Consider the following 46,145-nt stretch of genomic DNA (forward strand, 5'->3'; position numbering starts at 1 on the left):
GCCACTGCTGCGATCGAACAGGCTGACGCCCAGGTCTTCCTCCAGCAGCGCGATCGAACTGCTGACCGCCGACTGCGCCTTGCGCTGGTTCCGTGCCACGGCGGAAAACGAACGTTGCTCCGCCACGCTGACGAACAAGCGCAGCTGCTCCAGGTTCCATTGCATACTCATGCCCAAACCCATCTCGATAACAGATAGGTAATGACTTTACCGCATCTGATGAATCTCTAGAATGCCACCTCAGAAAGCAACACTTCATACGAGGATTGACCCATGACCGCTTACTACTACCTGGCCATTGCCATCTGCGCCGAAGTGATTGCCACTGTTTCGATGAAAGCGGTCAAAGGCTTCAGCACCCCACTGCCACTGGTGCTGGTGATCGTCGGTTACGGGATTGCCTTCTGGATGCTGACGCTGGTGGTGCGCAGCGTGCCGGTGGGCGTGGCTTACGCGGTCTGGGCCGGCATGGGGATCGTGATGGTCAGCGTGGCAGCGTTGTTTATCTACGGGCAGAAGCTGGATGTGCCGGCGATGCTGGGGATGGCGTTGATCGTGTTGGGCGTTGTGGTGATTCAGTTGTTCTCGAAAACTGCCGGGCATTAACTGCCGCCATAAGCTTCAAGTTATAAGCAACAAGAGGTCTTGCTTGCAGCTTATAGCTTGAAGCTTGAAACTTGCCGCTTCACTCAAACACTGAGGTCGCTGCATGCCATCCGTTATTTCCACCGACGTTCTGATTGTCGGCGCTGGTGTCGCCGGCCTCTGGCTGAATGCGCGCCTGCGCCGCCAGGGGTTTTCGACCGTGCTGGTGGAAAGCGCCAGTCTCGGTGGCGGGCAAAGCCTGAAGTCCCAGGGCATCATCCACGGCGGCGCCAAATACGCATTGCATGGCGCCCTGACCGGTGCTTCGGAGGCCATCGCCGACATGCCGCGCCGCTGGCGTGAGGCCCTGGCCGGCGACGGTGAGCTGGACCTGTCCGGCGTGCGCCTGCTGTCCGAAGCGCACTACCTGTGGTCCCCCGGCACCATCGCCGGCAACCTCACCAGTTTTTTCGCCAGCAAAGCCGTGCGCGGTCGTGTCGATCAGGTCAAGGGCGATCAACTGCCGCCCGCCCTTCAGGACAAACGTTTCAAGGGCAAAGTCTATCGCCTGGCGGAATTGGTGATCGATGTGCCGAGCCTGATCCAGCGCCTGGCCGATCTGGCAGGTGACGGCCTACTCGCCGGCCAAAAGATCGAGCCACTGCTTGAAGGTGGCGTGCTGGTCGGCCTAAAGGTGGACGAGCGCGAGATCCGCGCCCAACGCATCGTCTTGAGCGCCGGCGGCGGAACGGCTGCGCTGCTCGAAGCGCTGGGCCTGAGCCAGCCGGCCATGCAGCGGCGGCCGTTGCACATGATCATCGCCAAGGGCCCGAGCCTCAAACCGCTGTATGCCCACTGCCTGGGCGGCGGCACCAAACCGCGCCTTACCGTCACCACGCACCCGGCCGCCGATGGCCAGTGGGTCTGGTATCTGGGCGGCGATATCGCCGAAACCGAAGGCGTCAACCGTGAGCCTGCGGAGCAAATCGCCACTGCGCAGAAAGAACTCGCCCAGTTGCTGCCATGGATCGACCTGAGCACCGCGCAATGGGCCACCTTGCGTGTGGATCGCGCCGAACCGCTGCAATCGGGCCTGACCCGCCCTGATAACGCGTTTCTCGCCGAGGAGGGCCGGCTGCTGGTGGGCTGGCCTACCAAACTGGCGTTGGCGCCGGACTTCGCCGACCGGGTGATTGCGAGCCTTGCCCGCGATGGCATTCAACCGGGCCCGGTGGCGCCACTCCCCGAATTGCCAAAGCCGCCGATGGGCGTCCCGGCGTGGGAACAACTGCTGCCATGAGCCAACCCACCCTGCATGACTTGCATCGCCCCCTGGGCAGCACCGGCCTGCTGGTGTCGCCGCTGGGCCTGGGTACGGTGAAACTCGGCCGCGATCAAGGGGTGAAATACCCCAATGGCTTTCAGATCCCTGACGACGACGAAGCACGCATGCTGCTCAAGCTGACCCGCGACCTGGGCATCAACCTGATCGACACCGCTCCGGCCTACGGTCGCAGCGAGGAGCGCCTCGGCCCGTTACTGCGCGGTCAGCGTCAGGATTGGGTGATTGTCAGCAAGGTTGGTGAAGAATTCGCCGACGGCCTGTCGCGGCATGACTTTAGCGCCGCGCACACCCGATTCTCGGTCGAACGCAGCCTGCAGCGTCTGGAAACGGATTTTATCGACCTGGTGCTGGTGCATTCCGATGGCAATGACCTGGCGATCCTCAACGACTGCGAAGTCTATGCGACCCTCGCCGAACTCAAGGCCGAGGGCAAGATTCGCGGGTTCGGCTTTTCCGGCAAAACCGTCGACGGCGGCTTGAAGGCCCTGGAGCAAGGTGATTGCGCGATGGTCACCTACAATCTGAACGAGCAAACCGAAAAGGCTGTCATTGACTATGCTGCTGCTCACGGCAAAGCCATTCTGGTCAAAAAAGCCCTCGCCAGCGGTCACGCATGCCTGAGCCCGGGCGTGGACCCGGTGCGCGCCAGTTTCGAATTGTTGTTTGAACATCCGGGTGTTGCCAGTGCTATTGTCGGGACCATCAATCCGCTGCACCTCGCCCACAACGTCGCGACCGTTGCCCAGGTCCTACGTAGCAACTGACGCCGCCCACGCGGCCTTAAGCAGGAGCCGACATGCCGCGTACGCTCATAAGAAAGAACCCGAGCAACTTCAAGACCCTGCCGTTATACGTCGAAGCGACTCCCGAAGGCCTGAGCTATCAGAGTGTCGGGAGGCCGCTGAATTTCTCCCAGATCCTGCAGCGTCGCCGTCCGGTGACGGTCGCCGACACGGAGCGCTTTTCACTTGAATTGGCCAATCTCGGCGTTTCGGTGCGCCTGACGCTGCATTGGCAGAATCGCGATTACTGGGTGCTGGTGCGTCAACGTCGCCAGGACCGTGGCGACGTGGTGCTCAAGCTGATCTCCGGTTATGTCCCGGCCCACGAGCTGAACCTGCCGTTGCACACCGCCATCCAGGAGATAGCCGAGGAATGCCTGCTGGAAACGCCGGAAGGCTGGCTCGGCGGACGCTTCAACGACACCTGGCTGCCGGCGCCCTACTCGTCGGCCCTGCACTACCGCGAGGCCTTGCCGTTTCGCCTGACGCCGCTGTCCGGCTCGGCTCGGCCGGTGCGTTGCGCCAACCTGCAGTTGATCGAACGACCGCGCGCCTACGTGCATCTGCCGACGGCGTCGCTGCAACTGATCTACGACTTGCGCCTGGACGTGCCCAAGGAAGCCAAATCCTTGAGTTTGTTTCATGTTGATGAACGCCTGGAAGGCGATCAACTGGTCGCCCGACTCGATCGCAAGCGTCCCGATTTGTACCTGATGCCCTTGCAGGACGGCCGCCCCATGGCTGAGCTCTATACCCTGAAAAAGGATCAGTTGCACCCGGCCAGCACGCGCGGACTGTACCTGGCTGAAAGCTTTGCCCGACAGGAAGGCTGGCTGGTGAGGGATGAGCGGATCCGCTGGAAGGATTGGGTGAGCCAGCAAGGCTTGACGCCACCGGGAAAGGATTCCGGACTGGCCCGCTTGCGGGGGAAGGCAAAGCTGCTGCTGAAGAAGATCGTGCCGCGTACCTTATAGGAGCGAGCCTGCTCGCGATGGAGGCCAACGATGACGCGAAAAACCTGGAGCCCCGCGGTGCTCTCGGGTTTTCGCGAGCAAGCTCGCTCCTACAAAAGCTGCGTTACTCGGACTTGCGAATCTTCTCGACAATCGCGGTAGTGGAGCTGTTTTCCACCAGCCCCAGCACTTTCACGGTGCCGCCGTAAGCCGCCACGATGTCCGCGCCGACCACTTGGTCAATCCCGTAGTCCCCACCCTTGACCAGCACATCAGGTTTGACTTCGCGCAGCAGGTTTTCCGGCGTGCCTTCCGGGAAACTGATCACCCAGTCAACAGCCCCCAGCCCCGCCAGTACCGCCATGCGTCGGTCAACACTGTTGATCGGACGACCCGGTCCCTTCAGGCGACTCACCGATGCGTCGTCGTTGACCGCGACGATCAGGCGATCACCCTGGGCCCGCGCCTGTTCCAGATACGTCACATGACCGGCATGCAGGATGTCGAAGCAGCCGTTGGTGAACACGATTTTCTCGTTGTGCGCACGGGCGTCGTCAACGGCGAGCAACAACTGCTCGAGACCAAGCACACCACGCTCGGAACCTTCCTCACGCTGAATGGCGCGGCGCAGTTCCGGTGCGCTAATGGCCGCCGTACCCAGCTTGCCGACCACGATGCCCGCGGCCAGGTTGGCCAGGGCTACCGCATGGGGTAACTCCTCACCGGCAGCAATGGCCGCCGCCAGGGTGGAAATCACTGTGTCGCCAGCACCGGTCACGTCAAACACTTCACGGGCACGGGCCGGCAGGTGCAGCGCCGGATGATCCGGACGCAGCAGGGTCATGCCATGCTCGCCACGGGTCACCAGCAAGGCGCCGAGCTCGAGATCGTGCATCAGCTTCGCGCCCTTGCTCACCAGCTCGTGCTCATCGGCGCAGCCACCGACGATGGTTTCGAACTCGCTGAGGTTCGGCGTGATCAGGCTCGCACCCCGGTAAATCGAGAAATCCTTGCCCTTGGGATCAGCCAGCACCGGAATGCCACGGGCACGGGCCGCCTGGATCAGAACCTGATGATTCTTCAGCGCGCCTTTGCCGTAGTCGGACAGCACCAGCACCTTGATGCCTTCGAGCAATTCGTCGACTTGCACCGCCAGCGCCATGGCGTCGGTGGCGAACGGCTCTTCGAAATCGATACGCAGCAATTGCTGGTGACGACTCATGACCCGCAGTTTGACGATGGTCGGCTGGTGCGCGATACGCTGGAACAGCGCCCGCACACCTGCGCCCTTGAGGCTATTGACCAGGCTGTCGGCGGCTTCATCGTCGCCTGTCACGCCAACCAGCGAGGCCGGCGCACCGAGCGCGGCAATGTTCAACGCAACGTTGGCGGCACCGCCCGGGCGGTCCTCAATGTTCTCGACCTTGACGACCGGTACGGGTGCCTCAGGGGAAATCCGTGAGGTACCACCATGCCAGTAACGGTCGAGCATGACATCGCCGACCACCAAGACAGGGGCTTGATCGAATCGCGGCATGGACAACTTCATGGAGCAACCCACATACAAAATGAACAGGGGCGCGATATTAACACAGGGTGGGCATGGGCTTGTGCGGCGGCTGCAACCGGATCATTCAGCAGGTTTTTTTGCTCATTTTTTGAGCAGGACATCGGGCAAGCGCCTGCAGGCGTCCGTTTCCAGCGGCTCGCTCACAAACACCCCGATAACGTCCCACGCGGCAAATCGCCAACGCGCAGATTGCTGCCAATGCCACCGGGCGCATTGCACGCCCGGTGTGTACAAGGGTGAACCATGCTCACTCTGCTATCGGTCTCAAGCGATGTCTTGCGTCGGGGCATCCAGGCCCATGGCATTCAGACGCGAGTAGTAGCCATTTTGCGCCAGCAGTTGAGCGTGGGTGCCACGTTCGACGATTTTCCCCTGATCCATGACCAGGATCAGGTCAGCCTTCTCGATGGTCGACAGCCGGTGAGCAATCACCAGAGTGGTGCGGCCTTTCATGACCTGATCCAGCGCAGCCTGAATGTGGCGTTCGGATTCGGTATCAAGTGCCGACGTGGCCTCGTCGAGAATCAGCAAGGGTGCATTCTTCAACAGCGCCCGCGCAATCGCCAGGCGCTGCCGCTGGCCACCGGACAGCAATACGCCGTTTTCGCCAACCTGGGTATCAAGCCCCTCAGGCAACTGCTTGATGAAATCCATCGCGTAGGCGTCTCTCGCGGCTTTCTCGATATCTTCACGAGGCGCGCCGGCCAGATCGCCATAGGCAATGTTGTTGGCCACGGTGTCGCTGAACAGCGTTACATGCTGGGTCACCTGGGCGATGTGCTTGCGCAGGTTCAGCAGTTTGTATTCTTCCACCTCAACGCCATCGATGAGGATTTGGCCCTTGTCGTGGTGATAGAAGCGCGGGATCAGGTTGGCCAGCGTCGACTTGCCACTGCCGGAACGTCCCACCAGCGCGACCATTTGCCCTGGCTCTACCGAGAAGCTGATGTCGTCGAGCACCTGACGCTCGGTGTCGGGATAAGTAAAGCTGAGGTTACGCACCTCCAGACGACCGCTGACAACATCACGCTCGATGGTGCCGGTATCGACTTCAGGCTCGACATCCAATTGCTCGAAGATGCTCTCGGCACCTGCTACCCCCTTCTGGATGGTCGAGCTGACCTCGGACAATTGACGGATGGGCTTGGGCAAAAGGCCGGCCAGCGTGATATAGGCAACCATGTCACCAGCGGACGCGTCACCACGCAGGTACAGCACCAGGAACATCAGCGCCGCCATGGCGGTATAGATCACCAGTTGCAGTAATGGCGTGTAGATGGCACCGGTGCGGGTCATGCGCAACTGCTTGTCGGTGTTGCCCTGACTGGCTTCGAAGAAACGCTTTTCTTCGTAAACCTCGCCACCGAAACTGCGAACCACGCGATAGCCCTGGATGGTTTCCGAGGCCACATGCGTCACATCGCCCATCGCCAACTGGATCTTCTTGCTCTGTTTGCGAAATTTCTTGCTCGCCGTACGCACCATCACGGCGATGAGCGGCAGGATGGCGACCATCACCAGCGTCAGGCGCCAGTTCATGAACAGCAGCGAGGCAAACAGGAAGATCACCGTCATGCCTTCACGAATTACGACCTTGATCGCATCTGTCGCCGCCCCCGTGACCATGGTCACGTTGAAGGTGATACGTGAAATCAGATGACCCGAGTTATGCTTGTCGAAGTATCGGTTCGGCAGCACCAACAGGTTGTTGAACAACTGGACTCGCAGGTCATGGACCAGCCCAAGGGAGACCTTGGCCAGGAAGTAGTTGCCCAGATAGGACCCCAGCCCCTGCCACGCTGCGATCAGAATGATCAGCAAGGGCACTGCCTGCAGCAGCTGCAAGTCGCGCAGGTACGGCACGGTCGGGAACAGCACTGCTTGCGGATTGGACAGGCCATCGACGAAGTACTTCAGGATGTAGCCCAGCATTGGCTGCGTCGAAGCGAAAATCAGGAATCCGACAATGCTGATCAGGAACATACTGATGTACGGCCGGACATAGCCGAGCAGGCGGAAGTAGATTTTCAAGCTCGATGGGCTTGCGGAGAGACTGGAGTCGGTCATATCACGCGAATGTCGATAAAAAGGACGCAGACTTTAGCACAGCTTCTTCAGGGTTCTGGCAATCGCGTAAAGACTGGTATTGTGACGCCCCCCAATCCATATCCAGCCCGCCCAGCCTTAACATGGTCGTTCAACTCAGGAATGAATCACTCAGCATGCAATTAAACGGCCTGAACAATACTTCCAATCGTGTCTTCGATTTCATTTGCCTGTGGATTTTGCCGCTCGGTTACTTGTTGCTGCTTTGCGCGCTGTTTTTCCTTCCAGGGCGCAGTCTGCTCCACAAACTTTTTTATGGCCTGTTCAGCATTCCAGCGCTGCTAGCGCTGTGCTTGCGCCCGCGGGTGGGCAAAGAACTGCTCAACGAGCCAATCTTCGTCGCAGTACTGCTGTTCGTGGCTTGGGCGCTGCTCAGCCTGCTCTGGGGTCCAAGCGAGCAAAATATCGGTGGTGAGTTCAAACCACCCTTGCACACATTGCTGCTGTTCGCCGGGTGCTACCTGCTGGTGCGTTTTCGCAGCGAAATTATCCAGCCGTTGCTGTTTTGCGCAGCAACGGTGGCGTTGATCGCATCGATCTACAACCTGTACATGTTTGCCCGCGTCTACGAACCGGGCATGCGCCTGATTGGTGTTGGCGCCTTCGACAATCCGTTGCTCAGCTCCCATTTATTCGGTTTTTTCTGCACCTACTGGCTGAGTTTGAGCATGACTTGCAAGCGTCACCAGATACTCTGGCTGAGCATTCCCGCAATGGCGGTCATGTTCGCCGCAGTGATGGCTACCGGCTCAAGGACACCACTGGTCGCACTGACACTGGCCGCGCTCTGGCTAAGCTTCATTTGCTGGAATCGGCGATCCGTTGCCTTGCTTGGCGCACTCTTCTTCACGGGTGCCACCGTTGCCGTGATGTTTTCGCGAATGATCAATGAACGGGGTGACTCCTACCGTTTCGAGATATGGCAGATGGCTCTGCAAAAAATTGCCAATCACCCGTGGATCGGACATGGCTTCAACGCCGACCTGACCCTCGACCCCGGCATCGGATTCAACCTGATGGAACCCCATAGTTTTGCACTTGGCGTGCTCTATTACGTCGGTATTATCGGCTTGTTACCCTGGCTGTACTTCCAGGCTCAAGGCCTTCTGTGTAGCTGGCGCTACCGCCTGCAACCGCTGTTTATCATCGCTTCAGCCTGGCTGGTATTTGGCATCGGAGCAGGCCTGACTGAAGGCGGAGGGATTATTTCCCGGCCAAAAGAGCACTGGTTCCTGTTGTGGATTCCCCTGGCACTGATTGCCGCATTGAGCATCAACCTGCGGGCCAGACGTTTACTGGCCATGCCGATCAAAACAGTGACCGCGAGCGCCCTGCAACAGCTCACTGCCAACGCGCAAATCGTCGAAGAAGATGGTTTGGGGCCGAAGGTCCTGCGCCTGATCGACGGCAGTTTCCTCAAGCTGTTTCGACGCCGCCGGTGGTATACATCGGGCAGTTTCAACCCGTATTCCCAACGTTTTGCCATCAACAGTGTGCAACTGCGCACGATGGGTATTCCGACCCCCCCCATCCTTGACCTGTACCGGCTCGAAGACGGCAGTACCGCCGTGCACTACTCGCCCTTGCCAGGGCACACTTTGCGCCAAGTCCTGCAAGGCATTACCGCCCCCTCTGTACGTCAGACGCTAGTGGAGCGTTTCGGCAAATTCATGGCGCAACTGCATGAGCAAGGTGTTTACTTCCGTTCTCTCCACTTGGGGAACGTGCTGGTACTGGAAGATGGTGAGTTCGGCCTGATCGATCTGGCGGATATGCGCATCTACCCTTCATCATTGAGTCCGTCCCTGCGTCAGCGTAATTTGCGTCATATGCAGCGTTATACCGTCGATAAGCGCTGGCTGTTCGAGGATCATTTCGAAGCGCTGCTCAACGGATACGCTGCGATGGCATCGAAAGCCAACGTGGATAACCTGCACAAACAAGTGCTGACCGGAAACTCCCCGGTCCGGGCTCACCCATGAATGAAATCAATCCGATTTACGCGATAGCGGCCTACCTGCTCGCCATCGTGACCGCTGCACTTGTGCTACGCGCCGTACCGAAAATCTCCGATCATCTGGAACATGCGGGTAACAGTCGCTTTGCCAGCATTGATGGACTGCGCGGGTATCTCGCATTCGGCGTGTTTATCCACCATTCAATCATTACCTGGATATTCCTGAGCACGGGCAAGATCGATTTACCGCCGAGCAATTTCTACTCGCAACTTGGCCAGGGCAGCGTTGCGCTGTTTTTCATGATCACCGGATTTCTGTTCTGGGACCGGTTGCTCACCCAAGGGCGGCAACATGACTGGCTGGCCTTTGCGGTATCGAGACTCTTTCGCCTCTACCCGCTTTACCTGCCACTGATGGCGTTGGTCTTTGTGACGGTGTTCTATCTGCAGAACTGGGAACTCAAGGACTCTGGCACCCAGTTCATTGGACAAATCCTGTCCTGGTTGACCTTCGACCGACCGGACGTCAATCAATACCACCAAACCGGGATGCTGATCTCCAATGTCACCTGGACCCTGGCTTACGAAGTGTTCTTCTACATGGCCCTGCCACTGGCTGGACTGATCTTTATCTATCGTGGCGGTTGGCTACAGACAGTGCTGTGCCTGATCGGCATTTATGCCCTGTATCAACTGGTTGGCTGGGAGCACTCACTGAAGAAACATTTCCTGGCCGGCTTTCTCGGTGGCATTGCAGCGGCGTACTGGATTCGCCGCCCGCATTTGCTGGCCTGGGGCAAGACCCCTCTGGCCGGTGCAATTGCCTTGCTGGCGCTAGCCATTGCATTTACGGCATTCGACCGCGCCTTCAGTCTGGAATCGTTGTTGCTGATTTCGTTGTTTTTCGTGATCGTAGCTTCTGGAAACCCTCTGTTTGGAGCCCTTAGACCACGCAGCATCCGCTGGCTCGGAGAGATCAGCTATAGCACTTACTTGCTGCATGGCTTCTTGATCTGGGTGCTGATGCAGCGACTGCCGCTGATGTTGCACCTGGACGCCCGCGAAATCCGGGTTTTCCTGCCACTGCTCGCCCTGGGTAGCTGCTTGCTGATTTTGATCAGCAGCATGACCTACCTGTATATCGAGAAACCAGGCATCAACGCGGGCAAGAAAACCCTGCACTGGCTACGTCAAAACAGGAAAACTCAAAAAAGACTTTCGGAAACATCCGCTCCACTTGGTTGAACGACCGCACGGGCTGGCGGGCGCAAGCAAGGAAACCTTCGGCACCATCACTGCAGAGCGGTTGAAACCAATCCTGGCTTAATCTTTTTCCAGCGGTGAGAAGAACAGGCGGCCCAGGCCACGCCAGGTCTTCTTGTTCCAGGCCTTGAACGGGATCTGTGCCAGCAGCTCGCGGGCCAGCTTGCGATCCCGGTTGGCGGTTTTCAGGAACATGGAGCTCAGGAACTTGTAGCGCACCTCGTCGTACAACGGATGGTCGCTAAAGAGCGCGTAGGATCGAAGAATGTTGTCGATCATGAAGCGATGATTTTTGTAGGAATTGGTGGCGTGCTTGCGATAGCGCGCCATCACCACGTTCAAACCATCGATGAAGTAACCGGCGCGGGTCACCTTCAGCTCGATCAGCAAATCCTCCAGGCGAATGTTCGGGTCAAACCCGCCCACTTTGTCCAGCGCTTCGCGGCGGATCATCAGGGTCGGTGCCGGAGGATAGGGTTTGCGCTCCAGGAACATGTCGTCGAAGTCCAGGCGACGGAACGGCACATCGCGACGCTGACGCTTCTCCGGGTACAGGTTGCCATCAGCGTCGATCAGCTCGATGTTGCCGGCGCAAATCCCGACTTCAGGCTTGCCATCCATGTACTCGACCTGGATGGCGATGCGGTCCGGCAGCATGATGTCATCGGAACCGAACGGCACGATCAGGCTGCCGCTGGAACGGGCAATCGCGCCGTTCAGGGTGTTGGTCAGCCCCTGATTCTTCTGAACCCGGAAATCGAACCCGTGTTGGGCCTGCAAGGCGTTGATTCGTTCGACACTGTCATCGCTGGAACCATCATCGACCACCAGCAGTTCGATATTCTGATAGGTCTGATTGAGGACACTGAGAATGCTTTGCTCGATATAACGACCATGGTTATACGAGGCGATGATGACCGTTACGAGAGGTTGAGCGTTGCTCATGGTTGTTCCTTGCGGGCCTGGCTCAAACCAGAGTCGATCAGGTTCAGGTATTCCTGGCGGAACACCTCGATGTCATGTTGTTCCTGAAGATAACGATAAGCTTGCTCGCCCTTGGCCTTGAGCTCTTCGTCCGACAGACCCAGGTAATTGTCCAGGGCCGCGACCAGGCTCGGCACATCGGCAGGCGTGATGGGCAGACCACCTGCACCCTGGATCAATGGCAGCATGGCTGGCACGTTCGAAGCAATCACCGGCAGATGGCCGCTCATGCCTTCGAGCAGCGCCAGACCCAGGCCTTCGGCCAGGGATGGCATGGTCCAGATGTCAAACGCGCGAACGTATTGCAAGGCGTTCTCCCTGAAACCGAGCAAATGCGCACGACCGCTCAACCCCAGGCGCTCGATCTCGGCAGCCAAGCGCGACTCTTCCCGTCCGGCGCCGATAATCGCCAATTGAGTGGCTGGATACTTGTCCTTGATAGCAGCGAACGCCTGCAACAGATACGTGTGCCCCTTGACCGGCACCAAGCGCCCCAGCGCTCCGATCAACCGCACCGACGGATCGATGCCCAACAACTCACGGGCACGCTCACGGCTGTGCTGCAAGCCTTCGGCCTGTTCGATGTCGATGGCATTGGTGATGGCATAGGTATTCTGATCAGTGAAGCCGCAGTCACAATCCAGCAGGTATTGCTTGACCGCTGGCGACACGCCGACAAAACGCCAGTGCCGATCGATCAGGCGCTGAGTCTGGCGGCGCCGATAAAACCGGTCGTACTCGCCGAACCCATGGGAAATACCAATACACAGTGGCACTTTCAACCAACGATTGAGTGTCAGCATCATGTTCACTGGCTTGAAACGGTTGCAAATCACCACATCGAATTTCTCTTTGCGGCAGAACTGATACAGACGCCACATGGCACGCAGGCGCATGCCCTTGAGTGCCTTGTCGGAAAACTCGAAATACACTGAACGGTCGGCACGGCTCACCGCCTCGCCAGGTCCAGGCTTGCCTCGCAAAAACGCTGCGGTGACTTCATAGCGATCGCTGGGCAGGGCCTTGACGATCTGCTCCGCGAGATCAGCAAAATCATGGGCCTTGACGTTGTAGTCAGGCTGCAACTGCAGAACCTTTGACCGTTGACTCATAACTCTCCCCGATGAAAACCAGTCGCGTCGATAACCCAGGCGGGTTCAGCAGCGAGGCGCTTGACCTCGGCCGGTTCAGGTTCTGGCAACCGTGGCCACTCGTTGCGCTTCCAGCAGACAAAGTGGAAATACGGAAACCGGCGATCGCCATCGCGATCATTACTCACACTGCCATCGCGCCAATACCATTTGTGCGGAAAATTCTCCGTGCCGTCGTGCCACTTTATGCAACCACCCGGGGTGCTGAATGCCTCGGTGAATTCGCTGGTGCGACGCCACGGGTTGAACTTGCCCACCAGCTTGAACAAAGGCTCGGGAAAGTTCTTGCGCCATAGAAAGATTCGGCTGAATGCACCCTCATCCAGTGCGTGATGCTTCTGGTCGGTGAAGCGCGTTTTCCAGTCCTTGATCTGGCGGAACAACTCGCGCTTGCGGGTGGTATTCCTGATCAGGCAAAGGTGCCCCGCGACTCGTCGCTCGTGGGTGGAAAACAGATCATAAGAAGCGAGGCGATCCGCAGTGAAGTAACTGCGCAGGTCACCATACACCAGGTCAATATCGCCGAAGCCCCAGAAATCGTAGCCTTGCAGGCGGTCGGCGTGAATAAGCCCGAACGCCGGCCGAATGTCGCACAACTTGTAAGCTTCCTTCGGCGCAAAGTCGATGTCCAGCCGCTCCGACACCATCCCGCAGTAGTCGCTGAACGTCATGCTCTCGACAGTGACGTTAGGCGGCAAATTCTCGGGAACCCCGCAGTCACTGAAAAACAACCAGTCGATGTCGGGATTGCGGCGGCAGCTCTCCAGAAAAAACGGCATCCAGAACGGCCAACGACCGAAATAAGGCATCAGAAACAAAATTCGCGGGGATGGATTGATCACAAAAAATTCACCTGTAAATGCTCAAAACGCCGCCATACTAGGCGGCGAGGTGCCTCAGTTCTGCTTCACAGATGTTTCAAAACGCTTCAGAAGCCAGAACAACTCCTGACGCCTGACTGCCTTGCGAAAGAAATCATTTTCTCCATAGAGGGGGGGCACTCTACTGGCCAGCAACGACTGTATCAATCGCCGCACCCGTCGCTTGAACGGCATCGGCGGCTGCAAGTCGTGCATCATGCCCAGTGCCATGGCCTTGTCGCGTTGCAACGCTAAAGAAACAGGCAGGCAATAAGGGTGCATCAGCATCGACGGATCGAAGGCTGGCGGCAACGCGATACCTTGGCCGGTATCACCCATTGGCCAACGATCATTGTCATGCAGGTGGTTGGCGTAACCGAGCACGGTGGTCGGCTGCCACGTCAGCCCTCGCAGCGCCTCAAGGACCGCTTCCTGAGCACAGATGTGATCCGGGTGTGGATCGAGGGTCGGGTGTGGCAATACGAGGACTTCGGGGCGGGCTCGCAACAACAGTTCGCGCAGGTCCGCCAACAGATTGTTCCAGGTCGGCGAACCGTCTACGTCCCCCGGCAGAGCAAAGGGATTGAGGTGGCGGAACACTCGCGTGTCATTTAGATCCGCCTCCCGCGAACCCACTGGCTGGGCAGGCGAGGCTTGCATGGCTGCCAATTGCAGACAGAAGTAGCCCAGTTGCACGCAATGGGCTTCGGGAACCCCGGCCCAGCGCGGTACGGCAATACTGTCCCAGGCTCGCAAACGCCCTTTCAAACGCGCAGCCTCGACCTTGTTCAGACCGACCTGCTGAAAGTGTTCGGCTTCTATTTCACCGGCGGTGAGCGTGACGATCCAGGCCTCGTCGGCTTGACTGTACAAGCCATAGGCCGCCAGCTCGGCATCATCGGCATGGGGCGCAATCACCATCACCCGCTGACGGCGAAAATCCGGATGCTCGAAAGCCCAAAGCACAGGCTCACCGAGCAGCCGGCAGAAACGCCCGCGCAAACGCAACTCTCCGCGCGACAGCACCTGCGCCTGACCACTCAAGTTGAGATAGCGCAGACCATTGACCCCACGTTCGAACGTTTGCCGGTCAGGGTTATCGCCACCCGACAACTCGACCACCGGATCGATAAAGCGCCCCAGCCAGGTACTTTCAACCCGCAGCGCCAGCACCAGTGTCGCGTCGTCGACCAACATGACACCGTCATCGAGCCGTAAATGCTCACCGTTCAAATGAACCTTGGGTTGTGGCGTGTACGGCGGGAAGCTGTACTGGTAATCGTCTTTGGGCGAATAGAAAAGATGGTCGGCAAACCAGGCCTCATGGGCAATCCAGCCCAGAACAGCGAGCACCAGTGGCAACCACCAGGCCACCACGACGCCACTGGCGATCAACAACACCAGCGCAATGAGCAGGCTGATACGCTTGTTGCGTCGATGGCGCTTGAGCAGTTGCTGTTTGCGGCTCACGGGCTGACTCATACGGTGAAGACCGGCACGGGGTTGCACCAGCGATCCTTGTATTCCCGGTCGGCGCGACCGAAGGAAAAGCGCAAGGGTTTATCCAGCGCCCGGGCATGCTCCCAGGCACTTTGGGTATTGAGAAAACTCAGCACGCTGCCGGGGCTGAATTCACGGGTTTCGGGGTCGACGCCACCATTGATGTACTCGACGCTGATCCACTGCGGCGTCTCGACGCGGTAAACCAGCTGTATCGCAATCGGCGCATCGTTGAGGAAAATCACCGAGCCGATCAACAGCTCACGCAACAACTCGATGACCTCGGCCATGCGTTCCGCGCCCGTCGCCGGAAAGCCCCAGCGGCGCTGAAACAGGTCACAGTAGATCGCCGCCAGCTCAACACTGGAAAACTCGGAAACCGCTCGCACCACCCCGCCCGCTTCTTCCAGCAACCTGAGTTCACGGCGCTGGTTGTAGCGAAACTTCTTCGACAGCTCTTCGGGGGTACGGGCCATGGCCAACTGTTCGGCCTGCAGCCTGATACCGGTGAAACGGTTTTCGTTCAGGGCCGACAAATAACGAGCGCGATGACGCAGGGGCACCTGGGCATCTTCAGCGGCCGGAAGAATGATCTCGGCATTGCCGAGATCGAACAGGCCCTTTTTACCCTTGCGCTTGAGCACGTCCTTGGACAGGGCGAGGTCACGGCCCCAGGTCGGAATCGCCGCCTTGACTTCGCCACTTTGTTCCCAGGCCAGGTAACGAACCGGAATGTCGGCCAACTGAGCCAGCCGTTCGACCACCAATGGATGAGTGGCGACACTGCCGCCATAACGCTGCCAGGCCTGGGCATAGGTCGAAGCATCCGCCACCGACCAGCCACGTTCGCGCCAGCCTTGAAATCGGTTGAGCATCAGCCCCTCGGCGCCATTTCGATAACGTGAGGCAAATGCCAGAAAGCATCGCCTACCGCGCGGTCGGAGAAGCGCTCATTCAGGCGATCAAGCATCAGCTCGGCACACCGGTGACGTTGCTGTTCGTTCATTGCCGCCAGATGTTGCAGCCCTTGGGCCAAGTGTTCAGCATCGCCCAGCGGGAACAGAATGCCCACACCCTCGACCACTTCCTTCGCCCCGCCACACGCCGTGGCGAGCAACGGCACGCCAGCAGCCATGGCTTCGAGCAGCACCATGCCGAACGGTTCGTGATCGGAACTCAGGGCAAATACATCGAAGGCGCGGAAATAACGCCGAGCCTCGGGTACCTGGCCGAGAAACAGGACACGGTCGCCAACTCCAAGCTCGCGGGCCTGGGCCTTGAGGTCTTCCTCGAGACGACCTTTGCCGAGGATCACCAGTTGACTGTTGGCCGGCAAACCCGGCAACGCCGTGGCAAAACCTTCCAGCAATGTGGCCTGATCCTTGTCCGGGTGCAGCCGCCCGACGTTGCCGACAATCCAGGCATCCGGCGACAGGCCCAGGATTTCCCGCGCTTCACCGGCCGACACCTGGCTGGCCTGCAAGGCCGGCACATCAATGCGGTTGTAGAGCGTCTGAATCCGCGCCGCCGGCCACGTGGGCAAGCATTCACGCATGTCATCGCGAACCGCATCGGACACCCCGAGCAGGCTCAGACGCTTGCGAAAAATGTGCGCGAAGAGTTTACGGCTGCGGCGCTTGTAATCACCAAACGCGTGATGCACGCCAATCACGGGCAGCGAAGTGCCAAGCAAGGCGATATAGATTGGTTTGAAACGATGGGCAATGCAGAAACTGAAATTACGCGAAGCGGCGATCTTGCGCAGATCGCCGATGGCACCCAGCTTCAGGCCACGAATGGCCCTGGAGCTATATTCCATGAACAACACTTCATCGCAGGCACAAGCCGCGGCGACTTCGGCGTCGGCAACCCCGGTCAGAAACACCGTGGTCACACGATAACCGGTCCCCGCGAACAGGCTGGCGTACTGCCGGGCGCAGTCCAGAAACGGGCCGTCATAGCCGTGACAGAACTGCAGCACATGGCGTTCAGCCGAGCGTGTCATAAGCGTTGGCGCCCTCTTTGACCACCAGAATGTCTTCCATGATCAGGTACTGTAGATCGGAACCGAAGAACATGTTCAAGGCATCCGTCGGCGAGCAGATCATCGGTTCGCCGCGACGGTTGAGCGAGGTGTTCAGCGACACGCCGTTACCGGTCAACACTTCCAGCGCCTTCATCATGTCGTAATAGCGCGGGTTGTATTCGCGCTTGAGCACCTGGGCACGGGAAGTGCCGTCTTCATGGACGACTTCCGGCACGCGGGTTTTCCACTCTTCAGCCACTTCGAAAGTGAAGGTCATGAACGGTGCAGGGTGATCGATCTTGATCATTTGCGGCGCCACGGTGTCGAGCATCGACGGGCAGAAAGGCCTCCAGCGCTCGCGGAACTTGATCTGGTGGTTGATGCGATCCGCCACACCAGGCACGCTCGGGCAACCGATGATCGAACGACCGCCCAACGCACGCGGACCGAACTCCATGCGCCCCTGGAACCACGCCACCGGGTTGCCATCGACCATGATTTTGGCGATCTGCTCCGGCATGTTGTCGAGCTTGCGCCATTTCGGCTTGTTCTCGTGACGGGCGCACGCGGCGATCACATCTTCGTTGCTGTACGACGGGCCGAGGTAGACGTGCTCCATCTTCTCGACCGGCACGCCACGGGCGTGGGACACATAGGCTGCGGCGCCGACCGCGGTGCCGGCGTCGCCGGACGCAGGCTGCACGAACAGCTCCTTGATATCGTCGCGAGCGATGATTTTCTGGTTCAGCTTGACGTTCAGCGCGCAGCCGCCAGCGAAGGCCAGCTTGCCGGTCTGCTTGAGCACGTCACCCAGGTAGTAGTCGATCATCTGCAGCGAGATTTTTTCGAACAGCGCTTGCATGCTCGCGGCGTAGTGGATGTAAGGCTCGTCGGCGATATCGCCTTCGCGCTTCGGACCCAGCCACTCGATCAGCTTCGGCGAGAAGTAGAAACCCTTGCCCTTCTCTTTATAGCGGCGCAGGCCGATGACGTTGGCGTAGTCGGTGTTGATCACCAGTTCGCCGTTTTCGAACGAGGCCAGGCGCGAGAAATCATACTTGCTGGCATCGCCATACGGCGCCATGCCCATGACCTTGAACTCACCGTCCAGCATCTCGAAACCGAGGAACTCGGTGATCGCGCCGTACAGGCCGCCGAGGGAGTCAGGATCGAAGAATTCCTTGATCTTGTGGATCTTGCCGTTTTCACCGTAACCGAAGAAGGTCGTGGCGTATTCGCCCTTGCCATCGATCCCCAGAATCGCGGTTTTCTCTTTGAAGCCAGAGCAATGGTAAGCGCTGGAGGCGTGGGCCAAGTGGTGCTCGACCGGCTCGATCTTGATTTTCTTCGGATCGAAGCCCAGTTGCTCAAGGCACCAGACGATCTTGTTGCGATAGCGCTTGTAGCGACGGTTGCCCATCAGGATCGCGTCGAGGGCGCGGTCCGGGGCGTACCAGTAACGCTTGGCGTAATGCCAGCGCGCCTTGCCGAACAGGCTGATGGGCGCGAACGGAATCGCCACCACGTCAACGTCGGAAGGCTTGATGCCGGCTTGTTCCAGGCAGAACTTCGCCGATTCGTAAGGCATGCGGTTCTTTGCATGTTTATCGCGCACAAAGCGCTCTTCTTCGGCAGCCGCGACTAGCTTGCCGTCGATATACAGGGCTGCGGAAGGATCATGGCTAAGGGCGCCGGACAGGCCAAGAATCGTCAATGCCACAGGGGTCTAGCCTCTTAAGTCTGCATGCAGGCGCAACGCGCCTCAAAAAATAATGCGCCCTCGCAAGCGGCGAGAGACAGCTAAAGGGCGGGATTATAGCTTAAAAGCAGCGGCAAGCACTCACAGCGGTGACCGCATCACCGATTATCCGCGTGCAGGCCGCCAGTAAATGCGGACATTGCCCTCCATGCCCTGCTGGTAAATCGTGTACGGCAACACAACGGTGTCCAGTACTCCCGACAGGGCAAGGTCCAGCAGAACGAATGGGACGAGGATACCCGTCGGATCGGGCGGCGCATTCAATACACAAAAATCGTAGGCCAACCCGCTGTAGACCCGAGGAATGGACTGGCAATAGGTTTTTTGCCTTCGAAGCCCCCGAGCCGCGTCTGCATCCTCCTGCAGCACCGTTGTGACGGTTCCGCAACCCACCAGCGTCAGTGCGATGGCACCCAATGCAACCGCCATTTTCATTGTCAAAGTCTGCCCTCCGAGAACGTCAGGCAAACTAGCACCGTGGTCATTCAGGCCACAGTTCATGGCTTCTCAAGATCGCGTAGGACAATTCCCTGGGACTTGTCCCGATTTATTGCTGGCTGTTCGGGCCTCCTCGACTGGCTTACGAAGGCGATTCAGTCAGCACTGACGATGTCTTTGGGCAAACGCTCATCGATGACTCGATAGAGGGCGCTGCTTTGCGGCCAGTTACGCATGAACCTCGCCCGATCCCGCGCATACGCCGGCGCGAAGCTGCCGAGCGAGCCGTGCTGACACATCGAATCCAGGTCGATCAGCGCCCAGCGATCCTGTTGCCAGAACAGGTTGTGCCCCTTGAAATCGCCATGACTGATGCGCGCTCGAATCAATTCGGCGAACAGGTGATCCAGCGCCAACAGCTCGGCCTCTGGAGCGTCGCCATTTTCAACGTAAGGCGCAAAACGCTCGATGATATCCGGCCCCGGCAGATACTCGGTGACCAGATAGGCACGGCTGCGCAGCCAGAAAAAACGCTTCTCCAGCAACGCCAGGGGTTTGGGCGTAGCGATGCCAAGGAACGCCAGGCGATTGCCTTCGCGCCAGGAATGCCAGGCACGACTCGGGCGCCAGAAGCGTTTGAGCCAATGGGCGAAACCCTTGATGTTATAGCGCTTGATGACCAGTGTACGACCGCCCGCCTCGACCTTGCCGACACTCGCCGCGCCGCCGGTCTTGTAGAGATGGCCCTGATCGAGCAAGGCATCGGCCTGCGCCAGAACCGGCAGCATCGCCGCCTCTTCTTCGCGACGAATGGCCTGCAAACCGAATGCGCCCCGCCGGACACTGAACAGCGTGCAATCGCGACCGACCTTGATCAGGAAATCTTTGAGGCGCCAGCTGCGGACCTTGTCGATCTGTTTCTGCAAGGCCTCCATGGGCAAGGCATGCTCGCCGTTGCTCAACAGGTAATAGACCAGCAACTCCTCGATGTACGGCTCCATCGACTTGGGCAACTGGGCAAAAAACACCCCGAGGTTTTCCAGGACTTTCTGGCGCGACAATGGCTGGCCAGGCGTTTCGCTGCGAATCCCGGCGCCATCGATCAAATAGAGGCGATTGCCCTGGCGCAAGAGGTTGTCCAGGTGCAAGTCTTCCTGCCAAAGGCCCTTGCGGTGCATTTGTCCGATCGCGCCCAGGGCTTCTGCGAGGACGGCTGATTGCTCATCGGCCAGCATTGGCAGGTGTTCAACCCGTTTCCAGGCATCATCGAGGCTTTCGGCGCCCTCCAGAAAATCGAACAGCAGCCAACCGCCCTCGCCATCCTTGAGGCCATCGGCCAACAACAGTGGCGTGGTCAGTCCTTGTTCGGCGAGTAGACGAACGCCAGCCAGCTCTCGCTGAAAATGCCGCGCTGCCTTGCTGCCCACCAACAGCTTGGCCAATACCGGGCGTCCGCGCCAGATACCGGCGCCCACATAACGCTGCCCCGGTAAAACCCGTAACAGGCTCAGCAACTGCAAATCGGCCGGCCCGGCGGCATCGGCCAACGAGAGGCTAAGCGGCAGGCTCGGGCTGCGGCCAGCGTTTTTCAGCTCGGACAAACGCATCAGCGTTGCTCCTTGTGGTCGCGGCGCGCGGTCAGTCGCGCTGCCCAGCTATCGACCAGCGAACTGTCCTGCGCTTGATCCAGGTACGCGGCCAACAGCTCGCGTACCTGCGCTGCACTCCACACAGACGCCCGACGCAGCAACGGCTCCAGATCCTTGACCCGGTCACGCTGACCAAACAGCAACGGCCGGGTCTTTTCCAGGTCGATCAACTGGGCTTGATAGCCGTCACCGGTGGCCCGCAGAAATATGTGCTTGGGATAAAAACAGCCGTGCACCTGGCGCCGGCTGTGCACAAGCCGCGCCAATTGCCCGCAGGCCCGCAAGATGGCCGAGTGCTGCGCCTCGCTCAGGTCCGACCAGCGCTGCAACAGCGAATCCAGGTCATCCCAGCCATCCAGGGCACGTGTCAGCAGAATGGCCCGGACTTCGCCATTGGCTCTGCGCTGACCGAAGAACGCCGCTTCCAACGCTGGAATACCGAGCTTTTCGTAGCGGCTGATGTTGCGGAATTCGCGGGCGAAACTGGGCTCGCCAAAAGGCGCATGCAAAGTGCGCATCAGGTAGTTGCTCTGGCGCTTGAGGTAAAAACCATGACCTTCCAGGTTCAGTCGAAACACGCTGCTCCAGCCGCCAGGAACAGAGTTGGGCTCGTCCACGGCATCCAGCTGCCGTGTCCAGAGGGCGTCGAAAGTGCCGAGACCGTGGCGCTCAAGCAGCTCACGGTCTTCAGCCGCCAGGAAATCAGTCATTCACGCCCCTCGAAAAATCTCACCACGTGCCGGATCCGTTTTTTGTCGGCCGCATTGAGCCGGGTCCGTTGGCGGTATTGCAAGTAAAAGCGCAGGCGCTGGGTAGCCGACAAGTGATACTTGGCGACCTTGTCGAGACACGCCAGATCCTTGGTAATGCGGTACTTGAGCCAGAAACCGCGCCAAAAATCACCGTTGGGGCAATCAATCAGGAACAGCCTGGCCTGATCGTCGATCAGCAGGTTGCGCCATTTCAAATCGTTATGGGTAAAGCGGTGATCGTGCATGGTCCGGGTGTAGCCGGCCAATTGGCGGCTGACCGTATCGACCCACGCACGGTCGGCCAGTTTCAGGTCGTGCCGATGGGCCAGCGCCGACAAGTCTTCGGTATGCGGCAGCTCGCGGGTGATCATCGCTCCTCGATCGTAAGCCGCGCCGCGCCGCTCCAGGCCCCACGCTACGACCTCGGCGGTGGGAATGCCCCATTTGGCGAAGCGCTTGAGGTTCTGCCATTCCATTTTCACCCTCGGCTTGCCGAGGTAGCGGCGCAGGCCTTTGCCTGCCCCGACATAGCGCTTGACGTAATAGTTGACGCCATTGCGCTGTACGCGGATGACCTCGGACAGCGGATCACGTGTCAGGCGTTCACCCTCAAGCGCAAACACTGCCTCCAGACTGCCGAAGTCGTCTGCCAGATCGCTGTATGCCGGTTCCAGTGTCCAGCCCGACATCAGAGCGCATCCCCGTAGCGCTGTTTGCGGTCGTAGAGTTTGTTGGCCTTGCCTTCGAGCCAGGCCAGCAGCGACGCTTCTTCGGCGAGGATCTGGCGCAGTGGCTGCTGGAAGTAACCCTTGAGGAAACGCAACTTGTCGCGCCGGGTCAATCCGATATCCAGCGCCGAAAAGTACAGCGCCGCCAGATCCTTGTTGCGCCAGCGCCGGGTGATCGCCGGGCGGGTCTGGGCGCGGTGCAGGTCGATCACCGAGAGCTTGAAGTTGTCTGCGGTGACCGGTTTGTCGGTGTGCAGCAGGAAGTGACAGATGTAGCAGTCGCGATGGTTGACCCCGGCGCGGTGCATCATGCCGGTCATGCGCGCCACTTCGGCGATCAGCGCACGCTTGAGTTTTGGCTCCGGCGGTTGTCTGACCCAATCGATGCTGAAATCTTCGAGGCTGACGGTCGGTGCCAGCTCTTCGGTGACGATGAACGAGTGCTGATCCGCCGGGTTGCTGCCCTTTTCGCCGTAAGCCACGGCGGTCATGGTCGGCACGCCGACTTCCTGCAGGCGCTGGATGGCTTTCCACTCCTGGCCCGCGCCGAGTACCGGTAACTTGGCGGTGAGCAGGTTCTTGAAGATCTCACCCCAGCCGATGCCACGATGAATCTTCACGAAAAACCCGTTACCGTCCACTTCAGTGCGCAGGGTGCGGCGAGCTTCGAGCTCGCGGTACACCTCGCCCTGAAGCCCCTCGACTTCCGCGAACGGGTCGCGTCCAGCCCAAAGGCTCTTGAACGGTTCAGCCAGCATCAACTTCATTCAGCGTGCTCCGCCAGAATCACATCGGCCGCGTGCTGCGGCATGCTATAGAGGTCGGCCGTCTCGGCGAAGGCCACACCGTTGCGGCTCCAGGCCGCCCGTGCTTGAGCGTCGTTCAACATGCCCGTCAGATACTGCGTCAATTGCGCCTGCTCGAACGGTTCGTCCAGCACCAGGCCGGCATCGGCCTCGGCAATGTAATGGGCGTAACCACACACCGCACTCACCAGCACCGGCAGCCCGGCCACCAGCGCTTCAAGCAGCACAGTGCCGGTGTTTTCGTTGTAGGCCGGGTGAATCAACACATCGGCCCCCAGCAGGAAACGCGGAATATCGCTGCGACCCTTGAGGAACGTCACGTTATCGCCGAGCCCCAACGTCGCGCTCTGCATCTGGAATAACTTGGGGTCGTCCTGGCCAATTACAAACAGCCGGGTACGTTTCTTCAGATCGGCAGGCAATGCGGCCAGGGCCTTGAGGCTGCGATCCACGCCTTTGGTCTTGAATCCGGAGCCGATCTGGACCAACAGCAGCTCATCATCCTTCAAGCTGAATTCGGCGCGGAAGCCGGCACGGATTTCGTCCGCATTCGCCGGGCGGCGACGGTCCTGGGCGATGCCGGGAGGCAGCAGATGGAAGCGTTTGAGCGGCGTGTCGTAATGTTTGATGAACAACGGCTGCTGCACTTCGGAAATCATCAGCACTTCGGTCTTGGCATCCTTGGCGAACACCGCGCGCTCGTACTCGGCGAAGTGGCGATAGCGACCCCAGCGACGGTACAGCGCGTTGCGCAGATTTTGCGCTTTGTCTTCGAAGCAACCGTCGGCGGCGTAATAGACGTCCAGGCCCGGCATTTTGTTGAAGCCGATCAAGCGGTCGACCGGACGCTTGGCCAGGTCCGCCTCCATCCACTCGCTGAGTTTTTCGTTGCGCCGGTGGTTGAAGAACGCCTTGACCGGCGCGACCAGCACTTCAAAGCCCGGCGGCACTTCCCCCTCCCAGATCAACGTGTAGACGCGAATCTGGTGACCGCGCTTTTGGCACTCCAGGGCAATGCGCATGAAGTCACGCTGCAAGCCGCCAAAGGGGAAATATTTGTACAGGACAAATGCCAATTGCATCAGCGCAGCTCCTCAGCCAGTAACAACGTGCTCAGTCGGCTCGCGACACGCTCAGGATTCAGACGCGTGAAGCACAGCGGCCACTCGCGTTTCAGGTCGAACCGACGGGCATCTTCGGCCGTCGGTTGATAGGTGCATTTCTTTTGCAGGCACGGCGCACAAGGGAAGTCGCTGGCCAGGTGAATCTGCGACTTGCCATAGGCCCCGGTCAGGCCCGGATTGGTCGGGCCGAACAGCGACAGCGTCGGCACATCCAGTGCAGCGGCCAGATGACCCAGGCCGGTGTCCACTGCCACGCAGCCTTGCGCGCCGGCCAATACTTTGCCAACACCGGCCAGATTCAGCCTGGGCAGCACTTCGACGTGCTTCATGTCTTTGGCGATGCGCTCGGCGCGGGCCTTCTCGACGGCATTGCCCCAAGGCAACTTCACCCCGACGCCCAGATACCCGACACGCTCGGCCAGCTCGCGCCAGTAGGCTTCGGGCCAGTGTTTGGTGTCCCAGGTGGTGCCGTGCAGAAACAGCACGTAAGGATTCTTGCGTGGCAATTCCACCAGGCGCTCGACGCTCAGCCCGTAGTCGCCCAAGCCCTTGGGCAGGTCATAGCCGAGGGCGATGGCGAATAACTGACGGACCCGCTCCACCGCGTGCTGACCACGGGCAACCGCCAGGCGCCGATCATAGAAACGCGCAGCGATCGGCTCGCGTGCCGAGCTTTTATCGAGGCCGGCCACCGGCGCCTTGACGTAACGGGTCAGCCAGGCGCTTTTTAGCAGGCCCTGGGCATCGATGACCAGATCGTATTTAGTCGCACGAACGCTTTGCTTGAAGCGCTTCCACTCCCCGCTCTTGATGGTCTGCCAGATGTTCTTGCGCCAGCGACGGATCGCCACCGGGATCACCTTGCCCACCGCCGGGTGCCAGGTGGGGATCTCGGCAAAACCCTCTTCCACCACCCAGTCGAACTTGATGCCGGGAATTGCCCGCGCAGCATCGGTCAATGCCGGTAACGCATGAATCACGTCGCCCAGCGATGAAGTCTTGATCAGCAGTACCCGCAAGCTATTGGACCTCGACCACAGTGCCCTGCAAACGCTGCAAGGCTTCGTTCACCGCTTGCGGCATGAGCTGGCGCAGGCAGTTGTAATGACCGAAGCGGCAGGTGCGGTCGAAGCAGGGACTGCATTCGATGCCCAGGCGCACGATCTCGACATGTTCGGCCAGCGGCGGCGTGAAACCCGGCGACGTCGAACCGTAGACCGCCACCAGGGGACGATTCAGCGCGGCGGCGACGTGCATCAGGCCGGAGTCGTTGGATACGACCGAATCGGCGCAGGACAGCAGATCGATGGCCTCGGCCAGCGAAGTGCCACCACTGAGGTTCACCGATTCTTCGCGCAAACCGGGAATCAGGCGCGAACGAATGTCCTCGCCCACGGCGTGATCGTTTTTCGAACCGAACAGCCAGACTTGCCAGCCTTCGCGGATCTTCGCTTCGGCGACCTTGGCGTAGTGCTCGGACGGCCAGCGCTTGGACTCGCCGAACTCGGCGCCCGGGCACAGCGCCAGCACCGGACGATCGAGGGCCAGACCGAACTTGGCCAGTGCCGCTTCGCGGGTCACCGGGTCGATCCGCAGGCTCGGCCGTGGGTAAGGCTTGGGCAATTCAACACCCGGCTCGTACGCCAGGGCCATGAAGCGCTCGATCATCAGCGGGTAACGTTCCTTGTCCAGCGTGCGCACGTCATTGAGCAGGCCGTAACGGAACTCACCGCGCCAACCGGTGCGCTTGGGAATGCCGGCAAAGAACGGCACCAGTGCCGACTTCAGGGAATTGGGCAACAGGATCGCCTGGTCGTACTGGTCGGCCAGGGATTTTCCGATACGCCGACGCGTCGCCAGCTCCAGCGCGCCGTGACCGAGCGGAAAGCTCAAGGCCTGGCGGACTTCGGGCATGCGCTCAAGAATCGGCCGGCTCCACTCGGGGGCCAGCACGTCGATTTCGCATTGCGGGTGGCGTTGTTTGAGACACTGAAACAGTGTCTGCGCCATCACCATGTCACCGACCCAACTGGGCCCAACGATCAGAATTTTCATGTGGTTTCCAAAAACGATCCGGGGAGGCTTATGCCTCCCCGCCTCGAAAATTCTACAGAACAACGCAAATCTACTGTAGGAGCGAGCCTGCTCGCGATGATCGTTAACGATAACGCGGCACGTCTGGCACCCCGCGGCGCTCTCAAGTTCATCGCGAGCAGGCTCGCTCCTACAGGGGAGATTGGCGTATCAAATCCCGCCTCAGCTTAGCCCCAGTTCTCGCCAGATCCGCATGACCTGTCGCCGTTCGTCCGCGAACTGGTCGCCGGGAATTACCCCCGGGTCCTTCTGCAAGGCCTGCCGGTGGGCGGCGGAGCGGTAAGCTTTATAGGCTTCACGCAACAGGCTGGCATCTTCGGCGGGCATCAGGCCTTCGTGCTCCAGCTCTTCCAGAATGCGGATATTGTCCGTCCAGCGCAGCAATGGCGGATGTGTTTCGGACCACGCCAGGGCCGCGTATTGCACCATAAATTCAATATCGACGATACCTCCGGCGTCCTGCTTGAGATCGAACGGCGCCGTGGCCTCGAAGGCATTTGCCCCGGTGCCGGCAGCAGTGCTCTTGCTGCCGAGGTTGTCGCGCATCTTGGCGCGCATCTCACTGACCTCCTGGCGCAAGGTCGGCAAATCACGCGCCTTGCCCAGGATCGACGCGCGAACCTGTTCAAACGCCCGACCAACATCCTCACTGCCCACGAGCACCCGAGCCCGAACCAATGCTTGATGCTCCCAGGTCCAGGCTTCATTTTCCTGATAGCGGGCAAAGGCCCCCAGCGAACTCACCAGCAACCCTGCCGCACCGGACGGTCGCAGGCGCATATCCACTTCATAGAGCTGGCCGGAGTTGGTCTGGGCCGTCAGCAAGTGAATGATCCGCTGCCCCAGGCGGGTAAAGAATTGTGCACCGTCGATAGGCTTCGGCCCGTCGGTTTCCGCTTGCGGATCGCCATCATGGATGAACACCAGATCCAGGTCCGAACCATGCCCCAACTCCAGGCCGCCGACCTTTCCATAACCGACAATGATGAAGCCAGGATCGCACAGGGTACCGTCTGTGCGCAGCGGCGTACCGTACTTGGCCACGGTTTGACGCCAGGCCAGGGCGAGCACTTGCTCCAGAATCGCTTCGGCGAGCCAGGTCAGGTAATCACTGACTTTCATCAGCGGCAGGCTGCCGGCGATTTCCGACGCGGCCACCCGCAAGCGGTGCGCCAGTTTGAAATGGCGCAAGGCTTCCATTTGCTGTTCGAGGTCGTCTTCGGGAATCCGCGTCAGGCGCTCGCGCAATTCGGCGGCCAGTTCCGGCGCCAGGGGTGGCTTGAACAGCCGGCCTTCGTTGAGCAGTTCGTCGAGCAGCAACGGGAAGCGGGTGATCTGTTCGGCGATCCACGGGCTCGCCGCGCACAGGGTCAGCAGGCGTCGCAAGGCGCCGGGGTTTTCGGTCAGCAGCACCAGATACGCCGAACGGCGAGCCACGGCTTCGACCAGTGGCAGCACCCGCTCCAGCACCAGGTCCGGGTTGGCGTGTTCCACGGCCTGAGCCAGCAAACGCGGGATAAACGCATCGAGGCGCTCACGTCCCAGACGCTGCATGGCGCGTAATTGCGGACTGCCGCGCAGGCTGGCCAGGGCCTTGAGCGCCTTGGGAGCGTCAGTGAAACCGCCCTCCTGCAACTGGCGACAGGCCGCCTCTTCATCCTGAGCTTCTTCCCAAAGCGGCAGCCACTCACCACCGACCACCACTTCACTTTCAGCATCGTCTTCGTCGGGATCGGCGATCACCTGGGCGAAGTGCCAGGCAATGCGGCCGCGCCAATACATCAGTTGCTCATGAAAAGCCGCCCAATCGGCGAAGCCCAACATAAAGGCAATGCGCGCCTGATCCTGTTCGCCGTCGGGCAGCATCTGCGTCTGGCGGTCGGCAATCGTCTGGATCGCATGTTCGGTGTATCGCAGGAATTCGTAGCCTTCGCGCAGCTCGCTGATCACCGCCGGCGGCAGATAACCCTGACCTTCCAGCGTGCTCAGCACCTTTAATAGTGGACGTTGTTGCAGGCTCAAGTCGCGGCCGCCATGGATCAACTGGAAAGCCTGGGCGATGAACTCGACTTCCCGGATGCCACCGGAGCCCAGCTTGATGTTGTCGGCCATGCCCTTGCGCCGCACTTCCTGCTGGATCAGCTGCTTCATGGTGCGCAGCGCTTCGATGGCCGAAAAGTCCAGATAACGCCGGTAAACGAAGGGGCGCAGCATCTCTTGCAGTTGCGCGCCGGCCACTTGATCGCCAGCCACCACCCGCGACTTGATCATCGCGTAGCGTTCCCAGTCGCGGCCCTGGTCCTGGTAGTACTGCTCCAACGCGTTGAAGCTCAGGACCAGGGCACCCGCCGAACCGTAAGGCCGCAGGCGCATGTCGACGCGGAACACAAAGCCGTCGACGGTCATCGGGTCCAGCGCCTTGATCAGGCGCTGGCCAAGACGGATGAAAAATTCCTGGTTATCCAGCGGACGTTTCACGCCAACGGTTTCGCCGCCCTCGGGGTAAGCGAAAATCAGGTCGATGTCCGACGACAGATTGAGTTCCACCGCACCGAGCTTGCCCATGCCCAGGACAACCATTTGCTGCGGCTGGCCACTGCGTCGACCGGTCGGCACGCCGAACTGCTGGCAATGGCGCGAGTACAGCCACTGATAGGCCTGGTCGATGCTGGCATCGGCCATGTCGGAAAGGTCGCGGCAGGTCTGCACCAGATCGGCCTGGCGGGTCAGGTCACGCCAGATAATCCGTACCTGATGACGCGCACGTTGACGGCGCAACGCGCGGCCGAGCTGATCATCGGTCTCGGCGGCGCTCACCGCCGCGGCAATCTGCGCGCACAACTCGCCGGGAGCGAAGCTGCGGTCGAGTTCGCCGGACCGCACCAGGTCCAGCAACATCAAAGGGTCACGAACACTCTGTTCAATCACGAAATCGCTGGCGGCGGTCACACGGGCAAATTGCGCCCAGCGTTCAGGCGTCCAGGCGGACAGGCCATGGTCATCGTCCAAAGCACTGACGGCGGTACGAAACGACTGCTCTGCACGGGTGACAAACGGCAGCAGAATGGCGGGCAGTTCGGCGAGCGAAGGGAGGCTCATGGTCTATCCTTGATCGGCGTGTATTGGGCTGCATGTAGTGAATCTGGCAAACACACTACCTGGAGGACTGTCGAACAAAAGTTAGAAATAGCTGAAAATTCTTTTTTTTTGGCAGCCAGCATCAAGCTTTCACCTTTTTCGGTTGGCAAAAGACCAACCTTAACGATTATTCTCACAACGCAGCCGGGGGCCACAAGCCGCTTATCTGTAGTTTTACTACTCGTATATACATTAACAAGGCTGAAATGCCGGATGATTTGTAGTAAAACTACACGCCGCCGGAACAACCTATCGGCAATCCAAGAATTCATAACGTCTGCCCACAAGGCCAGTCGCTAACTCAGGCAACCGATTCTGGTAGCCTTTCCGCCCTGGAGCAAGCCATGCAAGACCTCGATCCCGTCGAAACCCAGGAATGGCTGGACGCCCTGGAATCGGTTCTCGACAAAGAAGGCGAAGACCGTGCTCACTATCTGATGACCCGTATGGGTGAACTCGCGACCCGCAGCGGTTCGCAGTTGCCTTACGCCATCACCACGCCTTACCGCAACACGATCCCCGTTACCCACGAAGCACGCATGCCTGGCGACCTGTTCATGGAACGCCGCATTCGCTCGCTGGTACGCTGGAACGCGATGGCCATGGTAATGCGTACGAACCTGAAAGACTCTGACCTCGGCGGTCACATCTCCAGCTTCGCTTCCAGCGCGACCCTGTATGACATCGGCTTCAACTACTTCTTCCAGGCCCCGACCGACGAGCACGGCGGCGACCTGATCTACTTCCAGGGTCACACTTCTCCAGGTGTTTACGCCCGTGCGTTCATGGAAGGCCGCATCACCGAAGACCAGATGAACAACTTCCGCCAGGAAGTCGACGGTCAGGGCCTGTCGTCCTACCCGCACCCGTGGCTGATGCCTGACTTCTGGCAGTTCCCGACCGTGTCCATGGGTCTGGGCCCGATCCAGGCGATCTACCAGGCACGTTTCATGAAGTACCTGGAAGCCCGTGGCTTCATTCCTGCCGGCAAGCAAAAAATCTGGTGCTTCCTGGGCGACGGCGAGTGCGACGAGCCGGAATCCCTGGGCGCGATCTCGCTGGCTGGCCGCGAGAAGCTCGACAACCTGATCTTCGTCATCAACTGCAACCTGCAGCGCCTCGACGGCCCGGTTCGCGGCAACGGCAAGATCATCCAGGAACTCGAAGGCGTGTTCCGCGGTGCTCAGTGGAACGTGACCAAAGTCATCTGGGGCCGTTTCTGGGACCCACTGCTGGCCAAGGACGTCGACGGCATCCTGCAACGTCGCATGGACGAAGTCATCGACGGCGAGTACCAGAACTACAAAGCCAAAGACGGCGCGTTCGTGCGTGAACACTTCTTCAACTCGCCAGAACTCAAGGCGATGGTTGCAGACCTGTCCGACGACGAGATCTGGAAGCTCAACCGTGGCGGCCACGACCCGTACAAGGTCTATGCGGCATACCACGAAGCGGTCAACCACAAAGAACAACCGACCGTCATCCTGGCCAAGACCATCAAGGGTTATGGCACCGGTGCCGGCGAAGCGAAAAACACCGCGCACAACACCAAGAAAGTCGATGTCGACAGCCTGAAGTTGTTCCGCGACCGCTTCGACATTCCGGTCAAGGACGAAGAGCTGGAAAACCTGCCGTTCTTCCGGCCGGAGCCAAACAGCGCCGAAGCCCGCTACCTGAGCGAGCGCCGCACTGCATTGGGCGGTTTCGTACCACAGCGCCGCGCACAGAGCTTCAGCGTACCGACCCCGTCCCTCGATACCCTCAAGGCCATCCTCGACGGCTCGGGCGACCGTGAAATCTCCACCACCATGGCCTTCGTGCGCATCCTGGCGCAACTGGTCAAGGACAAGGAAATCGGCCCGCGCATCGTCCCGATCATCCCGGACGAAGCCCGTACCTTCGGTATGGAAGGCATGTTCCGTCAGTTGGGCATCTACTCCTCCGTCGGCCAGCTCTACGAGCCAGTCGATAAAGACCAGGTGATGTTCTACAAGGAAGACAAGAAGGGCCAGATCCTCGAAGAAGGCATCAACGAAGCGGGCGCCATGAGCTCCTTCATCGCTGCCGGCACTTCGTACTCCAACCACAACCAGCCAATGCTGCCGTTCTACATCTTCTATTCGATGTTCGGCTTCCAGCGCATCGGCGACCTGGCCTGGGCCGCTGGCGACAGCCGTACCCGTGGCTTCCTGATCGGCGGCACCGCCGGCCGCACCACGCTCAACGGCGAAGGCCTGCAACACGAAGACGGTCACAGCCACATCCTGGCTGCCACCATCCCGAACTGCCGCACCTTTGATCCGACCTACGGCTACGAGCTGGCGGTGATCATCCAGGACGGCATGAAGAAGATGACCGAAGAACAACAGGACATCTTCTACTACATCACCGTGATGAACGAATCCTACCAGCAGCCAGCCATGCCGGCCGGTGTCGAGGAAGGCATCGTCAAGGGCATGTACCTGCTCGAGGAAGACAACCGCGAAGCGGCGCACCACGTTCAGCTGATGGGCTCCGGCACCATCCTGCGTGAAGTCCGCGAAGCCGCGAAGATCCTGCGTGAAGAGTTCAACGTCGGCGCCGATGTGTGGAGCGTTACCAGCTTCAACGAACTGCGTCGCGACGGCCTGGCCGTTGAGCGCAGCAACCGTCTGCACCCTGGCCAGAAGCCTAAGCTGAGCTATGTGGAAGAGTGCCTGAACGGCCGCAAAGGTCCGGTCATCGCCTCTACCGACTACATGAAACTGTTCGCCGAGCAGATCCGTCAGTGGGTACCGTCCAAGGAATTCAAAGTCCTGGGCACCGACGGTTTCGGTCGCAGCGACAGCCGCAAGAAACTGCGTCATTTCTTCGAAGTCGACCGTCATTTCGTGGTGCTGGCAGCCCTGGAAGCCTTGGCTGACCGTGGTGACATCGAACCTAAAGTGGTGGCCGAGGCCATCGCCAAGTTCGGTATCAACCCGGAAAAACGCAACCCACTGGACTGCTGAGGAGAGATTCTGTGAGCGAACTCATTCGCGTACCTGACATCGGCAGCGGTGAAGGTGAAGTAATTGAACTGTTTGTGAAGGTCGGCGACCGTATCGAAGCCGATCAGAGCATCCTGACGCTGGAATCGGACAAGGCGAGCATGGAAGTCCCTGCTCCCAAGGCCGGCATCATCAAGAGCCTGAAAGTGAAGCTGGGCGATCGCCTGAAAGAAGGCGACGAGTTGCTGGAGCTGGAAGTCGAAGGTGCCGCTGCGGCGGCCCCGGTGGCTGCCGCTGCGCCTGCTGCAAAAGCAGAAGCCGCACCTGCTCCTGCCGCTGCTCCAGCACCGGCCGCGCCTGCCGCTGCACCTGCTGCCGCTTCGGTTCAGCAAGTGCACGTGCCGGACATCGGTTCGTCGGGCAAGGCCCAGATCATCGAGATCCAGGTCAAGGTCGGCGACACCGTCGCGGCTGATCAGTCGCTGATCACCCTGGAATCCGACAAGGCCAGCATGGAAATCCCGTCGCCTGCCGCTGGCGTGGTCAAGGCCATCAGCGTCAAGCTTAACGACGAAGTCGGCACCGGCGACCTGATTCTGGACCTGGAAGTGGCGGGTGCTGCGGCGCCGGCGGCTGCCGCTCCGGCCCAGGCTGCCGCTCCTGCCGCCGCTGCTCCTGCGCCTGCCGCTGCTGCTCCGGCCGCACCGGTGGCCGACAGCGTTCAGGACATCCACGTTCCGGACATCGGTTCGTCGGGCAAGGCCAAGATCATCGAAGTCCTGGTCAAGGCCGGCGACAGCGTTGAAGCCGACCAGTCGCTGATCACCCTGGAATCCGACAAGGCGAGCATGGAAATCCCGTCGCCTGCCGCTGGCGTGGTGGAAAGCGTTTCGATCAAGCTGGACGACGAAGTCGGTACCGGCGACCTGATCCTGAAGCTGAAAGTCAAAGGCGCCGCACCGGCTGCTGCTCCGGCACCTGCCGCCGCTGCGCCGAGTGCTCCAGCTCCAGCCGCCGCTGCTGCTCCTGCTGCGGCCGCACCGGTTGCTGCCCCGGCTGCAGCTCCAGCCAAGCCAGGCGCCAAGGTTCACGCCGGCCCGGCCGTGCGCCAACTGGCCCGTGAATTCGGTGTCGAGCTGAGCGCCGTGGGCGCCAGCGGCCCGCACGGTCGCATCCTCAAGGAAGACGTGCAGGTCTACGTCAAAGCCATGATGCAGAAGGCCAAGGAAGCACCGGCCGCTGCTGCCGGCGCAACCGGTGGGGCGGGCATCCCGCCGATTCCGGTCGTGGACTTCAGCCGCTTCGGTGAAACCGAAGAAGTGCCGATGACCCGCCTGATGCAAATCGGCGCGTCGAGCCTGCATCGCAGCTGGCTGAACATCCCGCACGTGACTCAGTTCGATTCGGCTGATATCACTGAGCTGGAAGCGTTCCGTATCGCTCAAAAAGCCGTTGCAGAGAAGGCTGGCGTCAAGCTGACCATCCTGCCGCTGCTGCTCAAGTCCTGCGCCCACCTGCTCAAGGAACTGCCGGACTTCAACAGTTCGCTGGCGCCAAGCGGCAAGGCGATCATCCGCAAGAAGTACGTGAACATCGGCTTCGCGGTCGACACGCCAGAAGGTCTGCTGGTACCGGTCATCAAGAACGTCGACCAGAAGAGCCTGCTGCAGCTTGCGGCTGAAGCGGCTGCGCTGGCTGCCAAGGCGCGCGACAAGAAGCTTACCGCTGACGACATGCAAGGCGCCTGCTTCACCATTTCCAGCCTCGGCCACATTGGCGGCACCGGCTTCACGCCGATCGTCAACGCGCCGGAAGTGGCGATCCTCGGTGTTTCCAAGGCAACCATCCAGCCAGTCTGGGACGGCAAAGCCTTCCAGCCGAAACTGATGCTGCCGCTGTCGCTGTCCTACGATCACCGCGTGATCAACGGCGCCGCTGCTGCACGCTTCACCAAGCGTCTGAGCGACCTGCTGGCGGACATCCGTACCATCCTGCTGTAACACCGGCCGGCCCTCCTTCACCGGAGGGCCTGTCGCGTTCTGTTTTCCGAGCGCCACGCTCGTACCTCAACCCCGCCAATTTGGCGGGGCTTTTTTTGCCTGCGTTTTTTAATCGAAAAGAATGCCTTCCTACATTTGTGGCTGATATCGCCCACAACTCCAATCCATTTCGGCTCGATATTTTTCAGGGTTCAATAATTAGTCTTAGTTACACCGTTATTGCACACCCCCAAAACAACTTCACCTGACCGAATGGCAGAACGCCGAATGGAATCGAATATGTTCCAACCAACAGTGGGCCCGATTATTGGCCATACGACAACTAACCATGTCCGAATATTCTTGCGCGGAGATAAACATAAGGGCGCCCTGGTATTTGCCGGCATTCGCTATCGACGACGCGGTGAAGAACGCTGGTCAAAAGGCACTTTCGCAAAACTCGACAGCCTGCGCGACATGTCCGAAGTCATTGCGCTCAACGATCTGGCTGCCGACACCGACCATGAATACCAGGCCGGCTGGTTCAGCCCGATGAACCCGGTGCACACCGTGGAGACGGTTCAGGAGCTGCCGCTGCAATGGCCGCGACAGATCCACCGCTTTCGCACCCGCTCCAGCCAGCAGACCCTGCCCAGAGCCTACATTGTGGGGTCTTGCCGCTATCTGCGCATCACCGCGGGCATTGCCGCCGCGCCTCATGTGGGCGACAGGATTTTTGCCTCGATATCCAATGTGGTCGAACAAGCCGAGCCGCCCGTCAGCGCCATGTTAATGACAGGCGATCAGATTTACGTCGATGATCTGAACTTCCTCGCCCCCGACCGGGAACTCGGGGAAATTCTTCACAAGTACCGCGTGGCATTCTCGCAACCGAACATCGCAAAGTTAATGTCCAGCCTGCCAACTTATATGATCCTCGATGATCATGAAATCGAGGACAACTGGCCAGCCAACAAGAACAAATCCGACGACCACTTATATGCCAATGCAACAAAGGCCTACGAGTTATATCAAGCCAGCCACAGCCCTGCACACGAACTTTCTGCCAGCGGGAAAATAAATAGAAAGCTGGACAAATATTGGTATCAGTTCACAGAAGGCGATATCGAATGGTTTGTCACCGACAGCAGAACACGGCGCAATCTTTCGGCAGCCGACCGCCGCATTCTGGATGCCGAGCAGGAATACGCATTGTGCAAATGGCTGATCCACAGCCCGGCGCGGGTCAAGTTCGTGGTCACCAGCGTGATGTTCTACCCTGACTGCAAGCGCTCGGACGATGACGCCTGGCAAGCCTTCCCCGAGCAACGGCTACGACTGCTGGAGACGATTCGTACTCACCGCATCCAGAATGTCGTCTTCGTTTCCGGTGACGTCCACGGCTCCCTGACCAGCCGCCTGACCCACAGTGAAGACCCTGACTTCGAACTCCACACCATCGTCTCCTCACCGCTGTGCAACAGCAAAATGCTGCCCTACGCCAAAGCCGAAACCTTCATCCTCGACCAACCCTTGGTCAGAACCGCTGCGGGGGACTATCGCCAGCAACTGACCGGCAAAGTGATCAGCCAGGACAACTTCGCGCACGTGATCGTCGATACGCAGCACATTCATGTGCGCTATCACGATCGGGATGGCAACCTTCTACAGGCGACCCGCATTTCGTTGCGATAGGAGCAAAAGATCGCAGTCCGTGGCACTGCCAAAGAGGTCCGCCATTTCCATATATAGCTGCCAAAAGGCTGCGATCTGTTCTGCCAACACCTTTAATCCTGACGCCGATTGAAGAAATCTTCACTTCGAAGGACATATTCTTATAGCACTTGGCCTTCATGTCTCTTGTCAGTCGGTATCGCAATGATGCAACCTTGCGGCAGGCAACAGTAAAGGGGCGAAAGCCCGGCGCATTCAGCAAATTCGAAGCGAGTTTCCCTCCATGAAAAGCCAACCCGATGCCGCCAGCCGTATGGTGGCCGAGGTAGTGACGCAGTTGCCTGTGCCCTCGCGGCTCGGCATGCTGCGTTTCGAACGGCTGAATGAAGCAAGCTGGGCGCTGCTGTTTCTTGATCCCAATTGCGAACGCCAGTTCGGCCTGCCGGCCATGGAGCTGTGCGCTCTGGTCGGCTCGCCCTACGCCAGCCTGATGGAGCCGGAAGCGCGCTATCAATTGCATGATGCGATCCAGCACCAACTGAGCGAACACTCGCACTACCTGATCCGCTACACCCTGCACACCGCCTCCGGCTCGCTGAACCTGCTGGAAATGGGCGAACCCTACAAGCAACACAATCGACACCTGCTGCGCGGTTACCTGCTGGTGATCGACGGCCTGTTCGAAGATGACCCCTTGCTGCCGGCCCTGGATCTGGAAAACCAGAACTCGCGCCTGCAAATCGCCCTGGAACTCAACCAGCGCGCCCAGCAGGAACAACTGCAGCATCTGGAACGGGCGCGCGCCCAGCAGGACCTGATCCTGCTGCTGACCCGCCAGCGCTACAGCAGCAACAATTCCCTGCAGGAAGCCGCCGAGCTGATTACGCGAAGCGCCTGTGATATCTACGCAATCGACTGCGCCAGCCTGTGGAACCTGGAAGGCTCGATGCTGGTGCCCATCTCGGCCTATCACCGCACCAGCGGGGAATACCTGCTGCCGGCGCCCATCGACGCCAGCCATTTCCCCGACTACCTTGAAGCCTTGCAAACCGGCCGCGCCATCGATGCCCACAACGCCATTCGCGACCCGCGCACCCGGGACATGGCCGAAAGCCTGCTCCCGCGCAATGTCAACGCGATGCTCGACGCCAGCATTCGGGTCGATGGCCAAGTGGTCGGCGTACTGTGCCTGGAGCAATCCGGTGCGACCCGCCTCTGGCAGTCGGACGAAATCGCCTTTGCCGGCGAACTGGCCGATCAGTTCGCTCAGGTCATCAGCAATCACAACCGGCGCACCGCCACCAGCGCGCTGCACCTGTTCCAGCGGGCGGTCGAGCAAAGTGCCAACGCCTTTTTGCTGGTCAATTGCGATGGGGTGGTGGAGTACGTCAACCCGAGCTTCACCGCGATCACCCAGTACAGCACCGAAGAAGTCCATGGCCAGCGGCTGTCGGAACTGCCGGCCCTGGAAAACCTCAGCGAACTGTTGTTCGACGCGCCCTCGGCGCTGGCCAAGAGCAACAGCTGGCAAGGCGAATTCAAGAGCCGGCGCAAAAACCTCGAACCGTACTGGGGCCAGCTGTCGATTTCCAAGGTCTACGGCGACAATCGCGAGCTGACCCATTACATCGGCATCTACGAAGACATCACCCAGACCAAGCTCGCCCAGCAACGCATCGAGCGCCTGGCCTACACCGACAACCTGACCAACCTGGGCAATCGCCCGGCGTTCATCCGCAACCTCGACGAACGCTTCGCCCGCGATGCCGACACCCCGATCAGCCTGTTGCTGGTGGACATCGATAACTTCAAGCGGATCAACGACAGCCTCGGTCACCAGACCGGCGACAAACTGTTGATCAGCCTGGCCCGGCGCCTGCGCAACAGCCTTATCCCGAGCGGCAGCCTGGCGCGTTTTGCCAGTAACGAATTCGCCGTGTTGCTGGACAACAGCGACCTGGCGACAAGCCAACAAGTGGCCAATCAACTGCTGGCAACCCTCGACAAACCCATGTTCGTCGACAACCAGTTGATCAGCGTGACCGGCTCCGTGGGCCTGGCCTGTGCGCCACTGCACGGACGCGACCCGCAGACCCTGATGCGTAACGCCGGCCTGGCGCTGCACAAGGCCAAGGCCAACGGCAAACACCAGGTGCAAGTGTTCACCGAAGCCCTGAACGCCGAGGCCAGCTACAAGCTGTTCGTTGAAAACAACCTGCGCCGCGCCCTGACCCAGAACGAACTCGATGTGTTCTACCAGCCCAAGCTGTGCCTGCGTAGCGGTCGCCTGCTGGGGATGGAAGCGCTGCTGCGCTGGAATCATCCGGAAAAAGGCATGATCCGTCCGGACCAGTTCATCAGCGTGGCCGAGGAAACCGGCCTGATCATTCCCATCGGCAAATGGATCGCGCGCCAGGCCTGTCGCAAGAGCAAAGAGCTGACCGCCGCGGGCATGGGCAATCTTCAGGTGGCGATCAACCTGTCGCCCAAACAGTTTTCCGACCCGGACCTGGTGGCCTCCATCGCCAACATCCTCAAGGAAGAAGCGCTGCCCGCCCACTTGCTGGAACTGGAACTGACCGAAGGCCTGTTGCTGGAGGCCACCGAAGACACCCACCTGCAACTCGACCAGCTCAAGCGCCTGGGCCTGACCCTGGCCATGGACGACTTCGGCACCGGTTATTCGTCGCTTAGTTACTTGAAAAAATTCCCCATCGACATCATTAAGATCGATCGAAGCTTCATTCACGAAATCCCGGACAACCAGGACGACATGGAAATCACCTCCGCGGTGATCGCCATGGCCCATAACCTGAAACTCAAGGTCGTGGCTGAAGGCATCGAGACCGCCCAGCAACTGGCCTTCCTGCGTCGCCATCGCTGCGACGTTGGCCAGGGCTACCTGTTCGACAAACCGATCCCGGGCTCCGAGCTGATCGAAAAGCTCCAACGCTACCCGCGCGGCCCGATCGCCTGACAGCACACCTGCCCCCCACAGGGTTAGTGCGTAAATGGACGGTATTGGGCACACTGGCGGTCTGACGACATCTCAACCTGACTGAGAGGACTGATAATGGTTCTGCGCTCGGAAATTCTGGTGAACAAAAACGTGCTCCCTACTAAAGAACAAGCTCTGCCCGGCCGCGAAACCCCGATCAAGGTGCCGGACGAACACTTCGTCAACCACAACCCGCTGCTGGGTCCGTTCCCCGGCAACGTCGAGTTCGCCATCTTCGGCCTTGGCTGTTTCTGGGGCGCGGAGCGTCGGTTCTGGCAGCGTGAAGGCGTGTACAGCACCGCTGTGGGTTATGCCGGCGGTTTCACGCCGAACCCGACGTACGAAGAAGTCTGCTCGGGCCTGACCGGCCACAGCGAAGTCGTGCTCGTGGTCTACGAGCCGGAAAAAGTCAGCTACGAACAGCTGCTGAAGATGTTCTGGGAACTGCACAACCCGACCCAAGGCATGCGCCAGGGCAACGACATCGGCACCCAGTACCGCTCGGTGATCTACGCCACCAAACCAGAGCAACTGGAGGCGGCGAAGAAGAGCGCGCAAGTGTTCCAGGCCGAACTGACCAAGGCCGGCAAAGGCATCATCACCACCGAAATCGATGAAGCCCCAACCTTCTACTACGCCGAGGCGTATCACCAGCAATACCTGGCGAAAAACCCTGAAGGCTATTGCGGGATTGGCGGTACCGGCGTGACTTGCCCGATTTAATCGGTCAACAAACCTGTAGGAGCGAGTCTGCTCGCTCCTACAGGTACAGAGTCAACTCTCGGCAATCAACCAATCCATGCGCCACCCGCCCTGGGTCTGCCCGAGCTTCTCGGACAACCACGGCAGCAACTCACGCAACTCTTCCTCCAGCCCCCACGGCGGATTGGCAATCGCCAGCCCGGAACCGTTCAGGCTGTTGGGCGTATCCAGCGGATGCACCAGCAACTCCACGCGCAGCAACTTCGGCGCACCGGTGCCAGCCAGGTCCTGATAGAAACGGCGCAACGCACGCTGGTCCTTCACCGGGTACCAGATCGCCGCCACGGTTTGCCGCATCCGGCCAATCGCCTCTTTCAAGGACGCCGCGCAGCGCTGCATCTCGTCGAGCTTTTCGAACGGCGGGTCGATCAACATCACCGCGCGCTTCTCCGGCACCGGCAGCAAGGCACGCGGCACATGCCAGCCCTCGCCCAAGTGCACCTTGACCCGACGATCGCCGGCCATGTTGTCCTTGAGCAATACGCCGTCTTCCGGGTGCTTCTCATTGAGCAGCACGCGATCCTGAGGACGGGTCAGACGCCGCGCCAACTCCGGCGAGCCCGGGTAATAGCGCAACTGGCCATCCGGGTTCATTTCGTGCAGCACCTGCATGTAATCGGCGGTCAGGAGCGGCAGGTCCGGCTGATCCCACAAACGCGCGATGCCCTCCAGGTACTCACCGGTACGACTGGCCTGATCGCCCTGGAGGTCATACAGACCAATGCCGGCGTGGGTGTCGAGATAGGCAAACGGCTGCTCCTTGCGCGACATCAGGGCGATGAGGCGGGTCAAGGTCAGGTGTTTGAACACATCGGCGTGATTGCCGGCATGGAAGGCGTGACGATAATTCATGGCTGCTCCTGCGAAGGCCGGGAAGTTTACCTTTTACCGGCCGGCAAGTCAGGGGTTGGCGACAGAGCGGCCCCCTACACTACAGCGGTGACCGAGCCCGCAACCGCCGCCCAACCACATCCAGCACATCGCAGCCATCGCGCAACGAAATGGCGCAGAGCAAGGCGAAGTCGCTGAGGATGAAAGACTCGCACTCGATCGAACCTCGCATGGACAGGTTTTCAAGCACCTGGGTGACGGCGCGAATGCGATGGTTGGCCGCGTCATACAAAACATCAAGCGGCGCGTGGGTGTCGACAAACAGGGTGGGCATGTCGCTGCAGTTGCTGGTCAATGCCATGAAGCGATTGTCGGGATGAGGGGTCGGTTTTTCGTAGGGGGGATCGGGATGTATGGTTTTCATTTTTTAACCTCTGGTAGAAGCGGGGCTACCATCGGCCTTCCTACGGGCTTGGGTGGCAGCCATACGCGGGGTAGGAATATCGAGACCAGAGAACTCGACCACGCCGAAGCGTGCCCGCGCACAGCCGCCGCAACAGATCTTACGGACGCACGTTAGTGGCCGCAAATCAGGTGTCGACACCAAAGCGTTTCAACTGGTCTTAACGGGTTCCTACACCCCACCACTGAATGGTCAGTGACCGCCAAAGACTACCCATGAAACCGACGCGCCAACAGTTCACGAAAACCGTTACGTTTTGAAGGAAATGTCCGAAGACCTTGCCCGGAAATTTCGCAGCGGACCACATCCACAAAAGAGATTTGAGTCTGTTCAATCCTCTCCCGACCTTGGGCATAAGCCGTCACGCCAACTCCCGCTCGGCCTGCGCGGCTAGTTCCGCCTCACGCCCGGCGATGGCGGCTTCCAGTTCCGGGGAGCGTTTGGCCCACTGCTCGGGAGGCAGGGGTTTTGACCATTCGATGATGTCGGGATAGGGCAGGTCGGGCGGATAAGAAAGTTTCAAGTTCTGAAGTTTCTCCGCCAAGTAAGTGCCCAAAATCGTGATGCAGAAAACGCCCCAAAAAACGCCTAGCAGATTGCCCTTGCGCAAGTCGGTGATGATCGAACCAATTTGTGTTTCTTCGTAGGGAGCGATGCCGACACGACTTTCAGGAACCGCCTGCGGACCGACCTCCATATAACTGCGAACGCACTCCCACAACGCCATCGCCGTGGTGCCGCCGCCGCAGTTGAAGCCCAGTGAAAAATGCTTGTTGTCCTCCCTGGCCTGCGGGTCCGGGTTTTCAAAACCGATGATCAATAAACCCATGGTGGCGCGACCGGCCTGACTGACCGACGACTGCTGGGTGGCGGCGGCGGTCACGGTTTCCCACGGGACAATCCAGTATTCGCCATCGTCGCGCGGGACGCAGACTTCTCGGCGTTGGCGGTTGAAGCGCACGGGGAGCGGGACTTCGCGGAAGAGGCCTTGGATCAAGATCAGCACAGGAATACCCAAAATAACCGCCCCCAGGATCAAAATACCTTGGCTTAAATCAGGGTCGAGATTTCGAGTGAAGAAAGATATGGCTAAAAACACCATCAGCGTGGGCCACATCACCATCACCGCTGAACCGATGCTGTAATTGCAAATATCAATAAACACCCCGTTCTTGCGCCAGATGATGTTGAGTACGTCCTGCGGTTTTTCTCCGGTGGGTATAGGCAACGGCGCCAGGTAGTCATTGCGCGAAAGCAGCCGTTTTTTCGTGGTGCCTGCCGGTGGCGTGCTCATCGTTTGTCCTTGGGTTGCAGGTAAATCGCGCCGGGGTGGTCCTCGCCGAGCGGATAGTTCGGTACCCGATCCAGTTCCGGCGTCGGGTCCGCCCACAGCGCGGTCACGCCCGTTGAGTGATTCAGGGTAAAGGCCAGCCCTCGCTCGCCGCCGATGAAGTGTTGGGCGCCGAGCATGGCGGTCAATGGCGTGCGATAGCGCACACGCAGGACTCGGGTATGCGCCATCACGCCAACTCCCGCTCCGCCTGCGCGGCCAGTTCGGCTTCGCGTTCGGCGATGGCGACTTCCAGTTCCGGGGAGCGTTTGGCCCACTGCTCGGGAGGCAGGGGTTTTGACCATTCGGTGATGTCGGGATAGGGCAGGTCGGGGGGTGGCGATAATTTCCATTCCTGCAACATCATCGCCAGCGGACCGCCTAGAAATATGGCCCCGATGACAAGCCATAGCGCCTTGCCCACTTCCTGCGCGACCAGGTATCGCCTGATGCCATCCAGATATTCACAGCTAATACCCCAAACGACGTTTCTACCCCGCAGCTTTTCTCGCCCGCCTTCAAAGTCATTTGTGACTGGCAGAGCCTGCGGCCCTATCTCCATATAGCTGCGCATGCACTCCCACAACGCCATCGCCGTGGTCCCGCCGCCGCAGTTGAAGCCCAATGAATAGTGCTTATTGTCCTCCTTGGCCTGCGGGTCCGGGTTTTCGAAGCCAATGATCAACAAACCCATGGTGGCTCGACCAGCCTGACTGACCGACGACTGCTGGGTGGCGGCAGCGGTCACGGTTTCCCACGGGACAATCCAGTATTCGCCATCGTCGCGCGGGACGCAGACTTCACGGCGTTGGCGGTTGAAGCGCACGGGGAGAGGGACTTCGCTGAAGAGGCCATGGATCAAGATCAGTACCGGAATGCCCAAAATAATCGCCCCCAGGATCAAAACATCCTGGCTGAAATCAGAGTCGAGATTTCTCGTGAAGAAAGACATGGCTAAAAACAGCATCACCGAAGGCCACATCACCATCACCGCAGAGCCGATGTTGTAGCTGCCAACATCCAAAAAAACGTCGTTTTTGCGCCAGATGACATTGAGCACATCGGAAGGTTTTCTACCTGTGGGAATGGGCAATGGCGCCAGGTAGTCATTGCGCGAAAGCAGCCGTTTTTTCGTGCTGCCTGCCGGGGGCGTGCTCATCGTTTGCCCTTGGGTTGCAGGTACATCGCACCGGGATGGCCCTCGCCGAGCGGGTAGTTCGGCACCCGATCCAGTTCAGGCGTCGGGTCCGCCCATAGGGCTGTCACGCCCGTTGAGTGATTCAGGGTAAAGGCCAGCCCCCGCTCGCCGCCGATGAAGTGTTGGGCGCCGAGCATCGCGATCAATGGCGTGCGATAACGCACACGCAGGCCTCGGGTATGCACCATCACGCCAACTCCCGCTCCGCCTGCGCGGCCAGTTCCGCCTCGCGCTGGGCGATGGCGGCTTCCAGTTCCGGGGAGCGTTTGGCCCATTGCTCGGGAGGCAACGGTTTTGACCATTCGATGATCTCGGGGTAGAGCAGGTCTGGCGGCGGGTACAGCTTTTTCCTTTGCAGGTAGGTGGCGAGTGGAGCATTGAAGATAAATATGCCAAACACTCCTTCCCACAGCACTGTTAAAAACCAGCCGCGTTCTTTGGCTTTATCGTTCAGGTAATCGATGTAGTAACGCAGGTTGGCGCCGGAGTTAAGCGCTGCAGCCTCCGGTGCGGCTTCCGGACTAACCTCCATGTAGCTACGCATACACTCCCACAACGCCATCGCCGTGGTCCCGCCGCCGCAGTTGAAGCCCAATGAATAGTGCTTATTGTCTTCCCTGGCCTGCGGGTCCGGGTTTTCGAAGCCAATGATCAACAAACCCATGGTGGCTCGACCGGCCTGACTGACCGACGACTGCTGGGTGGCGGCGGCGGTCACGGTTTCCCACGGGACAATCCAGTATTCGCCATCGTCGCGCGGGACGCAGACTTCTCGGCGTTGGCGGTTGAAGCGCACGGGGAGAGGGACTTCGCGGAAGAGGCCATGGATCAAGATCAGTACCGGAATACCCAAAACAATCGCCCCCAGGATCAAAATACCTTGGCTGAAATCAGAGTCGAGATTTCTCGTGAAGAAAGACATGGCTAAAACCACCATCAGCGAAGGCCACATCACCATCACCGCAGAGCCGATGCTGTAGCTACCAACATCCAGAAACACCTCATTTTTGCGCCAGATAACGTTGAGCACATCGGAAGGTTTTCTACCTGTGGGGATGGGCAATGGCGCCAGGTAGTCATTGCGCGAAAGCAGCCGTTTTTTCGTGGTACCTACCGGGTGCGTGCTCATCGTTTGCCCTTGGGTTGCAGGTACATCGCACCGGGATGGTCCTCGCCGAGCGGGTAGTTCGGCACCCGATCCAGTTCAGGCGTCGGGTCCGCCCATAGGGCGGTCACGCCCGTTGAGTGATTCAGGGTAAAGGCCAGCCCTCGCTCGCCGCCGATGAAGTGTTGGGCGCCGAGCATGGCGGTCAATGGCGTGCGATAGCGCACACGCAGGGAAACCGTGGCGGGTTGGGAGCTCAAGACATTGCTCAGTGTGTTGAACGGGCCACTCAGGCGCAGGCCCTGCCCTTCCTTGAACGGTATCCACTGGCAGGCGCTGCTGGCCAGCCAGTGCGGTGTCAGGTCGCGCCAGGGACGCAGTGGCTTGAAATGATCGCGCCGGCCGGTTTTGATCTGTTCACGGTAGTTCAGGCTGTCCAGCGGATCACCGACCATGCTCAATTCCAGGTAGACACTGTCGGGTTCGGCACCTGGCAAGTCGAGGGTCAGGTGATTGATGGAACTGTAATACTCGAGGCGGGAAGGGCCATTACCATGGTTGGACTTCAAGTTGCTTTCCATGCTGACCCGAGGCGCATACAGGATGAAGTAGAGCCGGTCGAGCTCATCCTGCTGGGCCTTGGGCGGGATTGGCTGCAGATCGTTGGCCCGCGCCTTTGACCAGCAGCAGTTGTTCAGGAAGTTTTGCAGCGGGGTTTTCTGCAGGAGGCTGGTGATCAGGTGCAATACGCCCAGTATGAGAATCAGCCAGTTCAACGGTCCCATGTACAGCGTGTAACGCAAGATGGCGACATCGACGGTAATTGACCCTGCCAGGGCACGAGCGGTGTAGCCAACCCCTAACAGCGCTTGAGTGCCGAAGGTCGCTATTTGTCCACCGACCACGGTTTGGCGCATCTCCAACCACGGGTCGACTCGGCTTTGGGCACTCTCCAGTTGAATTTTCAGAGAGTTGAACTCTGCGAATGCTGCACCGACTGATAGCAGCCCAATCACTCCACCAAACAGAGTCAGTGTGGGTGCCGCTGACCCATAGAAGTGAAATCTATCCCGCCCCAACCCCTTCCGCACCTGACTATCAACCACCGCCACCAGCGCCGCCCCCGCATACAACGTCGCCGAAATCGTGTCATTGACCCGCCGGCTGTCCATCCCCTCCAACACCCCGGCCTGACTCAAATAGTTATTCGCATTGACCACGTTCAACAACAACGCCGCCAACGGCACCACCCCACCACTGTTGGCC

The 46,145-nt window shown here is 59.7% G+C and carries 37 protein-coding genes and 1 pseudogene (1 of these 38 running past the window's edge); 11 read left to right on the forward strand and 27 right to left on the reverse strand.

Translation table 11 applies throughout. The annotated features are described in order from the left end of the window. Positions 1 to 171, reverse strand: partial view of a LysR family transcriptional regulator gene (locus AC1Q6D_RS22440; RefSeq protein WP_103403378.1) — the beginning only. Its footprint begins 750 nt before the window's first position; the window shows 171 of its 921 coding nt (coding positions 1–171); it begins with the start codon at positions 169 to 171; its stop codon lies beyond the left edge, outside the window. A gap of 102 nt (positions 172 to 273) precedes the next feature. On the opposite strand from AC1Q6D_RS22440, the gene AC1Q6D_RS22445 reads away from it, so the two are divergent. The 4 genes from AC1Q6D_RS22445 (at position 274) to AC1Q6D_RS22460 (ending at position 3,686) form a co-directional block, all read left to right on the forward strand. Next, positions 274 to 606 carry a DMT family transporter gene (locus tag AC1Q6D_RS22445; RefSeq protein ID WP_015093202.1) on the forward strand — a complete coding sequence of 111 codons (333 nt, stop codon included), beginning with the start codon at positions 274 to 276 and terminating at the stop codon, positions 604 to 606. A gap of 103 nt (positions 607 to 709) precedes the next feature. Then, complete coding sequence (locus tag AC1Q6D_RS22450) at positions 710 to 1,885, forward strand: NAD(P)/FAD-dependent oxidoreductase (RefSeq protein ID WP_103403350.1); 1,176 nt, start codon at positions 710 to 712, stop codon at positions 1,883 to 1,885. Beyond that, the gene (locus tag AC1Q6D_RS22455) at positions 1,882 to 2,694 is read left to right on the forward strand and encodes an aldo/keto reductase (protein ID WP_047536622.1); all 813 of its coding nucleotides are present in this window, start codon (positions 1,882 to 1,884) and stop codon (positions 2,692 to 2,694) included. The genes AC1Q6D_RS22450 and AC1Q6D_RS22455 overlap by 4 nt, the downstream gene beginning before the upstream one ends. 32 nt (positions 2,695 to 2,726) lie before the next feature. Further along, entirely contained in the window at positions 2,727 to 3,686 is a 960-nt protein-coding gene (locus AC1Q6D_RS22460; protein WP_047536620.1) for a hypothetical protein, read from the forward strand. A 103-nt stretch (positions 3,687 to 3,789) separates the two neighbouring features. On the opposite strand, the gene hldE is transcribed toward AC1Q6D_RS22460, so the two are convergent. After that, entirely contained in the window at positions 3,790 to 5,214 is a 1,425-nt protein-coding gene (hldE, locus tag AC1Q6D_RS22465; RefSeq protein WP_103403351.1) for a bifunctional D-glycero-beta-D-manno-heptose-7-phosphate kinase/D-glycero-beta-D-manno-heptose 1-phosphate adenylyltransferase HldE, read from the reverse strand. 285 nt (positions 5,215 to 5,499) lie between these two features. Beyond that, complete coding sequence (msbA, locus tag AC1Q6D_RS22470) at positions 5,500 to 7,302, reverse strand: lipid A export permease/ATP-binding protein MsbA (RefSeq protein WP_047536617.1); 1,803 nt, start codon at positions 7,300 to 7,302, stop codon at positions 5,500 to 5,502. Positions 7,303 to 7,457: 155 nt separating this feature from the next. Between msbA and AC1Q6D_RS22475 the strand changes: the two genes are divergently transcribed. After that, a complete protein-coding gene (locus tag AC1Q6D_RS22475) occupies positions 7,458 to 9,323 on the forward strand; it encodes a bifunctional O-antigen ligase/aminoglycoside phosphotransferase family protein (protein WP_103403352.1) in 1,866 nt (621 codons plus the stop codon). Continuing rightward, entirely contained in the window at positions 9,320 to 10,543 is a 1,224-nt protein-coding gene (locus AC1Q6D_RS22480) for an acyltransferase family protein (protein WP_103403353.1), read from the forward strand. Before AC1Q6D_RS22475 ends, AC1Q6D_RS22480 begins: the two co-directional genes overlap by 4 nt. A 78-nt stretch (positions 10,544 to 10,621) precedes the next feature. On the opposite strand, the gene AC1Q6D_RS22485 is transcribed toward AC1Q6D_RS22480, so the two are convergent. The 16 genes from AC1Q6D_RS22485 to glnE form a co-directional block, all read right to left on the reverse strand. After that, positions 10,622 to 11,506, reverse strand: a complete 885-nt coding sequence (locus tag AC1Q6D_RS22485; RefSeq protein WP_047536614.1) for a glycosyltransferase — start codon at positions 11,504 to 11,506, stop codon at positions 10,622 to 10,624. Next, a complete protein-coding gene (locus AC1Q6D_RS22490) occupies positions 11,503 to 12,657 on the reverse strand; it encodes a glycosyltransferase family 4 protein (protein ID WP_103403354.1) in 1,155 nt (384 codons plus the stop codon). Before AC1Q6D_RS22490 ends, AC1Q6D_RS22485 begins: the two co-directional genes overlap by 4 nt. Then, positions 12,654 to 13,538 carry a DUF6625 family protein gene (locus AC1Q6D_RS22495; protein ID WP_047536610.1) on the reverse strand — a complete coding sequence of 295 codons (885 nt, stop codon included), beginning with the start codon at positions 13,536 to 13,538 and terminating at the stop codon, positions 12,654 to 12,656. The genes AC1Q6D_RS22490 and AC1Q6D_RS22495 overlap by 4 nt, the downstream gene beginning before the upstream one ends. Positions 13,539 to 13,592: 54 nt before the next feature. Next, positions 13,593 to 15,026, reverse strand: coding sequence for a PIG-L deacetylase family protein (locus AC1Q6D_RS22500; protein ID WP_103403379.1), 1,434 nt, complete (start codon positions 15,024 to 15,026; stop codon positions 13,593 to 13,595). A gap of 8 nt (positions 15,027 to 15,034) precedes the next feature. Next, positions 15,035 to 15,931, reverse strand: a complete 897-nt coding sequence (locus tag AC1Q6D_RS22505; RefSeq protein WP_047536608.1) for an antimicrobial resistance protein Mig-14 — start codon at positions 15,929 to 15,931, stop codon at positions 15,035 to 15,037. Then, complete coding sequence (locus AC1Q6D_RS22510; RefSeq protein ID WP_103403355.1) at positions 15,931 to 17,061, reverse strand: glycosyltransferase; 1,131 nt, start codon at positions 17,059 to 17,061, stop codon at positions 15,931 to 15,933. The genes AC1Q6D_RS22505 and AC1Q6D_RS22510 overlap by 1 nt, the downstream gene beginning before the upstream one ends. Then, positions 17,045 to 18,802, reverse strand: coding sequence for a carbamoyltransferase family protein (locus AC1Q6D_RS22515; protein ID WP_047536605.1), 1,758 nt, complete (start codon positions 18,800 to 18,802; stop codon positions 17,045 to 17,047). The genes AC1Q6D_RS22510 and AC1Q6D_RS22515 overlap by 17 nt, the downstream gene beginning before the upstream one ends. A gap of 144 nt (positions 18,803 to 18,946) precedes the next feature. Continuing rightward, positions 18,947 to 19,282: a YceK/YidQ family lipoprotein gene (locus AC1Q6D_RS22520; RefSeq protein WP_090469890.1), complete on the reverse strand. Its 336-nt coding sequence runs from the start codon at positions 19,280 to 19,282 to the stop codon at positions 18,947 to 18,949. 152 nt (positions 19,283 to 19,434) lie between these two features. After that, positions 19,435 to 20,886, reverse strand: coding sequence for a lipopolysaccharide kinase InaA family protein (locus tag AC1Q6D_RS22525; protein ID WP_103403356.1), 1,452 nt, complete (start codon positions 20,884 to 20,886; stop codon positions 19,435 to 19,437). Continuing rightward, positions 20,886 to 21,638 carry a lipopolysaccharide kinase InaA family protein gene (locus AC1Q6D_RS22530; RefSeq protein ID WP_103403357.1) on the reverse strand — a complete coding sequence of 251 codons (753 nt, stop codon included), beginning with the start codon at positions 21,636 to 21,638 and terminating at the stop codon, positions 20,886 to 20,888. The genes AC1Q6D_RS22525 and AC1Q6D_RS22530 overlap by 1 nt, the downstream gene beginning before the upstream one ends. Further along, positions 21,635 to 22,369 carry a lipopolysaccharide kinase InaA family protein gene (locus tag AC1Q6D_RS22535; protein WP_103403358.1) on the reverse strand — a complete coding sequence of 245 codons (735 nt, stop codon included), beginning with the start codon at positions 22,367 to 22,369 and terminating at the stop codon, positions 21,635 to 21,637. The genes AC1Q6D_RS22530 and AC1Q6D_RS22535 overlap by 4 nt, the downstream gene beginning before the upstream one ends. Continuing rightward, a complete protein-coding gene (gene rfaP, locus AC1Q6D_RS22540; protein WP_103403359.1) occupies positions 22,369 to 23,175 on the reverse strand; it encodes a lipopolysaccharide core heptose(I) kinase RfaP in 807 nt (268 codons plus the stop codon). Before rfaP ends, AC1Q6D_RS22535 begins: the two co-directional genes overlap by 1 nt. Continuing rightward, a complete protein-coding gene (locus AC1Q6D_RS22545) occupies positions 23,172 to 24,296 on the reverse strand; it encodes a glycosyltransferase family 4 protein (protein ID WP_103403360.1) in 1,125 nt (374 codons plus the stop codon). The genes rfaP and AC1Q6D_RS22545 overlap by 4 nt, the downstream gene beginning before the upstream one ends. Further along, entirely contained in the window at positions 24,296 to 25,357 is a 1,062-nt protein-coding gene (waaC, locus tag AC1Q6D_RS22550; protein WP_103403361.1) for a lipopolysaccharide heptosyltransferase I, read from the reverse strand. Before waaC ends, AC1Q6D_RS22545 begins: the two co-directional genes overlap by 1 nt. A gap of 1 nt (position 25,358) precedes the next feature. Next, entirely contained in the window at positions 25,359 to 26,393 is a 1,035-nt protein-coding gene (gene waaF / locus AC1Q6D_RS22555; RefSeq protein WP_047536589.1) for a lipopolysaccharide heptosyltransferase II, read from the reverse strand. Between the two features lie 201 nt (positions 26,394 to 26,594). Then, positions 26,595 to 29,531 (reverse strand): bifunctional [glutamate--ammonia ligase]-adenylyl-L-tyrosine phosphorylase/[glutamate--ammonia-ligase] adenylyltransferase, encoded by a 2,937-nt coding sequence (glnE, locus tag AC1Q6D_RS22560; protein WP_103403363.1) that lies wholly within the window; start codon positions 29,529 to 29,531, stop codon positions 26,595 to 26,597. Between the two features lie 383 nt (positions 29,532 to 29,914). Between glnE and aceE the strand changes: the two genes are divergently transcribed. The 5 genes from aceE (at position 29,915) to msrA (ending at position 39,913) form a co-directional block, all read left to right on the forward strand. Beyond that, positions 29,915 to 32,560, forward strand: a complete 2,646-nt coding sequence (aceE, locus tag AC1Q6D_RS22565) for a pyruvate dehydrogenase (acetyl-transferring), homodimeric type (RefSeq protein WP_047536585.1) — start codon at positions 29,915 to 29,917, stop codon at positions 32,558 to 32,560. 11 nt (positions 32,561 to 32,571) lie between these two features. Continuing rightward, complete coding sequence (gene aceF, locus AC1Q6D_RS22570) at positions 32,572 to 34,539, forward strand: dihydrolipoyllysine-residue acetyltransferase (protein ID WP_103403364.1); 1,968 nt, start codon at positions 32,572 to 32,574, stop codon at positions 34,537 to 34,539. Positions 34,540 to 34,818: 279 nt separating this feature from the next. Next, positions 34,819 to 36,213 carry an alkaline phosphatase D family protein gene (locus tag AC1Q6D_RS22575; protein ID WP_103403365.1) on the forward strand — a complete coding sequence of 465 codons (1,395 nt, stop codon included), beginning with the start codon at positions 34,819 to 34,821 and terminating at the stop codon, positions 36,211 to 36,213. Between the two features lie 262 nt (positions 36,214 to 36,475). After that, positions 36,476 to 39,169, forward strand: a complete 2,694-nt coding sequence (locus AC1Q6D_RS22580) for a putative bifunctional diguanylate cyclase/phosphodiesterase (protein WP_103403366.1) — start codon at positions 36,476 to 36,478, stop codon at positions 39,167 to 39,169. A gap of 96 nt (positions 39,170 to 39,265) precedes the next feature. After that, positions 39,266 to 39,913, forward strand: a complete 648-nt coding sequence (gene msrA / locus AC1Q6D_RS22585) for a peptide-methionine (S)-S-oxide reductase MsrA (RefSeq protein WP_103403367.1) — start codon at positions 39,266 to 39,268, stop codon at positions 39,911 to 39,913. A 51-nt stretch (positions 39,914 to 39,964) separates the two neighbouring features. On the opposite strand, the gene AC1Q6D_RS22590 is transcribed toward msrA, so the two are convergent. The 8 genes and pseudogenes from AC1Q6D_RS22590 to AC1Q6D_RS22625 all read right to left on the reverse strand — a co-directional run. Then, positions 39,965 to 40,804: a 23S rRNA (adenine(2030)-N(6))-methyltransferase RlmJ gene (locus AC1Q6D_RS22590; RefSeq protein WP_103403368.1), complete on the reverse strand. Its 840-nt coding sequence runs from the start codon at positions 40,802 to 40,804 to the stop codon at positions 39,965 to 39,967. Between the two features lie 79 nt (positions 40,805 to 40,883). Further along, positions 40,884 to 41,207: a hypothetical protein gene (locus tag AC1Q6D_RS22595; RefSeq protein WP_090465534.1), complete on the reverse strand. Its 324-nt coding sequence runs from the start codon at positions 41,205 to 41,207 to the stop codon at positions 40,884 to 40,886. 400 nt (positions 41,208 to 41,607) lie between these two features. Continuing rightward, the gene (locus AC1Q6D_RS22600) at positions 41,608 to 42,540 is read right to left on the reverse strand and encodes a DUF6708 domain-containing protein (RefSeq protein ID WP_103403369.1); all 933 of its coding nucleotides are present in this window, start codon (positions 42,538 to 42,540) and stop codon (positions 41,608 to 41,610) included. Then, a complete protein-coding gene (locus AC1Q6D_RS22605) occupies positions 42,537 to 42,767 on the reverse strand; it encodes a hypothetical protein (RefSeq protein WP_103403370.1) in 231 nt (76 codons plus the stop codon). The genes AC1Q6D_RS22600 and AC1Q6D_RS22605 overlap by 4 nt, the downstream gene beginning before the upstream one ends. Beyond that, a complete protein-coding gene (locus AC1Q6D_RS22610) occupies positions 42,767 to 43,735 on the reverse strand; it encodes a hypothetical protein (protein ID WP_103403371.1) in 969 nt (322 codons plus the stop codon). The genes AC1Q6D_RS22605 and AC1Q6D_RS22610 overlap by 1 nt, the downstream gene beginning before the upstream one ends. Further along, positions 43,732 to 43,962 carry a hypothetical protein gene (locus AC1Q6D_RS22615; RefSeq protein WP_103403372.1) on the reverse strand — a complete coding sequence of 77 codons (231 nt, stop codon included), beginning with the start codon at positions 43,960 to 43,962 and terminating at the stop codon, positions 43,732 to 43,734. Before AC1Q6D_RS22615 ends, AC1Q6D_RS22610 begins: the two co-directional genes overlap by 4 nt. Continuing rightward, entirely contained in the window at positions 43,962 to 44,903 is a 942-nt protein-coding gene (locus tag AC1Q6D_RS22620) for a hypothetical protein (protein ID WP_103403373.1), read from the reverse strand. Before AC1Q6D_RS22620 ends, AC1Q6D_RS22615 begins: the two co-directional genes overlap by 1 nt. After that, positions 44,900 to 46,145, reverse strand: a pseudogene (locus AC1Q6D_RS22625) (toxin VasX); the annotation flags it as partial. The gene AC1Q6D_RS22620 and the pseudogene AC1Q6D_RS22625, both read right to left, overlap by 4 nt.

Source organism: Pseudomonas sp. MT92 (genome assembly GCF_058792515.1).

Bases quoted from the DNA above. Each gene is read 5' to 3' on its own strand.
- AC1Q6D_RS22445 (WP_015093202.1), top strand. From the start codon at position 274: ATGACCGCTTACTACTACCTGGCCATTGCCATCTGCGCCGAAGTGATT.
- AC1Q6D_RS22450 (WP_103403350.1), top strand. From the start codon at position 710: ATGCCATCCGTTATTTCCACCGACGTTCTGATTGTCGGCGCTGGTGTC.
- AC1Q6D_RS22455 (WP_047536622.1), top strand. From the start codon at position 1,882: ATGAGCCAACCCACCCTGCATGACTTGCATCGCCCCCTGGGCAGCACC.
- AC1Q6D_RS22460 (WP_047536620.1), top strand. From the start codon at position 2,727: ATGCCGCGTACGCTCATAAGAAAGAACCCGAGCAACTTCAAGACCCTG.
- hldE (WP_103403351.1), bottom strand. From the start codon at position 5,214: ATGAAGTTGTCCATGCCGCGATTCGATCAAGCCCCTGTCTTGGTGGTC.
- msbA (WP_047536617.1), bottom strand. From the start codon at position 7,302: ATGACCGACTCCAGTCTCTCCGCAAGCCCATCGAGCTTGAAAATCTAC.
- AC1Q6D_RS22475 (WP_103403352.1), top strand. From the start codon at position 7,458: ATGCAATTAAACGGCCTGAACAATACTTCCAATCGTGTCTTCGATTTC.
- AC1Q6D_RS22480 (WP_103403353.1), top strand. From the start codon at position 9,320: ATGAATGAAATCAATCCGATTTACGCGATAGCGGCCTACCTGCTCGCC.
- AC1Q6D_RS22485 (WP_047536614.1), bottom strand. From the start codon at position 11,506: ATGAGCAACGCTCAACCTCTCGTAACGGTCATCATCGCCTCGTATAAC.
- AC1Q6D_RS22490 (WP_103403354.1), bottom strand. From the start codon at position 12,657: ATGAGTCAACGGTCAAAGGTTCTGCAGTTGCAGCCTGACTACAACGTC.
- AC1Q6D_RS22505 (WP_047536608.1), bottom strand. From the start codon at position 15,931: ATGCTCAACCGATTTCAAGGCTGGCGCGAACGTGGCTGGTCGGTGGCG.
- AC1Q6D_RS22510 (WP_103403355.1), bottom strand. From the start codon at position 17,061: ATGACACGCTCGGCTGAACGCCATGTGCTGCAGTTCTGTCACGGCTAT.
- AC1Q6D_RS22525 (WP_103403356.1), bottom strand. From the start codon at position 20,886: ATGCGTTTGTCCGAGCTGAAAAACGCTGGCCGCAGCCCGAGCCTGCCG.
- AC1Q6D_RS22530 (WP_103403357.1), bottom strand. From the start codon at position 21,638: ATGACTGATTTCCTGGCGGCTGAAGACCGTGAGCTGCTTGAGCGCCAC.
- AC1Q6D_RS22535 (WP_103403358.1), bottom strand. From the start codon at position 22,369: ATGTCGGGCTGGACACTGGAACCGGCATACAGCGATCTGGCAGACGAC.
- rfaP (WP_103403359.1), bottom strand. From the start codon at position 23,175: ATGAAGTTGATGCTGGCTGAACCGTTCAAGAGCCTTTGGGCTGGACGC.
- AC1Q6D_RS22545 (WP_103403360.1), bottom strand. From the start codon at position 24,296: ATGCAATTGGCATTTGTCCTGTACAAATATTTCCCCTTTGGCGGCTTG.
- waaF (WP_047536589.1), bottom strand. From the start codon at position 26,393: ATGAAAATTCTGATCGTTGGGCCCAGTTGGGTCGGTGACATGGTGATG.
- glnE (WP_103403363.1), bottom strand. From the start codon at position 29,531: ATGAGCCTCCCTTCGCTCGCCGAACTGCCCGCCATTCTGCTGCCGTTT.
- aceE (WP_047536585.1), top strand. From the start codon at position 29,915: ATGCAAGACCTCGATCCCGTCGAAACCCAGGAATGGCTGGACGCCCTG.
- AC1Q6D_RS22575 (WP_103403365.1), top strand. From the start codon at position 34,819: ATGTTCCAACCAACAGTGGGCCCGATTATTGGCCATACGACAACTAAC.
- AC1Q6D_RS22580 (WP_103403366.1), top strand. From the start codon at position 36,476: ATGAAAAGCCAACCCGATGCCGCCAGCCGTATGGTGGCCGAGGTAGTG.
- msrA (WP_103403367.1), top strand. From the start codon at position 39,266: ATGGTTCTGCGCTCGGAAATTCTGGTGAACAAAAACGTGCTCCCTACT.
- AC1Q6D_RS22590 (WP_103403368.1), bottom strand. From the start codon at position 40,804: ATGAATTATCGTCACGCCTTCCATGCCGGCAATCACGCCGATGTGTTC.
- AC1Q6D_RS22595 (WP_090465534.1), bottom strand. From the start codon at position 41,207: ATGAAAACCATACATCCCGATCCCCCCTACGAAAAACCGACCCCTCAT.
- AC1Q6D_RS22600 (WP_103403369.1), bottom strand. From the start codon at position 42,540: ATGAGCACGCCACCGGCAGGCACCACGAAAAAACGGCTGCTTTCGCGC.
- AC1Q6D_RS22605 (WP_103403370.1), bottom strand. From the start codon at position 42,767: ATGGCGCATACCCGAGTCCTGCGTGTGCGCTATCGCACGCCATTGACC.
- AC1Q6D_RS22610 (WP_103403371.1), bottom strand. From the start codon at position 43,735: ATGAGCACGCCCCCGGCAGGCAGCACGAAAAAACGGCTGCTTTCGCGC.
- AC1Q6D_RS22615 (WP_103403372.1), bottom strand. From the start codon at position 43,962: ATGGTGCATACCCGAGGCCTGCGTGTGCGTTATCGCACGCCATTGATC.
- AC1Q6D_RS22620 (WP_103403373.1), bottom strand. From the start codon at position 44,903: ATGAGCACGCACCCGGTAGGTACCACGAAAAAACGGCTGCTTTCGCGC.